Raw genomic sequence first — 56,176 nt, 5'->3', positions numbered from 1 at the left:
CAGAGCAAGCGCGTACGCGGGGTGGCCGGACTCGACGGCATCCTGTACCCGGCCATCGAGCCGTACGAGACGGGGTTCCTGCTCGCAGGTGACGGGCAGCGCGTCTACTGGGAGCAGTCCGGCAACCCCGACGGCAAGCCCGTCGTGTTCCTGCACGGCGGGCCGGGGGCCGGCACCTCGCCGTGGCACCGCCGGTTCTTCGACCCGGAGAAGTACCGGATCGTCCTGTTCGACCAGCGCGGCTGCGGCCGCTCGACGCCGCACATGAGCGCCCCCGAGGCCGACCTGCGGTTCAACACGACATGGCACCTGGTCGCCGACATCGAGTTGCTGCGACGCAATCTCGGCATCGAGCGGTGGCAGGTGTTCGGCGGCTCGTGGGGCTCGGCGCTCGCGCTCGCGTATGCGCAGTGCCACCCGGATGCCGTGACCGAGATCGTCCTGCGCGGGATCTTCACCCTGCGCCGGCACGAGCTGGAGTGGTTCTACGAGGGCGGCGCCGCGGCGCTGTACCCCGACTTGTGGGAGGACTACCTCGCGCAGATCCCGGTGCTCGAGCGCTCGCGTCTCATCGAGGCGTATCACCGCAAGCTCAGCGACCCGGACCCGGCCGTGCACGTGCCGGCCGCCGTCGCGTGGACGACGTGGGAGGCATCCACCCTCACGCTCCTGCCCGATCCCGACCTCGTGTCGTCGATGGCCGCGCCCGAGGCCGCGGTGGCGTTCGCGCGCATCGAGAACCACTACTTCCGCCACGGCGGGTGGCTGCGCGAGGGCCAGCTCATCGAGGACGTCGGCGCGATCCGGGGCATCCCCGCCGTCATCGTGCAAGGGCGCTACGACGTGTGCACGCCCATCATGACCGCGTGGGACCTGCACCGAGCGTGGCCCGAGGCCGAGTTCGTCGTCGTGCCGGATGCCTCGCACTCGGCCACTGAGCGCGGCATCGCCCGCGCCCTGCGCGCCGCCACCGACGGCTTCGCCTCCTCCTCTTCCGATCGTTGAGCGAGCGCAGCGTCCCCCCACCGGTCGTTGAGCGAGCGCCGCGCCCCCACCGGTCGTTGAGCGAGCGCAGCGAGACGAAACGTCGCAACCGCGCCGGTCGTTGGGGCGTTTCGTCTCCGCCGCCTGCGGCGGCTCCGCTCAACGGCCGGTGAGGCGCGCGGCTGATAGACTGAAGCCACTTGCCGCGCCGATTCCGGTGCGCTCGCGTCGTAGAACGCTTCCCTCGCTGCCCGGTCCCCACCGGATGATCGGCTGACATTCTTCGTACGGCGACCCTGTGCGCATCCGCGCAGAGGCCACCGATCCGGGCATCCCTGCCCAGAAACACCCCCATGTCTGACATCACTTTCCGCACGCTCGGCGTGCCCACAACCCTCGTCGACGTCCTCGCGAAGGACGGCAAGACCGAGGCGTTCCCGATTCAGGTCGACACCCTGCCCGACACCCTCGCCGGCCGTGACGTACTCGGCCGCGGCAAGACCGGCTCGGGCAAGACGCTCGCCTTCTCGATCCCGCTCGCGGCCCGCCTCGGCGGTGCGCTCGCCGGCGGATCGCGCCGCGCCGGCCGCATCCTCGGTCTTGTCCTCGCGCCCACGCGCGAGCTCGCGACGCAGATCAACGCGACGCTCGAGCCGCTGGCATCCGCCTATGGCATGACCACCACGACGATCTTCGGCGGCGTCAACCAGAACCGCCAGGTCGCGGCCCTGAAGGCCGGCGTCGACATCGTCGTCGCGTGCCCGGGACGCCTCGAAGACCTCATCCAGCAGGGCTTCGTGAAGCTGGATGCCGTCGAGATCACCGTCATCGACGAGGCCGACCACATGGCCGACCTCGGCTTCCTGCCGTCGGTGACGCGCATCCTCGACAAGACGCCGCGCGACGGACAGCGCATGCTGTTCAGCGCGACGCTGGACAACGGCGTCGACAAGCTCGTGAACCGCTTCCTGCAGAACGAGGTGCTGCACTCCGTCGACGAGGCGAACTCGCCCGTTGCCGCGATGACCCACCACGTGTTCCACGTCGCGGGCGCCGACGAGAAGAAGGAACTCGTCCGCACGCTCGCGTCGGGCACCTCGCGCCGCATCCTGTTCATGCGGACGAAGCACCACGCCAAGAAGCTCGCGCAGCAGCTCACGGCGCAGGGCATCCCCTCGGTCGATCTGCACGGCAACCTGTCGCAGCCGGCGCGCGACCGCAACCTCGCGGCGTTCGCGTCGGGTGCCGCCAAGGTGCTCGTCGCGACCGACGTCGCCGCGCGCGGCGTGCACGTCGACGACGTCGAGCTCGTCATCCACGTCGACCCGCCTATGGAGCACAAGGCGTACCTGCACCGCTCGGGTCGCACCGCCCGTGCCGGCGCGGAGGGCTCGGTCGTGACGGTGGTGCTGCCCGGTCAGGAGAAGGACGTCAAGGACCTGCTGCGCAAGGCGGCCATCACGGTTACGCCCGTGCGCGTGAGCGCGACCTCGCCCGAGGTCACGGAGCTCGTCGGCGAGGTCGCCGCGTACGTCAAGCCCGAGCCGAAGGCCGAGCAGCCGCGCGGTGGCGGTCGCAGCCAGGGTGCCAACGCGCAGCGCAAGCGCGCCGCGCGCGAGGGGCAGGGTGCGTCGCAGGGTGGCGGTCAGGGCGGCGGCCAGGGTCGTGGTGGCTCGGGTCGCGGTCAGGGCGGCCGCGGTGGCGCGGGCCAGGGCGGCGGCCAGGGTAGCGCCGGGCGCGGCGGCGCGGGCCAGGGTGGTGCCGGGCGCGGTGGCGCGGGCCAGGCCGGGCAGGCAGGCCAGGGCGGCCAGCCCCGCAAGGATCGCTCAGGTCGCCCCGCGGGCGAGCGCTCGGGCCGTTCGGCCGAGGCGCAGCGCTCCGACAAGGCATCCGGAACCCCTCGCACGTCGGGTCGTCGGGCTTCGCACTCCGGCGGCAGCACGGGCGGCAAGCTCATGGTCGGGTCGGTCGTGCGCCAGAACGGCGGCGGCCAGCGTCGCGGGCGCTGATCCCAGCCGCACCTGGCCTGCGCCGGTCATAGCGCGCCGCGGGCGCCAGACCCACCTTCCCGGCGCACCCACCGGTTTCCACGCTCGCAGAACAAGTGGCGCTCCGGACCAGCTCGCAGCGGTTGAGCTGTTCCCTGGCGCCACCTCTTCTGCAGCGCTACGAACGAGGTGGCACCCCGGATCAGCTCGGCGCCCCTGAGGTGGTCCGGCGCGCCACCGCGATCTGGCCGCCCCCAGTCTGTGGGCGCAAATGGCCCCCTCGGTGCACGTGAGGGGGTCATTTGGGTCATCCATTTTGGTGTGCCCAGAAGCTGGTGGCGCAAATGCCTACCTCGCTGCGCGTGAGGGGCTCATTTGCGCCATTCATTCGGATGCCCCGGTGCACAGCCCCGGCTCGCCCCGGCGAACAGCCAGCCAGCCAGCCCCAGCCAGCCCCAGCCCCAGCAGCCCGCCCCCAGCGCCCAGCCCGCCCCCCGCGCTTACGCCCCAAACGCCTTCACGAGGGTCACGCCCATGGCGGCCCAGTTGCCGTCGATGCGGAACCGCGTGAAGCCCTCGCACACGGCCGCGCCCGTGCGGGCGGTCACGAACCACGGCGGCTTCGGCAGCACAGATAGCCCGTGCCCGCGCACGGCCGTCGACACCGACCGCGGGAACGGTCGGAACGGGCCGCGCACGACCGTGCGCTCGACGCGGTCGAGCAGGAACGCGTTGTGCACGATGCCGATGCCGCTCGGGGCATCCGAGACCGTGCCGCCCGGGTAGGCGCCCCACGTCGCGGTCGGGGTGAGGAAGCCGAACGCCGTCCACGAGTTGATCGCGACGGTGCCGTAGTGCAGGTCGGCGATCGCGCGCTCGAAACCGGCGCCCAGGGCATCCTGTGTCACGGGATCGATCAGGACGTTGGCCCCGAGCGTCCCGGTCAGCCGGTCGTTCGCGTGCGCGACGGCGCCGTCGAGGAACTCCTGCCCGACGCCGGGCAGTGCGACCACGCCGAGCACGGGCGAGAAGTACTCCGTCGTCTCGAGCGCCTCGGCGTGGTCGGGGTCGGTGTCGATCAGCGCGCGCGTGCCGCCGCCGCACCACGTGGCATCCGGATACGCCGTGCGCGCCGCGTCGAGCTTGCCGGCGCTGTTCGGGTACCAGACCGGGCGCTGCGGAGCCCGGTCGTACGCGCGCCGCAGTTCGGCGAGGAACTGCTCGCGCTGCGCCCAGTCGCGGCTCACGATCACGACCTGACCCGCGATGCAGTTGTGGCCGCTGTTCTGCAGCCGCATCGTGGCGACGTGCTCGGCCTGGAAGCGCAGGTCGGCCCGCGACCACTCGCCCGGCACGATGATGATCGGCGAGACGCCGCCGAGCTCGGCCGTGATCGGCACCGACAGCCCCGGCACGATCGCGCGGAACGTCGCCTCCGACCCCGTGATGTGCACGTGCGCGATCGACGGATGCCTCGTCAGGTACGCCCCGACCTCGCCCCCGCCGCGCACGATCCGCAGGAAGCCGGGCTCGATCAGCGGCGCGAGCGCGCGCTCGAAGACGGGCACGAGGGCATCCTGCGTCGGGTTCACCTTGAGGATCGCGACGCGGTTGCACGCGAGCAGCTCGTACATGACGTCGAGGTAGGGAATCGAGGTGATGTTCCCCGCGCCGAGCACGAGCCCGACGCCGCCGGATTCGGACGGATGCCGCTGCCCGAGCCCCGCGGCGGCGCGCGCCTCAGCGGCGGTCACGCCCGGCTCGAGCCACACTTCGGTGCGGTAGCCCGACAGCAGGAGCGCGTCGGTCGCATTCACGGGCGACGTGTGCACGACGGTGCGTCCGCCCGGGGCGGTGCCGGTCGTGAGCTTCGCGATGGGCGAGCGCCCGGCCGCGAGCGCGCCGAGCGTGTCGGCGTAGGCATCCAGCGCGGTGAGCGCGGCGTACGGCCCCGACAGCCATTCTTCGCCGCGCAGCGGATGCCCCGGAGCGAGCCCCTTCGAGGTGGTCGCGACGTCGGCCCATTCGGCGGCGACCGCTGCCGTCGCGGCGCGCACGCGCGTCAAGAGCGTGCGGCGCTGCCCGAGAGTGAGCAGGCTCCAGGCGCGCGCGCCGGTCTGCAGGTGCGTGATCGCCTCGTCGAGGGGTGCGAACACCGCGTCGGCCTGGCTGTCAGCGGTCGTGGTCACGGCACTCTCCCTTGGATGGACCGGGCGACCCGGCAACCTGAGAGTACCCCCGCCCGAGCCTCAGATCAGTGCGAGCTCGCGCAGCTTCGCCTCGACGTCGGCGTTGCTGGGCTCGACGTGGTGCGTGGCATCCGGGTACACGACGACGGGGATGTTCGTGCGACCCGAGATCTCGCGCGCGACCTCGACGGCGGCAGGCTCTGCCTCGAGGTCGATATAGGTGTACTCGATGCCGAGGCCGTCGAGCTGCGCCTTCGTGCGGCGGCAGTCGCGGCACCACTCGGCACCGAACATCGTGATGCCCTGGGCGGCAGCAACAACCTGGTCGGCGGCGGCAACCTGATCAGCGGCGGCGGCCTCAGCGGCGGGGGTCTGGTCGTTCGAGGAAGTCATCCCTCCAGCGTACGACCGGATGCCTGGGCGAGGGCCGACTGCGGCGACGGGGCGCCGACGCGCTTGGGTGCGTACACCCACAGCGCGTGGAAGACGAAGCGAACCACGAACGCCGCGACCAGGGTGATGCCGGCCGCGAAGACGGAGGGCAGGTGCGCGCCCTGCACGAGCAACGACAGCACGGGGATGCGGATGAGCGCCTCGATATTGTTGAAGACGAACGACTTCACGAACCGACTGCGCATGCGCCCCGACTCGGAGCGCATATCGGCGAACACGAGATACTCGAGCAGCAGGAAGTTGCCGATGATCGTGACTTCGCTGGCGATGATCGCCGCCGGCACGTAGTCCATGCCGAGGCGGATCAGACCCCACATGATCACGAGGTTCGCGATCGCGCCGACGCCGCCGACGAGGGCGAACGCCGACATGCGGCCGAACCGCAGCATCGCGAGTTGCGTGAGGAAGCGGATGCCCTGTGTCAGGCTCGCCTTCGACTCACCGGCGTAGCGGGTCGCGAACGCGAAGGGCACTTCGCCGACGCGCAACTGGCGGCGCGCGAGGATCTCGAGCAGGATCTTGAACCCGCGCGGGCGCAGCGAGTCGAGGTCGACCGTCTCGCGGTCGAGCAGGAAGAAGCCCGTCATCGGGTCGGAGCAGCCGTGCAGCTTGCGCGGGAACATCGCCTTCGTCAGCAGCGTCGAGCCGCGCGAGACGACCGTGCGGGTGGCGCCGGCGAGCCCACCCGCCGTGCCGCCTGCGACATAGCGCGAGGCGACGACGACGTCGACATCGCCGACGGCGGCGCGGTCGATCATGCGCGGGATGTCCTCGGGTGGGTGCTGCAGGTCGCCGTCCATGACGAGGCACCAGCGCGCCTGCGCGGCGCGGATGCCCTCAACGACTGCTCCGCCGAGACCGGCGTCGGGCTCGTCGCGGTGGATCAGCCGGACGGGGAAGTCCGTGGCATCCGCCACCCCGCGAATGATGGCTGGGGTGTCGTCGGTCGAGTCGTCGACGAAGACGACCTCGAACTCGCGTCCCTGCAGCGCTGCGCCGAGACGGCGGACAAGCTCTGCGACGTTCGGACCTTCGTTGAAGGTCGGCACGATGACGGTGAGATCCATGCGGTGGGGCTCGCGAATCGACGGCGGATAGGTCGTCTCAGCGTAACGGCCCGCATGAGGCGTCTGCTGTGTGGGATCTGTCAGTTCGTTATGCGACGACGAACTGTCACCGAATGTTCATCCGATGAGCTCCTGCACGGCCGCGACGCCCATGCCGAAGTTGATCCGCACGCAGGGCAGGGCGAGCTTGTCGGTGCCGACCTTCACATACCCCTGCTCGATCGTGCGGGCCATCTCGAACCCGGCGAGGCGCAGCCCTTCCTTCGAGCGGTCGTCGTAGTGGCCGAACGGATAGGCCATGATCTCGGTCGCCCCCGCCGTGACTCCCACCGTGCGCAGCTGATCGGCCGAGGCGGTCATGTCGGCGGCGATCTCTTCAGGGGTGAGGTTCACCATGAGGCCCTTGCCGTTCTCTCCGGCGCCATGCATGCCGTGCGTGTGCGAGCGCGGCAGGATGAACGCGTTCTGCGCGGCCGCACCGTCGCCCGTGATGTCGAACGAGGTCGCCATCACCTGCAGCTGCTCATTGATGGGGGATGCCATCGTCAACCACGTCGGGTCGGCGTCGTCATCTGTGACGATGACGGCGTGGTCGGGCAGGTAGAGGGCACCGTCGATGAAGGCGCTCAACTCGTCCCACGTGGGCAGGTAGAACGCCTGATCCTTGATGTACTGCATCGAGGCGCGGTAGTCCTCGATGTAGGAGTAGTTGCCGCGCAACCAGCCCTCTTCGCCGCCGGGCTTGTCGGTGAACTGGTGGTACATCATGATCGGCACGCGCGCGCCGGCTGCCGCGACCGCATCCGGCGTGGTCCACGCGCCGTAAAGAGTCGTCTGCTGGTCGGTGCACGAGACGAGCCGCGACCCGTTGACGCGCACGGCAGGGCTCGAGGCGCCGGTCGCGGGGTCGGCAGATGCCGCGGCCGCGGCCGCCTGATCGGCGTACCAGCCGGCGAAGGCGCGCCCGTCGGCGCGCGGGATCGGCAGGTGGTCGTACAGCCGATCCTGCACCTGCAGCTGCGGATCGACCGCCGTGCCGTCGAGGACGAAACTGACGGCGCACGCGCCGGTCACGTCGGGGTTGTCGGCGAGCAGCTGCTCGGCGGCGGTCAGGGGAGTGGGTGTCGGCGTGGGCGTCGTCGCGGCGACCGGAGTGGCCGTCTGCGGTGTCGCCTGCGTCGGCTCGGCGGCGCAGCCGGCGAGTGCCACAGCGGTCAGTGCGAGTGCTGCGAAAGTGCCGACGGCGCTGCGTGCGCGACGTCGAGCGTGGCTGATGCGCACGCGGTTCCCCGTTCTGGCATCCGATCCCAGTTCGTATGCCTCTCACATCGTAGAACCCGGGCCCGACATCCCTGGTAACGCCAGGCCCTCCCTCGTGCGCGCGCTTCGGCGTAGCGTCGAGGGCATGGATCATCGCAGCGAGGTCCGCGAGTTCCTCTCGACGAGGCGCGGCCGCATCACACCCGACCAGGCGGGGCTTCCCGCGTTCGGCGGCAACCGGCGGGTGCCGGGCCTGCGCCGCGAAGAGGTGGCGCTGCTGGCCGGCGTCAGCGTCGATTACTACACGCGGCTCGAGCGCGGCGATCTGTCCGGGGCATCCGAAAGTGTCCTCGACGCACTCGCGCGGGCGCTGCAGCTCGATGAGGCCGAGGCGGCCCACCTGTTCGATCTCGCGCACACGGCGAACGCGTCGCCGGCCGCACGGCGCCCGCGCAAGAAGGCGGATGCCGTGCGCCCGAGCATCCAGCGGCTGCTCGACGCGATGACCGAGGCGGCGGCGGTGCTGCGCAACAACTATTACGACTACGTCGCCGGCAACGCGCTCGGTCGCGCGCTGTATTCGCCGGTGTTCACCGAGGCAGACCCCAACAGCGCGCGCTTCGCGTTCCTGAATCCCGCAGCGCAGGAGTTCTACCCCGATTGGGATCGCAACACGCAAGAGCTCGTAGCCACGATGCGGGGTGAGGCCGGGCGCAACCCCTACGACAAGCGACTGAGTGACCTCGTCGGCGAACTGTCGACGCGGTCCGAGCGCTTCCGCACCCTGTGGGCGGCGCACAACGTGCGCTATCACCGCAGCGGCGTGAAGCGGCTGCGGCATCCGGTCGTCGGCGAGCTCGAGCTGACCTACGAGGCGTTCGAACTGCCGGCCGACCCCGGCATGACCCTGTCGACGTACACGGCCGAACCGAACACGCCGTCGGCCGATGCGCTGAAGATGCTCGCGAGCTGGGCGGCGACCAATGCGGCGACGAACGAGCAGCGCGAGCCGCTGCGCGGGGCGAATGCCGCCGCAGAGGTCGGCGCGGACGGCAGCGGGGAGATCGCCGCCGAGTGAGGCGGCGCCGGGCGCGCGGGACTCTGAGTGGGAGGATCGCCGTATGCCCGAGTTCACCCTGTCTGTCTGCGGTCCCGTCTCGTGGAACCACATCCTGGTGCTCGACACGCTGCCGGCGCCGGTTCCGCACATGCAGTTCGCGCGCGACGCGTGGTGGACCGTCGGCGGAACCTCTGCCGGAAAGGCACTGCATCTGCAGGCGCTCGGCAGGCATCCCGTGCTGCACGCGCTGATCGCGGACGATGACGCCGGTCGCTCCGTCTCGCGATCGCTTGCCGCGGCCGGGGTCGAGGTCCGCGCGTACCCCTCCGAGCACACGGAATCCCATGTCAACCTCATGGACCCGACCGGCGGACGGGTGTCGCTGTACGTCCAGGTGCCTACTGCGCCGTCGGACGAAGCCGTTGCGGAGGTCGCGCGAGGGATGAGCCGCAGCACTCACGCGATCGTCGATCTGAGTCCTTTCGGCGCGGCAGTCCTGGCGACGCTGTCTGCGGCACCGTCGAAACCCATGATCTGGGCTGACCTTCACGACTACGACGGCACATCCGAGTTCCACGAACCGTTCGTGCGCCACTCGGATGTGGTGTTCATGAACGATGACGCCGTCGACGATCCGTGGCAGCTACTCGATTCATGCCTCGCACGAGGACCGCGTCTGGCCGTGTGCACGCGGGGCGCGCAGGGGGCGATCGCTCTCGAGGCGGGAGGCCGCCGCACGAGTGTGCCGGCAGCCGCGGTCGGCGTCATCGCCGACACGAACGGCGCCGGCGATGCGTTCATGGCGGGATTCCTCGACGCATACGCGCGCGGCGCGAATGTCGCGGCGTCGTTGTCGGCCGGCGCCGAGCAGGCCGTCGTGGCGCTGACGACGCGACACCTTCATCCGCTCCTCGACGCGGCGAACCCGGAGCACGACCGCTCATAGGAAGCGCATAGCGCACACAGGGAGGGCGCCTGAGATGGCCCGGCACGATGTCTTCATCGGACATCAACCCGGACTATCGAAGGAGGCCCATCATGGCTCGCATCCCCGAACCCGACCAGACCCCGGAAGGCCCGGCGTACGAAGGTCGACTGCTCGACCGCGCGGACGAGGAGGTCGTCGACCAGGGCGTCTCCTTCGATCTGCGCACCCTCATCTCGCGGCGCGGCATCCTGAGCCTTGTCGGCCTCGGCGCCGGCGCGGTGACCCTCGCGGCGTGCTCCGCCGCGACGAGCAGCGCCTCGCCCACGACGAGTTCGAGCGCCACGAGTGGCACGACCTCGACGCCGTCCGCGTCGGCATCCGCCAGCGCCAGCGCGACCGCGGTGGCCGACCTGCCGTCGGCCGAGATCCCCGACGAGACGGCGGGGCCGTACCCCGGTGACGGCTCGAACGGCCCCGACGTGCTCGAGACGAGCGGCATCGTCCGCAGTGACATCCGCTCGTCGATCGGCGGCGGAACCACCGCCGACGGTGTGCCGCTGACCTTCTCGATCACGGTGACCGACATGGCGAACGGTGACGTGCCCTTCGAGGGTGTCGCCGTCTACGCGTGGCACTGCGATGCCGAGGGCCGGTACTCGATGTACTCCTCGGGTGTCGAGGACGAGACGTACCTGCGCGGTGTGCAGGTGGCGGATGCCACGGGCACCGTGACCTTCACGTCGATCTTCCCCGCCTGCTACAGCGGGCGCTGGCCGCACATCCACTTCGAGGTCTACCCCGATCTGGACTCGACCAGCGACTCGACCAACGCCATCGCGACCTCGCAGATGGCGATGCCCGAGAGCGTGCTCGCCGACGTCTACGCCACCTCGGCGTACACCGAGTCGACGCGCAACCTCAGCCAGGTGACGCTCGCGACCGACAACGTGTTCGGCGACGACAGCGGCGCGCTGCAGCAGATCGCCATCACCGGCGACGTCGACTCGGGGTACATCTCCTCGTTCGTCGCACGCGTCGACACCACGACCACCCCCACCTCGGGCTCTGCTCCGTCCGGCGGCGGCGGAAACCGCTGACCTTCACTTCACGTCAGGCATCTCATGTAAGGAGAGAACCATGTTGCAGAACCTCACCGGCTGGCACGCCGTCATCATCCTCGCGATCGTCGTGCTCATCTTCGGAGCCACGAAGCTCCCGGCCCTCGCGCGCAGCCTCGGGCAGTCCGTCCGCATCCTGAAGGATGAGGCGGCCGACCCGGCCAAGCCCGAGACCACGGCGGCTTCGGCCGACGCGGCTTCCACCGACGCGCAGGCGGATGCCGTGGCATCCGCGCCCGTCACGACCACGCTCGCCGCGGTGCCTCCGGCACCGGTCGTGCAGCGACAGACATCATGACCAGCGCCGCCGTCGCAGCGGGCCGGATGCCCCTCGGCGATCACCTTCGCGAGGCGCGCACCCGACTGATCCGCTCGGCGGCGGCTCTCGTGGTCGGGCTCGTGCTCGGCTACCTGCTCTCGGACCAGCTGCTCGAGATCCTGCGGGCTCCGATCGTCGAGCTCGCCGAGGCGCGCAACGCGAGCCTCAACTACGACAGCGTGACCGGCGCGTTCGACCTGAAACTCAAGATCGCGCTCGTCTCCGGCATCGTCGTCTCGAGCCCGGTCTGGCTGTACGAGCTGTTCGCCTACCTCGTACCCGGGCTGAACCGGCGCGAGAAGAAGTACGCCTTCGGCTTCCTCGCGGTCGCACTGCCGCTGTTCATCGCGGGATGCGTGACCGGCTTCGCACTGTTCCCACACATGGTCGAGGTGCTCGCGAGCTTCGCTTCGACCGAGGACTCGACGATCCTGCAGGCGTCGTACTACGTCGACTTCGTCGTCAAGATCATCCTCGCGACCGGCATCGCGTTCGTGCTGCCCGTCTTCGTCGTGATGCTGAACTTCCTCGGCGTGCTGTCGGCGAAGGCGATCGCCCGCAGTTGGCGCGTCGTGGTCATCGCGATCGTGCTGTTCAGCGCGATGGCGACCCCGTCGGCCGACGTCCTGTCGATGTTCCTGCTCGCCGGAGCCATGACGGTGCTGTTCCTCGGGGCGTGGCTCATCGCCCACCTGCACGATCGTGCGGTCGCCCGTCGCGCCGCGCGACTGACCCTTCGGGAGGCGTGACATGTTCGGCATCACCGTGGAGAAGCTCATCCTGGTCGGCCTCGTCGCCGCCTTCATACTCGGCCCGCAGCGCATCCCCCAGTACGCGGCGGCGCTCGGCCGCTTCGTCCGCGACCTGCGGGCGTTCATCGATACCGCCCGTGCCGCGGCGCAGCGCGAGACCGAGGCGATCCTGCCGGTCGCAGGCCTTGAGGACCTCCGCCGCTACGACCCGCGCGCCATCGTGCGCGATGCCCTGCAGGGTGAACCGCCGGCGAGCGCCGTGGCGGCGCAGGCTGGGCAGACGGATGCCGCGGATGCGGCGGCCGAGCCTGGGTCAGCGGCGCCGGGGTCGTCCGCGCCCGCGTCGGCACTCGTGTCGCCCACGTCACCGTCGGCCCCAGCGCTCGCGGCGCCCGCGGCGCCCGAGCCCGCGGCGGCACCCGATCCGATGCCGTCGTTGCGGCGGCATCCGTCGGTCTCCGGCACCTCCGGCCACCCGCGCCGCCTGCTCGACATCGGGCGCGTGCCCGCGGCGCCCGCCGAGCTGCCCGCGGCGGAGCTGCCCGCGGCTGAGGTGGAGGCCGACAGCCTCGCGCTCGCCGAGCGCTGACCCAACAAACCACATCTGCGCGAGAAACCACGGCACCGCCTGTTTCTCGCGCAGATTGTGGTTTCTCACCCACGGCACCCGCGACGAAGTGCGTCACCGCTGACACACTTCGTCGCATTCGCGCGCTCCGGCGCGCCCGCGTGAGGCGGATACCCCGCATTCGCGCCGTGAAAAACACCAGGCCAGCGGCGAGAACGCCGCACAGCCGCGCGTACCGCCCGCTGCCCGCCTGAAACGCGGCGACACATTCGCACGCTCGGTCGCGTGGCCTCCTGCAGGTGTTCGTAGTCTGACTGCACACCGCGAGACAGCGAATCCCAGGAGCACGAGATGACCACCACGCACGAGAGCCCGGCCACGGCCGCCGCCGTGCGCGCCGGCGTCGCTCCCGCGGCCCTCGCTGCCTCGCCCGCCGCCCTGGCCGCCGCGCCCGCGCGAATGTGTCGCGCGCGAATGCGCTGTCGCTGCGCGCGCTGATCAGCGCCCTTCCGCAGCCCGCATCCCCTCCCGCCGCCCCAACGTTGGGGCATCCGCACGCCCGCGCATCCGCGCCCCGGTACATCCGCACCCGCGCACCCAAGCGCACGTGCCGCCCACACCCGTACACCCGGCTCATCCAGGAGAACCCATGTCCGACATCCTCATCGGCGCCGACGAACTCGCCGCCCTCACCGCCGCGGACGAGCGCGTGCGGATTCTCGACGTCCGCTGGCGACTCGACCGGCCCGACGGTCGCCCCGAGTACCTCGACGGCCACATTCCGGGCGCGGTATATGTCGACCTCGACCATGAGCTCGCGCAGCACGGCGCACCGACCGATGGACGGCATCCGCTTCCGCCGATCGAGGTGCTGCAGGCTGCGGCCCGCCGCTGGGGCATCGACGACGGCGACACGGTCGTCGTGTACGACGACCTCAAGTCGCTGTCGGCCGCGCGCGCGTGGTGGGCGCTGACGGATGCCGGCGTCGCCGACGTGCGCATCCTGGACGGGGCGCTGCGCGCCTGGAAGGCCTCGGGCCGCCCGCTCGAAGACGGCGCCGTCGTGCCCGCGCCGGGGTCGGTGACGCTCACCGGCGGACACCTGCCGCGCCTCACGATCGACGAGGCCGCCGAGGTCGCCGCGACGGGAACGCTCATCGACGTGCGCGCCGAGGAGCGCTACCGCGGCGACGCCGAGCCGATCGACCCGCGGGCGGGGCACATCCCGGGTGCGATCAACCTGCCCACGACCGCGAACGTCGACGCCAACGGGCGCTTCCTGAGCCCCGCAGCCCTGCGCGAGCGCTTCGCCGACATCGATGCAGACCGACCGATCGGCGTCTACTGCGGCTCGGGCGTCACGGCATCCCACGCCTTCGTCGCCCTCACACTCGCCGGCTTCGCACCCCGCCTGTACGGCGGGTCGTGGAGCCAGTGGTCGAACCACACCGACCGGCCCGTCGCCGTCGGATCGCAGCCCGGTGCGCTCGCACCGGCCGAAAAGGAGAACCAGTCATGACCGTCGAGTTCATCAGTGCCATCAACACCCGTCCGGGTGACGAACTGAACCCGCAGCGCGGGGGCCGCGCGCTCGATCACGCCTACCTGCGTCGCTACGCGCGCACGCTCGAAGACGCGGGCTTCGACTACACGCTCGTGCCGTACGGCTCGGTCAGCGCCGACTCGTTCGTCGTCGCGACTGCCGTCGCCGCAGCGACCGAGCGGATCAGGCCCATCGTCGCGGTGCGCCCGAACACGGTGTTCCCGACGGTCGCGGCCCAGCAGCTCGCGACGCTCGACCAGCTCTCCGACGGCCGCGCCGTCGTGCACATCATTTCGGGAGGCTCCGACGCCGAGCAGGCCCGACAGGGCGACCATCTCTCGAAGGACGAGCGCTACGACCGCTCGGAGGAGTGGATCCGCATCGTGCGCCGCGCCTGGACCGAGAAGGCGCCGTTAAGCCACGAGGGCCGCTACTACCGCTTCGAGGACTTCGGCCCCGGCTTCCCGACGTTCGGCGAGATCCCGATCTCGGTCGGCGGATCATCGGATGCCGCGTACCGCGTCGGCGGCGCCCTCGGCGACATCTTCGGCCTGTGGGGCGAGCCGCTCGCCGACACCCGCGAGCAGATCGCCCGCGTGAACGCCGAGGCCGTCGCGGCCGGGCGCAGCGACCGCCCCCGCATCTGGGTGACGTTCCGCCCGATCGTCGCCGAGACCGACGAACTCGCGTGGGAGAAGGCGCACCGCCACGTCGCGCAGGTCGCGGCCACCTACGAGGGCGCGGGCCTTGTGCCGTTCAAGCACTACGGCAAGGGCACGCCGCAGAACATCGGCTCGCAGCGCCTGCTCGACGCCGCGGCCCGCGGCGAAGTGCACGACCGCGCGCTGTGGACCAAGCCCGCCGAGGTGACGAACGCGTCCGGGGCATCCACCGCCCTCGTCGGCTCGTACGAGACGGTCGCCGCGGCGATCCTCGACTACGTCGACCTCGGCGCCGACCTCATCTCGATCCGCGGATACGACAACCTCAACGACGCGATCGACTACGGCCGCTACGTGCTGCCGCTCGTGCGGCAGGAGCTCGCGCACCGCGAGGCGACGGGTCAGCGCGGCCAGATCGTGCCGCAGCCGCCGATCGTCGAGGGCGCGCGCGAGCTCGCGGAGGTCGCGGGCGCATGAGCACGACGGAGGCCGTGGGCGCCCGCAGCGCGCAGCAATGGGGGCAGGCGCGAACGGATGCCGAGACCCTGCGCTCGCTGACCGACGCGCTTGCGCTGCACGCCCCCGCGCACGACCGCGACGCGACCTTCCCCTGGGAGGGCATCGCGGCCGTGCACGAGGCGGGCCTGCTCACGGCCTCCGTCGGACGTCGCTACGGTGGCACCGGGCTGACCGCTCGCGAGACCGTCGACGCCTTCCTCGCGCTCGGCGAAGGAGACCCGGCCGTCGCCCTCATCTCGGCGATGACGGTGTTCCAGCACGCGGCGCAGGATGCCACGCCCACGTGGCCCGCAGCGCTCTACGAGCGCGTGCTCGCCGACTCGGCCACCCGCCCCGTGCTGCTCAACGCCGTGCGCGCCGAGCCCGAGCTCGGTGCCCCGGCCCGGGGTGGCCTGCCCGCCACGACAGCACGCCGCACGGCCGACGGCTGGTCGGTGTCGGGGCACAAGGGCTTCGCCACCGGGTCGGAAGGCCTCGCGTACCACCTCGTCTGGGCCATCACCGACGAGGACGAACCACGCGTCGGGCACATCATCGTGCCGGGGGATGCCCCGGGCATCCGCCTCGAGCGCACGTGGGACCACCTGGGCCTGCGCGCCTCGTCGACGCACGACGTCATCTACACCGACGTGTGCGTGCCGTTCGAGAACTTCTCCGGCGCACCGGTGGGCACGGTGCCGAACAACACGGCACCGCACTCGCTGTTCGCGCTCGCCGTGCCCTCGCTCTACGTCGGTGTCGCGCGTGCCGCCCTCGCGGCGTTCACGACGTTCGCGCAGGAGCGCGTGCCGACCTCACTCGGCCGGCCCATCGCGACGCTCGACCGCATCCAGACCGTCGCCGGTGAGGCGAAGGCGCAGATCGTGCAGGCCGAGCTCGTGCTGTCGGCGCTCGCCGCCGATGCGGATGCCGGGCGCGTGCGCCCCGACGCGCTCGGCCTCGCGAAGCTGCTCACGTCGCGCAGTGCGATCGCGGCCGTGCAGGCGATCGTCGCCGCGATCGGCAACCCCGCTCTCACGCGCAGCCTGCCGTTCGAGCGCCATCTGCGCGACGTTCTCTGCTCGCGCCCGCACCCGCCGCAGGACGACGCAGCGCTGCTCGCGGCGGGCCGCGCCGTGCTCGGCGCCTGACCGGCCAGCCCCGCGCCAACACCACCAGACCCACCACCCGCACCCACGCCAAGACCACCACCGCAGACCGCACCACCCAGACCGCACCACACAGCACCCCGCCAGACACAGAGAGGCACGACCCCCATGACCACCCACCGATACCGAACCCCCGCGCTCGGCGCGCTGGCCGCGGCATCCGTCCTCGCCCTCGTCGGCTGCGCGGGCGCAAACACCGGCGCGACCGGCACCGCGAGCGCCGGCACGCCCGTCGCCGGCGGCGCGCTGACGGTCGAGTTCTGGCCTGACAACGCCGCGTTCTCGTGCGTCGACCCGTTCCAGACGTACTGGATCGAGCACCGCCAGGTGATCCGCAACGTCGCCGACTCGCTCACCGATCAAGACCCTGAGACCGGCGAGATCGTGCCGTGGCTCGCGACCGACTGGACCGTGAGCGACGACGGTCTCACCTACACGTTCGACCTGCGCGACGATGTCACCTTCAGCGACGGCACGGCATTCACGGCGCAGTCGGTCGTAACCGCGCTCGACAACGATGCGCAGACCCTCGCCGACGTGCCCGGCGCCTACGGCGGCGTGTACATCGCGGGCTACGCATCGAGCAACGCCGTCGACGAGCACACCGTCGAGGTTCACTTCACGACGCCCAACGCGGCGTTCCTGCAGGGCACCTCGACGACCAACCTCGCGATCCTCGCGGCGGCGTCATACGAGAAGACGCCCGAAGAGCGCTGCCTCGGCGACGTCATCGGCTCGGGGCCGTTCACGCTCGACTCGTACAAGCCCGGCGAAGGCATCGACCTCACCAAGCGCGAGGGCTACGCCTGGGCGAGCGAACTGAACGCACACCAGGGCGAGGCCTACCTCGACTCTGTCCACATCAACTACGTCGCGGAAGACAGCGTCCGCGTCGGCGACCTCACGAGCGGCGCGAGCGACATCGCGTGGCCGCGCAATCCGTTCACACCCGAGGATGCCGCGCTGCTGACCTCCAGCGGGGCGACGATCGAGTCGCGCGCCCTGCCCGGCCCGTCGTACGCGTTCTACCCGAACGTCACCGACGGCCACCCGCTGTCCGATCCGCTCGTGCGTGACGCGCTGCAGAAGGCGATCGACCGCGAGACCTACGCGGCGACGATCTACGGCCCGGACTATCCCGTCGTCGAGGGCGCCTTCGACTCGACGACACCGTTCTTCGTGAGCGAAGCCGACAAGCTCGCCTACGACCCCGACGGCGCCGCCGAGCTTCTCAACGAGGCCGGCTGGACGCTCGAGGACGGCGCGACCTACCGCACGAAGGACGGGCAGACACTCACGATCGTCGAGCCCATCACGGCGGAGAGCCCCGGCGACGTCCTGCTGCAAGACCAGCTCAAGCAGATCGGCATCCAGCTCGAGCTGACCGTCTTCCAGGCATCCGAACGGGCCAGCATCATCGCGAACGGCAACTACGACCTGATCGCCACGTATTACACGCGGGCCGATCCCGGCGTGCTGCAGTGGATCCTCGACGACCGCTACTCCGGCTCCAAGGCGCTCGCCGCCAACGCGCAGTCGGCCGAAACGGCGCAGCAGATCAAGGACCTCTTCGATCAGGGGCTGGAAGAGACCGACTTCTCCGCCCGGGCCGACGTCTACGCGCAGCTGCAGGATCTGCTGATCGACGAGGGCGTCTCGTTCCCCGTGTTCGAACGCGTGCAGCAGGCGGCCACGGCCTCTGATGTGCACGGGTTCCGCTTCACGAGCGAGTCGTTCCTCTCGTACTACGACATCTGGAAGGACGCGTCCTAGATCATGTTCCGGTACGTTCTCGGGCGGGTCGGCCAGGCCGTCCTCGTGCTCTGGGCCGCCTACACCGTCACGTTCGTCATCCTGTATCTGCTGCCGAGCGACCCCGTGGCGCTCCAGCTGTCGGCCAACAACATCGAGGTCGATTCGCTGACGCAGGCGCAGCGCGAACAGGCGGCGGCACGGTTGGGCCTGGACCGGCCCGTCTGGGAGCAGTACCTCTCCCTCCTGCTGGCGGCGCTGCGCGGCGACTTCGGCACCTCGTTCGCCAAGGGGCTGCCGGTGTCGGAACTGCTGGCGCAGCGCCTGCCCGGCACGGTGACCCTCAGCATCATCGCGATCGGCCTGTCGCTCGTTTTCGGGACGGCCCTCGCCGTCTTCGCGACGTGGCTGCCGAAGGGGCCCGCCGCGACGTTCCTGCGCCGGGTTCCCGCCGCCGGCGTGAGCGTGCCGAACTTCTGGATCGGGCTGCTGTTGATCCAGGTGTTCGCGTTCACGCTCGGCTGGCTGCCCGCGACGGGCGACACCGGGCCGCAGAGTCTCGTGCTCCCAGCCGTCACGATGGCGATCCCGACCTCGGCCGTGCTCGCGCAAGTGCTCGTCCGCAGCTTCGACGACACCCTCAGCGAGCCGTACATCGCGACCGCCCGCGCGAAGGGGCTGAGCCGCTGGGCGGTACAGCTGCGGCACGCGTTCCGCAACGCGGCGCTGCCGACGCTGACGATCCTGGGCCTGCTGGTCGGCGCGACCGTGACCGGCTCGATCGTCGTCGAGACGGTGTTCTCGCGCAACGGCGTCGGCCGGCTCGCGCAGGAGTCCGTGCTCGCGCAGGACATCCCCGTCGTGCAGGCGATCGTCGTGATCGCCGCCGCCGCCTTCGTCGTCGTCAACCTCGTCGTCGACCTCCTCTATCCGCTGCTCGATCCCCGCATCGCGCACACGCCGAAAGTGAGCCGCGCATGACCGACCTCCTCGAGAAGCCGCTGGCTCTCGCCTCAGCCTGGACGACACCGGATGCCTCGGCAGCCACACGCCCGGATGCCTCGACCGATCGCCGCGCGCCCCGGCATCCCGCGATCGTGCTGCTGCGGCGCCCGGGCGTCATTGTGGCCGTCGCGATCGTCGCGTTCGCGATCCTCACGGCGATCTGGCCCGGCCTGTTCGCGACCTACGACCCGACCGCGACCGAACCGGCCGCGCGGCTGAGCGCGCCGAGCCTTGCGCACTGGTTCGGCACCGACGAACTCGGCCGCGACTTGTACTCGCGCGTCGTGCACGGTTCGACCCTGACGATCGCGGCGACCGCGCTCGCGATCGGCATCGCGCTCGTGGTGGGCCTGACCCTGGGCATCCTGTCGGGATTCGTCGGCGGCGCCGTCGACTCGGTCGCGATGCGCATCGTCGACGTCTTCCTCGCGATCCCGGGCCTGCTGCTGGCGCTCGCGATCGTGACGGCGCTCGGCTTCGGCACGCTGCCGGTGGCGATCGCGGTCGGCGTCGGCATCGTGCCGGGCTTCGCGCGCACGACCCGCGCCGAGGTGCTGCGTGTCAAGACCCTGCCGTACATCGAGGCGGCGCGGGCGGGCGGGGCATCGTGGACCCGCGTGCTCGTGACGCACGTGCTGCCGAACTCGTGGGGGCCGGTCGCGGTGCTCGCCGTGCTCGACTTCGGGGCGGCGATCCTCGCGGTCGCGGCCCTGAGCTTCCTCGGATTCGGTGCGGCGCCGCCCGCCGCCGAATGGGGCACGCTCATCTCGGCGGGCCGTAACTACCTCGTCACGGCGCCGTGGGTGTCACTGCTGCCGGGCCTGTTCGTCGCGGCCGTCGTGCTGAGCCTCAACCACCTGGCGAAGAGCTTCGAGGAGATCCAGCGATGAGCGACGATCCGGTCATCCGCATCGAAGGCCTCACGGTCGACTACCGCACCGACACGCGGACGGCGCACGCGCTGCGCGGCCTCGACCTCGAGGTGCGCCGCGGGGAACGCGTCGCGATCGTGGGCGAGTCGGGCTCCGGCAAGAGCACGGCCGCCCTCGCGCTGCTGGGCCTGCTGCCGCACGCGGGGAACATTGTGGGCGGCTCGGCGCGCGTCGCGGGCGTCGAGCTCGCGGGGGCGTCCGAGCGCGTCGCGCGGCGTGTGCGCGGCCGCGTCATCGCGCTCGTGCCGCAGGACCCGACCGTGTCGCTGAACCCGACGCAGCGCATCGGGCACCAGGTCGCCGAGGCCGTGCGGCTGCGCGGCGTGCCGAAACCGCACGTGGATGCCGAGGTGCTGGTCGCACTCACACAGGCCGGCATCGACGACCCCGTCGCCCGCGCACGGCAGTACCCGCACGAGCTGTCGGGCGGGCTGCGTCAGCGCGTCCTCATCGCGATCGCGCTCGCGGGCGACCCCGACATCATCGTCGCCGACGAGCCCACGAGCGCGCTCGATGTGACGGTGCAGCGGCGCATCCTCGACCACCTCGACCGGCTCGTGCGCGACCGGGGCATCGGTCTCGTGCTCATCACGCACGACCTCGGCGTCGCCGCCGACCGCGCCGACCGCGTGCTCGTCATGCAGCACGGGGTCGTCGTCGAGCAGGGCCCCGCGCTCCAGGTGCTTGCGGCGCCCACCGCCGAGTACACGCGCCGGCTCGTGCAGGCCGCGCCCGGGCTCACCGCGCCCGTGCCGCCGCGCGAGGCGGATCCCGACGCGCGCGTGCTCGTGCGCTGGACCGACGTCGTCAAGGAGTTCCCGCTGCCGCGCGGTGCCGCCGCACCGTCGGTGCGCGCCGTCGACGGCGTCGACCTCGCCGCGCGCGCCGGCCGGACGCTCGCGATCGTGGGTGAGTCGGGCTCGGGCAAGACGACCCTGCTGCGCCTCGCGCTGGGGGTCGAGAAGCCCACGAGCGGCACCGTGACGTTCGACGGCGTCGACGTCGACGGCATCGGCTGGCGCGAGGGACGCGCGTTGCGGCGCCGGTTCCAGCTCGTGCAGCAGAACCCGTACGCCTCGCTCGACCCGCGGTTCTCGGTTGCGCGCAGCGTCGCCGAGCCGCTCGTCGCGTTCGGCATCGGCGACCGGGCGTCGCGCCGCGCGCGCGTCGCCGAGCTGCTCGACCTCGTGGGGCTGCCGGCCGACGCGGCATCCCGTCGCCCCGCCGAACTGTCGGGCGGCCAGCGCCAGCGCGTCGCAATCGCCCGTGCGCTCGCGATCGAGCCCGAGCTCATTTACCTCGATGAGCCCGTCTCGGCGCTCGACGTCTCGGTACAGGACCAGGTGCTGCGCCTGCTCGCCGACCTGCAGGAGCGTCTCGGCGTCGCCTACGTCTTCGTCTCGCACGACCTCGGCGTGGTGGCGCAGGTCGCGCACGACGTCGCTGTCGTCCAGCGCGGGCGCGTCGTCGAGCGCGGGCCCGCGAAGCGCGTCCTGACCGCGCCCGAGCATGCGTACACCCGCGCCCTGCTCGACGCCGTGCCGGGCGCACGCCTGAGGGAGGTCACCGCATGAGCCGGTACATCGTCGTCGGAGCGGGCGCCCTCGGCGGGCTGCTCGCGGCGCAGTGGACGCTCGCGGGCGTGCCCGTCACGCTCGTTGCGCGCAGTCGCGCGCTCGAGGTCATCGCCCGCGACGGACTGCGCATCCGCAGGCCGCACGGCGACGACGTCGTGCGCGTCGACGTCGTCGCCTCGATCGCCCAGGCGCGCCCGACCGCCGCCGACACGATCGTGCTCGCGGTCAAGGCGCAGGATGCCGAGGCGACGGTCGCCCAGATCGCGTGGACGCCCCTGGTCGACGGCCGCGGCGTCGTCGCCGACCTGCCGATCCTGACGCTGCAGAACGGACTCGCGGCCGAAGACATCGCGCTGCGGCGGTTCCACACCGTGATCGGCGTCTCGATCGGCATCCCCGCGAGTCACCTCGAACCGGGCGTCATCGTGTCGCCCGCCTACCCGATCGTCGGCGCCGCGTGGCTCGGCGGGTTCCCGGCGTCGCTGCCGGGCGAGGAGGAGCGGCACCGCGTCGCCCTCGCCAAGGCCGGCTTCGCGACGGCCGTCGAGCCCGACATCGCTGCCGCCAAGCGCCGCAAGCTGATCGCGAACCTCCGCAACGTCGTCGACGTGTTCGACGCGTCGATCGAGCAGGCCGAGCGGGCCGAGGCGGCGCTCGCCGCCGAGGCGCGCGCCGTGTTCCGCGCGGCGCGGCTGCCGATCGCGCTGCCGTCCCTCGACGGGATGGGACTGCAGATCGGCGAGGTGCCCGGCCACACGCTCGGGCACCTGTCGACGTGGCAGAGCTTCGCGCGCGGCACCTCGAACGAGGTCGACTTCCTCAGCGGGGAGGTCGTGCTGATCGCGCGCATCGTCGGCGTCGAGGCGCCGCTCAACGAGGCCGTCGCGCACGCCCTCGGCGCTCTCGCGGCACGCGGCGGCGGGCCCGGCGAGGTGCCCTTGCCCGACGAGTTCGAATACGACCTGTTCACCCGGGTCGAGGAGATGCGCGCGTGACGACGATCGACGCGCATCCCCTCATCTCGACGGCGCCCGCCGACCTCGCGGCCGTCGCGGCAGACCGTTCGGGCTGGCCGTTCGCCGTCTGGCCTGACGGCGTCGCCGTGCCGTCGTCGGTCGACGACGTCCGCTCCGTGGTCGCGTGGGCGCACGCCACGGGCACTCCCGTCGTCGCGCGCGGCGCGGGGTCGGGGCTCGCGGGCGCCTCCGTCGGGGTCGAAGGCGCCATCGTGCTCGACCTGTCGCGGCTCGATCGCATCGTCGAGATCGACCCCGACGAGCAGCTCGCCCGCGTCGAGCCGGGCGTCGTGACGGCAGAGCTGGATGCCCGGGCATCCGCCCACGGCCTCATGTACGCGCCCGATCCGGGCAGCGTCGGGATCTCGACGATCGGCGGCAACATCGCGACGAACGCGGGTGGCCTGCGCGGCGCGAAGTACGGCGTGACGCGAGACCACGTGCTCGCGCTCGACGTCGTGCTCGCCGACGGCACGCTCATCCACGTCGGCCGCGACACGCTCAAGGGCGTCACCGGCTACGACCTCGTGGGGCTGTTCACGGGGTCAGAGGGCACCCTCGGCATCGTCGTGGGCGCGACGCTGCGGCTCGTGCCGCGCCCGGTGCGCACGGCGACCGCGAGCGCGGCGTTCGCCGACCTCGAGTCGGCGGCGCGCGCGGTCACGGCGATCACCCGGTCGGGTGCACGGCCGGCTGTGCTCGAGATCCTCGACGGGGCGACCCTGGCCGCGATCGACGCGCTCGAGGGCACGAGCCTGCGCGCGGCCGGCGACGCGCTGCTGATCGTGCAGACCGACGGATTCGGCGCCGAAGAGGAGCTGGATGTCGTCGTCGCTGCGATCGCGGGCCTCGCGACGGCCGTCGAGACCGCGACGGATGCCGAGGCATCCGATCGCCTGCTCTTCTCCCGCCGCCGCGCCCTGCCGGCGCTGGAGGCGATCGGGCGGCCGCTCATCGAAGACATCGCCGTGCCGCGCGCACGGCTCGCCGAGGCCGTCCGCGCCATCCGTCAGATCGCGGCGGAAGAGGGCGTGCGCATCTTCGTCTTCGGGCACGCCGGCGACGGAAACCTGCACCCGATCATCGTGACGGACGCCGCGCCCACCGACGCGCCGATCCCGGCGGCGGCGCAGGCTGCCGCCGACCGCATCTTCGCGCTTGCGCTCGCGCTCGGCGGCACGATCACCGCCGAGCACGGCGTCGGGCGACTCAAGCGGGAGTGGGCCGTGCGCGAGCTCGGACCCGACGTGCACGCGCTGCAGCAGCGACTGCGCGCGACGCTGGATCCACGCGGCATCCTGAACCCCGGATCCAGCCTCTGACGGCGGATGCCGGGTGTGCCCTGGGCTTACTGGGGCGTGCCCCGGGCGTTCGCGTCAGTGGGTGTGGCCGGGCACGGCATCCTGGGCGAGCTTGAACGCGAGGCGCCCGTGCGCGAAGCCGCCACCCGCGCGGATCGCGGTCGCCACCCACGCGGTCTCGGCGAGCTCGGCTTCGCTCGCGCCGGCCTTGACGGCCTTCTGCGCGTGCGCGTCGATGCAGTAGGTGCACTGGGTCGTGAGCCCGACCGCGAGCGCGATGAGCTCGCGGTACTTGAGCGGGATCTCGCGCCCCTCCGCGGCGAACACGGCGGAATCGAAGTCGACCCAGGTCTTGAGGATGTCGGGGGTCTCCGCCTTGTAGACGCGGTTGTATGCGCGGTCACCCTCGCGGTCGAAGAAGTCGCTCATTGCGGTGATCTGCCTTGCCTGGGCACGTGCGGGCCCGCTCGCCGGGCGCTGCGATCTGCGCCCGTGGCATCCACGCTAGGTGTGTGCGCGAGCGGCACGGGCCGTGCATTACGCGGCGTGACGCGTGCGTGACGCCGCGTGTCACAGCCCGCGCGACACGGCCCGACGCCTGCGTCTAACGTCGCCTCATGACCTCGACTCCGATCCTCGCTCCGCTCCGCTCTGGTGATGCCGTCGTCGCCGAGGGCAGGCCGCTGCGGGTGGTCGGCGTGTCGGGCTCGTTGCACGATCCGAGCAAGACCACGAGCCTCGTCGAGGCCATCTTGGACTCTGTCGGTCGGCGTGGCGTCGTCGAGACGCGGCTGATCGCGATCGCGCAGATCGGCACGGCGCTCGCCGGCGCGCTCAGCCGCGACGAGCTCCCGGCCGAGGTCGAAGAGGCGCTGCAGGCGATCGAGCAGGCCGACCTGCTCGTCGTCGCGACGCCCGTCTATCGGGCATCCTTCACCGGCCTGTTCAAGCACTTGTTCGACTTCGTCGGACAGTACGCCCTCGTCGGCAAGCCCGTACTGCTGGCCGCGACGGGCGGCGGCGAGCGGCACGCGCTGATCATCGAGCACCAGCTGCGGCCGCTGTTCGCGTTCTTCCAGGCGCTCACGCTGCCCGTCGGCGTCTACGCCAGCACCGCCGACTTCGACGGCGCTGCGCTGCGCGATGGCGCCGTGCGCGCCCGCGTCGAGCAGGCCGTCGACCGCGCGCTGCCGCTGATCGAGCAGTCGCGCCGCCAGCCTGTGTCGGAGTACGTCTCGAACTGGTGAGGCGCCGCCGTGCGCGGCGCCCCGGCCCGCGCCGCGCGCTCACCCCGCGAGAAACCACATCTGCGCGAGAAACGCGCGCTCCGTGGTTTCTCACGCAGGAAGTGGTTTCTCACGCCCGCCGCGGGGCCGGCAACCGCAGCGTCATCGTCGTGCCCGCCGCTGAGGTGCTCGTCACCTCGACCGAGCCGCCGAAGCGCCCGACGGTGTCTTGCACGAGGCTCAGCCCGATGCCGAAACCTGTGCTCGCCGTGCCGCCGCCGTCGACCGCGTCGGATGACCGCGCGAACCGGTCGAAGACCTGATCGGGGCGGATGCCTCGGATTCCTGAGCCCTCGTCCGCGACAGAGATCGCGACCCGGCCTCGCTCGCCCGTGGCTTCGACACGCACGGATCCGCCCGCCGGGGTGTGCTTGATCGCGTTGTCGATGAGCGCGACGAGGGCGCGGTGCAGGCTCGTCTCGGGGATGAGGGCTGCGGCATCCTCGGGCATCCGATCGGCCGTGAGAACGACGCCGCGCTCGTCGGCGCGCATGCGCATGGAGGCCACGGCGCGCGCGACCACCGGGGCGACGAGAACGGGCGCAGCGGCGCCGATCGTGGTGACGTCGACAGCATCGAGCAGGTCGTTGACGATGCCGACGACGTTGCGGCTGTCGTCGCGCAGCTCTTTCACGAGCGTCTGATTCGGGTCGTCGGGTGCCATGCCGCGCTCGAGCACCTGCAGGCGCGTGTCGAGGATCGCGAGGGGCGTGCGCAGCTCGTGCGACGCGTCGGCGACGAAGCGGCGCTGGCGTGCGAGCGCGTCGACGAGCGGCGCGACGGCGCGGCGCGTCGCGAGGATGCCGAGGATTCCCGCGAGCGCGACCGCGAGCAGGCCGAGGATGAGGCCGCCGATGAGGATGTCGAGGCCGCCGATGTCGACGGTCCGTTCGTGGCGGTTCGGGTCGAAGAGATCGACGAGCGGGATCTGCTGGAACACGAGCACGAAGGCCGCGATCAGCACGACGATGACGAGGATCGAGACGGCGACGGTGATCCAGACGCCGACCCGCACGGCCGTGCGGCGCACCAGCAGCGCGTCGGCATCCCACTGACGTGGACGGCGCGTCACAGCATGCCCAATCGGTAGCCGCGGCCCCGCACGGTCGTGACGATGTCGGGGTCGGTCTTGCGGCGCAGGTAGTGCACGTAGGTGTCGACGGTGCCGGGGGTGTCGGTCGCCTCGAACACGGCGCGCAGGATCTCGCTGCGCGCGAAGGTGGTCTGCGGATGCGTGACGAACAGCTTCAGCAGGTCCGACTCGCGCTCGGTGAGGATCGTGCGTCCGTCGTACGGCGAGTAGACGGTGCGCGAGTCGGGGTAGAACTCCCACGGGCCGAGCCGCACGAACGGCCCTTCGCCGTCGCTGACGCGGCGGATCGCGCGCAGCCGCGCGAACAGTTCGTCGAACTCGAACGGCTTGACGAGGTAGTCGTTGGCACCGGCATCCAGCCCCCGCACCTTGTCTTGCACGGTGCCGAGCGCCGTCAGGATGAGGGTCGGCGTCGTCACGCCGCTGCGTCGCAGTGTCTCGACGATCGAGACCCCGTCGATGCCCGGGAGCCGCCGGTCGATGATGAGCACGTCGAAGTATGCCTCGAGAGCGGCGTCGAGCGCCGCCGCTCCGTCCGCGAGGAGAGTCACGTCGTACACCTCGTCGAGCACCCGCACCATCAGCGGCCCGAGCTGTGGGTCGTCTTCGGCCAGCAGCAGACGCGGTCGCGCATCGATCATGGGGCCCACTCTCGCCAGAACGCACTGAGATTCCTCTAAGAATCGCGCCCTCGACTCCGCCGCGCAATTCTTCGCGGTTGCTTATAGCGCGATTGCGAAGGTCGAGGAGTGCGGGCGTGGAGTCCGCGGAAATGGAGAACCATCGTGGCAGTGCACAAGAAGACCCTGATCGCGACCGTCGGCGGAGGTGCCGCGGCGCTCGCACTCGGGCTGGGCGGGCTCGCGCTCGCGCTTCCCGCGAACGCGGCGACGCCGGCGCCCGCCGACACGACCGTGACGTCGACGACCGGCACCGACGCCGAGACGGCGGATGACAACGGGGCGGCCGACACCGAGACGAACGACGACACGGGCGCGGCCGACACGGATGCCGAGACGGCGGACGACAACGGCGCCGCCGACACCGACGTCGAGACGAACGACGACAACGGCGCCGCCGACACCGACGTCGAGACGAACGACGACGGCAACTGACGCACGGCGACAGCGGGCGGCCGGGGCATTCTCGCCCGGCCGCCTTTTTTCTGTGCCGCTTCCTGTGCAGGTTCTTAGCGCGCGGTGCAGAGACTGCAGGTAGACCATCCACACGAAGAAGGGGGTTGCGGAGATGACTGCATTCGCCGGTGCGAAGACGATCAGCAGGTTCGGTCAGGGTGCGCTGCTGCTCGCGGCCGCCCTCGTCGCGGCGATCGAGCTGATCACGCTCGTCGGCGCCGAGGATGACGGCGCCGACGAGCTCGACGAGGATGCCGAGTACTGACGCCGCTACTGCAGCGACGCGAGCAGCGTGTTCAGCGCGTCGGCCTGCGCCGTGGCATCCGGCGTCGATGCGCGCACGGCGGTGAGCACGTGGTCGATCTGTCCGTCGAGGACGTTCCACCCGGTGTCATCGAGCGGCTGCAGGGTCGACTGCGCGGCATCCCACGCCCTCTCGAGATCCTTCACGCGGGCGACAGCACCCGCCTGATCGCCGCTCGTGACGAGGTCGAGGGTGTCCTGCGTGATCGTCCGGAAGCCCGCGACGTCGGATGCCGGGAACTTCTCGGTCGCGGAATGCCCGGGTGCGAGAGTCGCAGCCACGGCGGGCCCCTCTTCGCTCGCGGCGGCGACATCGTGCGGCTGCGCGGCCGCCCAGGTGAGCGTGCCGACAGTGAGCACCGCGACGGCGCCGAGATAGCCGAGCATGAGGCGCTCGCGGCGCGGGTCGCCGATGCGCTTCTCGCGGGGTGCGGTCTCGAGGACATCCGCACGCGTGACCGAGAGGTACACGACCGTCGCGAGGATCGCCGCGAGGAAGATGATGCTCGTCCAGCCGACGCCGATGCCGAGTCCGCCCTGATCGGTCGGGAAGCCCATCCAGTCGCCGAGGTTCGCGCCGAGCGGGCGGGTCAGGATGTACGCCAGCCAGAACGAGAGGACGGGGCTCGCGCCGAGGCGCCACCCGACCGTGACGGCGACGATGAGCCCTGCGGGCAGCAGCACCGAGATGCCCGGGCTCCATCCGGTCAGCTCGAGGATCCAGTCGCCGGCGGCGGTGCCGAGCGCGAACGTCACGAGGATCGCGAGCCAGTAGAACAGCTCGCGCGGCGTCGTGGTGATGCTGTGGATCGAGAGCGTCCGCTGGCTGCGCCACCAGATGCCGAAGACGACCGCGAGGATCACCGCGAACACCGTCGTGCTGACGGCGAGCGGCACGCCGAGGTCGTCGGTGAGGATGTCGGTGTACAGGGTGCCCGTCACGCTCACGACGACGACCGTCAGCCAGTAGACGAACGGCACGTACCGCCGCAGCGACAGCTGCCAGATCAGCACCGCGGCGAGGACGACGGTGAACAGCACCGACGTCAGCTCCAGGCCGACCCCGAGGGTCATGTTGATCCAGTCGGCGAAGCTCTCGCCGACGGTCGTGCAGAGGATCTTGATGATCCAGAACCAGAGGGTGATCTCGGGTACTTTGCTGAGCATTTCGCGCCGGCGCGTGGCGCCGGGCAGTGTCATGGTTTCCGTCACGGCTCGCACGCTATGGAGGCGCGACTAAGCGAGCTCTAAGGCGGGGCGGCCGGCGCGTCAGGCCGACCCGCGTGCCCGGTAGCGCGTGCTGGGGCGGCCTGCGGTCGCGTAGTCGAGCGACTTCTCGGCGGCGCCCGTCGACGCAAGGTGCTCGAGGTACCGCCGGCAGCTCACGCGGGACAGCCCGATCGCCTCGGCGATGTCGGCGGCGGATGCCTCTCGTCGCGCGGTGAGTTCACCCGCGACCAGAGCGAGGGTCTCGGTGGTCAGTCCCTTCGGCAGCGCCGCGCGCGTGGATGGGCGCATCACCGCATCCACATCACCCTGCGCGAGCCGCTGCGGTGCGGCGGCCCCGGCCGCGCGCTCCTGCACGATGTCGTCGATGCGCTGGTGCAGGTCGACGACCGTGAACGGTTTGACGAGGTAATGTCGGACGCCCAGCAGTCGCGCCTCGCGCACGGTGTCGACGTCGCGCGCGGCCGTCGTGATGGGTGGCAAGAAGATCAAGAAGCAGCAGCAGGCGGCGGGCCATGAGGGTGGCCTCGACATGGTCAAGTTCGCTGACATCCAGACCTCGCAGCTGTTCATCGACAAGAGCCTCGCCGCTGTTCCTCTCGGTGTCACGGACGACGACATCGACGCGGCGATCGGCGCGTCGGTGACCCTCTCGGTGAATGTACTCGACGGGAAGGCCAAGACGATCGACATGCGCGGCGAGTGAGAGTCGGGGTCCGCGTCGCGGCACGGACCCCGCGCTCAGCGCGAGTATGCGGGTGCCGTCACGCGGGAGCGAGAGCGAGAGCACCGGCATGATGCCGGCGAGCTTGGGAAGGACCAGCACGCTGGGCACTTTCGCGGCGTCGCCATTCGTGCCCGAGCGATACGGGCTGGCGATCAGGATGATTCAGTCGAGCCGGCGACAAGTTTATCGACCGCGTCTGGGCTGAGTCGCTCGTTGAGGACCATCAGACCGGCCCCACGAATTCCGGCGCCCGTGCCGCCGCGGGCGGGCACGATGTTGAGATGCTGGGTTGCCAGCGGTATGGATCTCCGGTAGACGATCTCGCGTACACCGGCGATGATCTCCTGCACATTTGCGCCCAACTGGCCGCCCACCACGACGACCGAGGGGTTGAGGAGGCTCACACACATTGCGGTGACCTCACCGATCGCTCTCCCGGCGTTGCGTGCAGCTTCTATCGCGTCCGGGTCTCCGGTTCGGATGAGGTCGACGACGTGATTTGGTTCAAGGAGTCGCTCCCCCGAGCTGAGTTCGGCCGCGATCGCGGGAATGCTGGCTGTCGCCTCCAGATCGGGCCCATCAGCCGACGCGCCCGGAACCTGGACATGACCCAGATCCCCGGCTGATCCACGAGAGCCGCGTTGCAGCACGCCGCCGGCGATGATCCCCGCCCCAATGCCCGTTGAGACCTTGATGAACAGCAGGTCATCGGTATCCGGCCATTGAGAGGAGTGCTCGCCTAGGGCTAAGAGATTCACGTCGTTATCGACGAAGACCGGCGTGTCCAACTGCGAACGGATGAAGTTCGGGATGTCGAAGCCGTCCCAACCGGGCATGATCGGTGGCCGGATAGGGCGACCCGTCGCGTGTTCCACCGGCCCAGGGACGCCAACCCCAATGCCAAGAAGCCGTGACTGGTCATAGCCAGTTTGGACGAGCAATCGTACGGCTGTGTCGTTCACCCATCGAAGGGTCGCTTCGGGGCCCTCCGCGATGTCCAGCCTGCGATCCTCTTGCCGGAGGATTCTGCCCGAGAGGTCGAGCACGCCGACTGAGCCGTGGGTCGCTCCGAGATCTACGCCGATGGTAACGCGCGAAGTCTGCTCGAAGATGAAGCGCCCGGCGGGGCGCCCTCCCGAAGTCTGCGTCGTCCCCGCGTGCGCAACCAGGCCAGCTGATGTCAGCGCTCCGAGCCGATTGACCACGCTTGTGCGGGCAAGCCCGGTCTCTTTCACGAGATCGGACCTCGTCCGTGGGCGACCGTCGCGTAGAAGTTGGAGCAGGTCCCCAGCGCCGGTCGTTGCATCCATAGTAGGAACTTTACTCGGTCATTAGATCTGCCATGCAAGGGTCGAGTATTGACAGGCAGATGTCATAACTAGTACGCTCTACGCGACACCGCTGGCGTCTACAAGGAGGTAGAAGTGATGAAGTTCGCGTACGAAGCAAACGCCTGGGGCGGGGTGATCGGAAACCCAAATGCCGTCACCGATCTCGGCACCGGGTTCTACGTCACCCCCGGTGACGTGAACGCCACGCTCGCGACCATCGCCGCGGCCGGCTACACCGGCATCGAACTGTTCGACGGCAACCTCCTGCCGTTCGAAGAGTCGATGGACGAGTTCACCGCCGCTGCACGCGGGGCCGGACTCGAAGTCGTCGGCGTCTACAGCGGCGGCCACTTCATCTACCGCGACGCCCATGCCGACGAACTGGCGCGCTTCGATCGCTCCATCGCCCTCGCTTCGGCCGCAGGTGCCCGCCACTACGTGGTCGGCGGCGGCGCGATCCGATCGACCGGCCGTCGCGAGGAGGACTTCGTCGTGGCAGGGGAGCTCCTCAGCACCGTCGCGGATCGAGCACGCGCCGTCGGTCTGGTTCCCAGCTACCATCCACATCTCGGCAGCCTGGCGCAGACCCCGGAGCAGATCGACGCGCTATTTGCCGCGACCAGCATCGGCCTGTGCGCCGACGTCGCCCACATCGCCGCCGGCGGCGGCGATGCGGCAGCGGTGATCACGAAGTACGCCGATCGTCTCGACTACCTGCACCTCAAGGATGTTGACCTAGCCACCAACGCCTTCCTGCCGCTCGGCGAGGGAGACCTCGACCTCGCCGCCGTCATCGACGCCGCCGTGGCCGCCGGCTATGACGACTGGGTCACTGTTGAGCTCGACGGCTACCCGGGTGACCAGGCGGCTGCCGCGGCCCGCAGCCTCGCGTACCTGAAAGCCAGCAAGCTCGGCGCCTGAGAGAGGATTCGGTCGCCGACGAATCATTACCACCCTCCCGAACCAGCACGGTTCGAAACACCTGAACATCTATAGCAAAGGAGCACACGGATGAAGATCAGAAGCGCCCTCGTCGCCGTCACGGCGGCCGCGGCAATATTCGCTCTGGCAGGCTGCACGCCCGCCGGCGGCGGAACCACCACCGAGGTCGACGCAGGCGTAGCCGCCGAGATCGATGCGGCACTGGCCGAGATTACCGGCACCGTCCTCAGCACCGGTCCGAACGGCGAGGAGCCCTCCTCGGTCGACACCAGCGTCGTCACCGACGAGCAGGCCGCCGAGATCGCGGGTATGGGCCTCAAGGCGGCCATCGTCATGCACTACGGAGGCAACGACTGGGCCAACGCCCAGATTGACGGGCTCAACTCGGAGTTCAAACGGCTCGGCATCCAGGTCATCGCCACCACCGACGCTGACTTCGATCCGGCCACCCAGGTGTCGCAGATTGAGACCGTCCTCACCCAGGACCCCGACATCATCGTCTCAATCCCCACAGACCCGGTGGCCACGGCTAGCGCGTACCGCAAGGCCGCCGAGCAGGGTGTGAAGCTGGTCTTCATGGACAACGTGCCCGACGGCTTCGTCGCCGGCCAGGACTACGTGTCGATGGTTTCGGCCGACAACTATGGCAATGGCGTAACCAGCGCCTACCTTCTCGCTCGGTCGCTGGGTGGACAGGGCAAGATCGGCGTGATCTACCACGAGGCCGACTTCTTCGTGACGAAGCAGCGTTACGAGGGTTTCAAGGACACCATCACTGAGAAGTTTCCGGACATCGAGATTGTGCAGGAGCAGGGCATCGCCGGCCCCGACTTCGCCGGTGACGCCCAGGGTGTCGCCAACGCCATGCTCACCAAGAACGCCGACCTCGACGGCATCTGGGCAGTCTGGGACGTCCCCGCCGAGGGCGTGATGGCGGCGGCCCGGGAGACCGGCCGCACCGACATCAAGATCGCCACCGAAGACCTCGGCACCAATGTCGCGATCGCACTCGCGAAGAACCAGATGGTCGTCGGCCTGGGCGCCCAGCTTCCGTTCGACCAGGGTGTGGCCGAGGCCGACCTGGCCGCGCTGAGCATCCTGGGTCAGGCGGTTCCGTCCTACGTCGCCCTGAGCTCGCTTCCGGTCGACCACGAGAACGTGCTTGAGGCGTGGGAGAAGGTCTACGGATCCGAGGCCCCCGCCGCGGTACGCGACGCCTACGTCGACTGACGCAATAACATCCGCACCACCCCATCCGCTCGGTGGGGGCGACCGTTCGCGCCCACCGAGCACCCCTTTTTCTCCTTCTCTCAGAAAGACAGCCATGCAGGACATCAACATCGCCATGATCGGTGGCGGCTTCATGGGCAAGGCCCACTCGCTCGCCTACGCCGCCATGCCCATGTTCTTCTCGCCGGCGCCCGCCCGGCCGGTCAAGAAGGTCGTGGTCGACGTCACCGACGACCTGGCCCGCGCCGCCTCTGAGCGCTACGCCTGGGAGGGCTACTCCAGCGATTGGCGCGCTGTGATCGCCGATCCGTCGATCGACGTGATCGACATCGCCACCCCGAACAACTCGCACGCCGAGATTGCGATCGCGGCGGCCGAGGCCGGGAAGCACATCATTTGCGAGAAGCCACTCGCCCCCACCGCCGAGGAGGCGGGCCGCATGCTCGCCGCCGCCGAGAAGGCAGGTGTGGTGACTGCGGTGGCCTTCAACTACCGCCGCACCCCGGCCGTGGCGCTGGCGAAGAAGTACATCGACGAGGGCGCCATTGGCGAGATCCTCAACTTCCGCGGCACTTATCTGCAGGACTGGAGCGCCGACCCCAATTCCCCGCTGAGTTGGCGCTTTCAGAAGAAGGTCGCCGGATCGGGCGCTGTGGGCGACATCGGCTCGCACGTGGTCGACCTGGCCCGCTACCTCGTGGGCGAGATCGCGGCCGTCACCTCGGTGGTCTCGAACTTCATCCCCACCCGCCCGCTGCAGTCCGGCGGCTTCGACAACCTCGGTGCCTCGAACACAGACAATGAGGGCCCGCGCGGCGAGGTAGACGTCGACGACGAGGCGATGTCGCTTGTTCGATTCGCAAACGGCGCCGTCGGCTCGATCGAGGCCACCCGCAACGCCTGGGGTCGCAACAACTACATCACCTTCGAGATTCACGGCACCGAGGGCTCGATCTTCTTCAACTATGAGAACCGCGACGAGCTGCAGGTGGCATTCAAGAAAGATGCCGGTGACCGTCGCGGTTTCCGTACTGTCTACACGGGCCCCAACACGCCCTATGGGGAGTCGCTCTGGCCCATCCCGGCGCTCGGCATCGGGTACGGCGAGACGAAGATCATCGAGGCGCACGACTTCATCAAGGCCGTGGTCGAGGGTGGCACCGTTTCGCCCAACTTCACCGACGGCTACCAGGCCGCCTTGGTAGACGAGGCCATCCTCGAGTCGGGTCGCACCGGCCAGTGGGTCTCGGTTCCGGACGCACGAAATGTCTGATTCCAGCGCGGCCCCCGCGGTGCGAATGCGGCAGATCGTGAAGAGCTTCGGCCCGGTCGAGGTTCTCAAGTCTGTCGAGATGGACATCGTGGCGGGCGAGGTGCACGCGCTGGCCGGTGAGAATGGCGCGGGCAAGTCCACCCTGATGAAGGTGCTGCAAGGCGTGCATCCCATCACCTCAGGGGTCATCGAGGTGAACGGAGAGCCAGTCGACATTCGCAACACCGCCGACGCCGAACGCGCCGGCATCGGCATGGTGTTCCAGGAGTTCAGCCTCGTCCCGTCGATGACGGTCGCTCAGAACATCTTCCTCGGCCGTGAACTGCGCGGCGCCGCCGGTCTCGTCGACGACCGCGCAGCCGAGCGGGCCGCCCGCGAGCTGTTCGACGGACTCGGCGTCACGATCGACCCGAAGGCGCGCGTCGAAGACCTCGGCACCGCATACTGGCAGCTGGTCGAGATTGCCAAGGCGCTCGCGAAGAACGCCAACGTGCTGGTGATGGACGAGCCCACCGCGAGCCTCGCCAAGCATGAGGTCGAGAACCTATTCATTCTGATCGAAACCCTCAAGGCACGCGGCATCGCGATCGTCTACATTTCGCACCGAATGGACGAGATTCGCCGCGTCGCCGACCGGATCACCGTGCTACGTGACGGCCGCGTCGTGCTCTCCGCGGCGGTGGCCGAGCTGAGCGCCGCCGATATCATCGAGGCCATCATCGGCCGCCGCCTTGCCAGCGACCTGGTCTACCGCGACCGCGCGATCGCGGCGGACGCGCCCGTGCTGCTCGAGGCCAACGGCATCGCCAGCGACTCCGTGCTCGATGACGTCAGCATGACCGTGCGCGCCGGGGAGATCGTGGGCCTGGCGGGCCTGATGGGTTCGGGCCGGACCGAGTTCGCACGCGTGGTGGCCGGCATGGATAGGCCCACCCGCGGCACCCTCCGCATCGACGGCGAGGCCGTGCGCTTCGGCAGCCCGATCGAGGCGCAGGACGCGGGCGTCGCCCTCATCCCAGAAGACCGGCGCGAGCAAGGCCTCGTGCTGCAGCACTCCGTCTCTGACAACCTCACCCTGCCGGTGCTCGGTCGGGTGAAGTCGGGTGCGTTCCTGTCGATGGCGAAGCTACGCCAGCTCACCGAGCAGCTCGTCACCCGGTTCGCCGTGAAGGTGGCCGATCCGTACGCCCCGGTCAGTCTGCTGTCGGGCGGCAACCAGCAGAAGGTTGTCGTGGCGAAGTGGATGAACATCGAGCCGCGCATCCTCGTCATGGACGAGCCCACCGCCGGTGTAGACATCGGCACCAAGACCGAGATCCTTGACATCGTGCGCGAGTTCGCCTCGCAGGGCAACGCGGTCGTGTTCATCTCATCCGAGCTTCCCGAGCTGCTCGCCGTCGCCGACCGCATCGTGGTCATCCGCGAGGGCCGCTCGGCCCGCGAACTCGCCCGCACCGACGTCGAGAGCGAAGAACAGCTCCAACTCATCATCCAAGGAGAGGCAGCATGAGCAGCCCCACGACCACCACCCGACCCCCGCTCGCCGCGCGCGTCGCGGCCCGCCTTGACTGGCGCAGCAACATCATCTACATCGCCTTCGTGGTGGTGTTTGTCCTCTTTGCCATCTTCCTCGGGGGCGACGGCTTCCTCTCGCCGAACAACATGCTCAACATCGTGCGGCAGACCGCGACGATCTCGATCATGGCTGTGGCGATGACCTTCGTGATCGCGACCGCCGAGATCGACCTCTCGGTGGGCTCGATTGCGGGTTTGGCCTCGGTGGTTACCGCGATGACAACCACGCAGTTCGGCTTGGTCCCCGGCATCATCGCCGGTCTCGCGGCTGGCGCTGTGATCGGTGCGATCAACGGTGGCCTGGTGGCGCTGCTCAAGATTCCATCGTTCCTCGTCACTCTCGGCATGCTCGGTCTCGCGGCTGGCCTCGCACAATGGATCACGTCGTCGGCGCCGCAGCCGATCACCGACCGCCTTTACGTGATGATCTTCGGCGGCGGCGACTTCGGCCCCGTGCCCGGCCTGCTCGTCTGGACCGTAGTGGCAGTGGCCGTGGGATGGGTGGTGATGAACCGTACCGGCTTTGGCCGCAAGGTGCTCGCCACAGGTGGCAACCCGACCGCGGCGGCTTATACCGGCATCCGTACCGCGCGGATCAAGTTCTCAGTGCTGCTGATATCGGGCATTGCGGCGGCTGTGGCCGGGATGCTCTACGCCGGGCGCCTTGAATCGGGCCGCTTCCAGTGGGGGCAGGGCGACGAACTCACCGTCATCGCGGCGGTCATCCTCGGTGGCACCAGCCTGTTCGGCGGTCGCGGTGCCATCATCGGAACCCTGTTCGGATCGCTATTCATGGGGCTGATCAACAACGGGCTCATCCTCGCCGGGCTGGACGTGGCGCAGCAGCAGGTCGTGCGCGGTGCCATCATCATCGCGGCGGTGGCCCTATCGAGGAAGAAGTGATGACCGGCGGACGTCGGCCGCTCCGCAGCGGCATCATCGGCACCGGCTTCATGGGCCGGGTGCACACCGCCGCGGTGCGCGCCACCGGCGGTGAGGTGCTCGCCTACGCCGGGCGCGACGCCGAGCGCACCCGGGCCGCGGCCGAGGCTGCGGGCGTGCCGCTCGCTCTCGCCGCCGAGGAGCTCATCGCGCACCCCGACATCGACATTGTGCACATCTGCACACCCAACGCGCAGCACGTCCCGCTTGCCGAGGCAGCCATCGCGGCCGGCAAGCACGTGGTGTGCGAGAAGCCGCTGGCGCTCGGCGCCGAGGAGGCCGCACGCCTCGAGGCCGCCGCCCAGGCCGGCGGCGTGGTGCACGCCGTGCCCTTCGTGTACCGCTTCTACCCCACAGTGCGCGAGACGCGTGCCCGCATTGCCTCCTCTGACGAGCGCGTCTGGCTCGCTCACGGCCACTACCTGCAGGATTGGCTGGCCGAACAGTCCAGCTACAACTGGCGGGTCGACGATGGCGCCTCGCGCGCCTTCTCCGACATCGGCGTGCACTGGTGCGACCTCTTCGAGTTCGCCACCGGCCACCGCATCGAGCGGCTCATTGCTCAGCGTCCGCGTCTGCACGACACCCGACTCTCAGAGGACGGTGAAGTGCCGGTCTCTACCGAGGACGGGGTGACCATGATGTTCCAGACCGACCGCGGCGCCACCGGATCCGTCGTCATCTCGCAGGCAACCCCCGGTCGAAAGAACAGGCTCTGGCTCTCGATCGACGGCGAGCAGCACTCGTACGCCTTCGACCAGGAAAGCCCGAACGAGCTCTGGATCGGATCGAACGAGGGCGTCTCGCTGCTGCCCAAGGGTGTCGAGACTTTCGGCGATGCGGCTGCCCGGTCGTACGTGAGCGTGCCGTCGGGTCATCCGCAGGGCTATCAGGACTGCTTCACCCTGTTCGTGCGCGACGTGCACGCCGCTATCCGCGGCGAGGTCGTCGACGGACTGCCCACTTTCGCCGATGGCGTGCGCGCGGCGCAGCTCACGGATGCCGTGGTCACCTCCTCGGCGACCGGGCGCTGGGTCGATGTCGCCCAGGGGCGGCCGGTCGAGACGAGCGCGGCGTGAGCGCGGTATCGTCGCCGCATCCCGTCACCCTGTTCACGGGTCAGTGGGCGGATCTGCCTTTCGAGGAGGTCGCGCGTCTCGCCGCATCCTGGGGATACGACGGCCTCGAAATCGCGGCATCTGGTGACCACCTCGATCTGCAACGCGCGGATGAGGATCCGGCGTATGTAGCGTCGCGGTTGGAGATCCTGGATCGTCACGGTCTCAAGGTCTACGCGGTCTCCAATCACCTAGCCGGTCAAGCGGTGTGTGATGCCCCGATCGACTTCCGCCACCAGGCGATCCTGCGCCCCTACGTGTGGGGCGACGGCGAGGCGGAGGGTGTACGTCAGCGTGCGGCGGCAGACATGAAGCGCTCGGCGCGCGTCGCCCGCGCGCTCGGAGCCGATACGGTCGTTGGATTCACCGGGTCCTCCGTATGGCCGTACGTGGCGATGTTCCCACCAGTGCCCGCCTCGGTAATCGAGGCCGGGTACGAGGACTTCGCTGCGCGCTGGAATCCAATCCTCGATGTGTTCGACGCCGAGGGGGTGCGATTCGCGCACGAGGTGCACCCCGGTGAGATCGCATACGACTACTGGACGTCTGTCCGCGCGCTCGAGGCGATCGACCACCGCAAGGCGTTCGGGTTCAACTGGGATCCGTCGCACATGATGTGGCAGAACATCGATCCGGTTGGGTTTATCTGGGACTTCAAGGACCTGATATATCACGTGGATTGCAAGGACACCCGTCTGCGTCCCACGAACGGTCGTGCCGGTGTCATGGGTTCGCACCTGCCCTGGGGTGACCCGCGCCGCGGATGGGACTTCGTGTCGCCCGGGCACGGGAACGTGCCGTGGGAGGACTCGTTCCGCGCACTCGCGGCCATCGGCTACACGGGCCCGATCTCGATCGAGTGGGAGGACGCGGGCATGGATCGCCTGCACGGCGCGGCCGAGGCCGTCGGCTTCATCCGCTCCCTGCTCTGGCCTCCGTCCGCCGCCGCTTTCGATGCCGCCTTCTCCAACCAATGACCACCCGGTGTCGGGTTGCTCCAACGAGGAAAGCGCAGTGACGCCGCTCTCGCTCACCGTCGGCGCGACCGTGATCTGGGTGCAGCTCCGCGTGCGGCCGGCCGAGGAGGCCCGCTTCCGAGCAGCCGCCGCGACCCTCGCCGAACGATCGCTCGCCGAGGAAGTCGGCTGCTTGCAGTATGACGTGGTCTCCCTCGACGAAGCCTCATGCCGCTACAGCATCTACGAGGTGTACGCCGACGAGGCTGCGCTTGCGGCCCACCGTGCCGCGCCGCACTACGCGGAGTGGGAGGCGATGGCGCCGAGCTTCTTCGAGGAGGGCGGCGCCTCCATCCGCATCGGCGTTCGGATGGTGCCACCCTCCGTGTGAGATGGATGTCCGAGTGTCGGTCTGGCGCGTGCGCGGTACGACCGACCGAGGGGCGCGGCCCTTGTGTCTGGCGGCGCTCACCGAGGTGGCTCTCCGAGACGGAGTCGCTCCCCTCATCATCGAACGCGACGAGTTGCTGGAACGCGCCGATAGGCAGCTGATCGCCGCCGCGCTCCGAGACCACCCTGAGGCGGAGCTTCGCTATGCGCATGTGGCGCCGCACGAGAAACCGCCGCTCTGGGTGAGCGATGCTGTCGCGCGGGGTTACTCGAACGGGGGCGACTGGGTGCGCCACGTCGAAGCGATCGTAGAGTCCCGTGTCACCCGGCTGTAGAAACACGTGAGCCTGGCTCGTCATACCGTCCGGAAGACTGCCAGGCTCCGAGGGCTACTGCTCGCCGTGCATCCAGATGAGCCGGCTATTTCGAGGATTAGCCAGCTAAATCGGCGGATGCGGCCTGACTGAGATCGGCGCGTCAGAGCTGTTTTCGACAGGCGACCGGCCTCAGACCGGCCCGAAGGCCCTCTGCCGGCGGCGTCTCGTTGCCCTGCGTTCGCTCAAAGTGCGGACGGAGCGACCGCATTTCGTCTCGCAGCCTTGCGCAAAGACCGAGCTTAAAAACCACCCCTGACCTGGGCTAAGCAAAACCCCCGCCATGTAGAAGCTAGGCGAGGGTTTCTGGGACCGTTGTAACGACGGTCCTTGTGGCTCCGACGGGCGTCGATCCCGTGACCTCACGATTTTCAGTTAGTTCTGGTGGTCCTGCGGGTGCTCAGTAGCATTCACTACCCGCGTAATTCCGCGGCGCGAGTGCTCGTTAACGCTAGTTCGTCACGGTCGTTTTCGCGGAGTTCCCGGCACATTCCCGGCACAGATGGCGCCGCCTTGTTTGGAGTCAGTCTCGCGCGTGGGCTCCCTCGGCGGATGCGCCTTCAACCGAGCGCGCCGCGCCGTTGCGCCATGGATGGTCTCCGAGGCCTCCGGCACACGCTGGCCCAGCCTAGGGTTTTGCGACTTCGAATGCGATGGCAGTCCATGACACGGCCGGTAGCGTGACAGTGAGCAGCGCTCCGTTGACCGTGGCGGAGGAGTTGGCCTTGGGTCGCACACGCTCCCGATCTTCCAGTACGTTCTTTGCGTTGATGTCGGGGTCGTGAAGGCTGTGGGATTCCAGGATGCGAACTTCGCGCAGCATCTCAATTCCGGCCTCTACATCAATCGATTCGGACTGGTGCCGGTTCACGAGGAAGAGCGCGCCTGTGCCGGTCTCCTCGTCGAAGGTTGCGACGCCATCCACAAGCGGCACGGTGCCGTACGCAGCGGTCTCGTACGTGGGCGACTCGATCGCCACGCGCAGCGCCTGCCCGCGGGCGAGGCGTGAGGTCAGGGCGAAGGGGTAAAAGGTCGTCTGCCGCCATGCCGGCCCGCCTGGTTCGGTCATGATCGGCGCGATCACGTTGACAAGCTGAGCGAGCGAAGCGGAGGCGACCCGGTCGGAGTGCTTGATCAGGGAGATCATGAGGCTGCCGAACACGACGGCATCGGCGACGGAGTACGCATCCTCCAGCAGGCGTGGGGCCACGGGCCATTCATCGATGCCGGTGATCTTGTCGACGTTCTCGAACCGGCTGTTGTACCAGATGTTCCACTCGTCGAACGAGATGTCGATTTTCCGGGCAGACTTGCGCGCGGCGCCGACGTGATCGGCGGTAGCGACGACCGCATCGATGAAACCGTCCATGTCGACCGCCGAAGCGAGGAAGCTCCCCACATCGTCGCCCGTCTGCTCGTAGTAGGCGTGGCATGAGATCAGGTCGACGTCGTCGTATGTGTGCTGGAGCACGGTGCGCTCCCATTCCCCGAAGGTCGGCATGTGTGCGCTCGAGGAGCCGCACACCACAAGCTGGATGCGAGGATCGAGCTGCCGCATAGCCTTGGCCGTGCGTGCGGCGATGCGCCCGTAGTCATCGGCCGAACGGTGCCCGATCTGCCATGGGCCATCCATTTCGTTCCCCAGGCACCACATGCGCACATCGAACGGCTCTTCGCGTCCATTCGTCACCCGCTGATCGCTGAGCGCCGTGCCCTCGCGGATGTTGGCGTACTCGAGCAGGTCCAGCGCCTCCTGTGTGCCCCGCGTGCCGAGGTTCACGGCGAGCATCAGCTCGCTGCCGACCTTCTCCAGCCACGAGGCGAATTCGTGAAGGCCGACCTCGTTTGTCTCCGTCGAGTGCCACGCGAGGTCAAGCCTGCGCGGGCGGTTTTCGCGGGGGCCGACGGAGTCCTCCCAGCGGAAGCCAGATACGAAGTTGCCACCGGGATACCGGATGGCATCCACACCGAGCTCCTTGACCAGTTCGATCACGTCGGAGCGGAAGCCGTCCGCGTCGGCCGCGGGGTGCTGCGGCTCGTAGATGCCGTCGTAGACGTGGCGCCCGAGGTGCTCGACGAATCCCCCGAACAGCTTGCGGCGCACCGGGCCGATCACGGAGTGAGGGTTGATGCTGAGGTGTGCGGACGGCATACGGTCGCTTTCTCTGGTGATGATCGGCTGTGTCATTTGAGCCCCGTTGAGGCGACACTCGCCACGAATCGGCGCTGAAGGAAGAGGAACAGGATGGCCAGGGGGAGCAGCGCGATAAGTGAGCCCGCCATCATTACCCCGAATGGGATGATGCCTCCCGGCCCGGTGAGCGCGGTCAGTCCTGACGTGATGGTGCCCATTTCAGGATCCGTCGTCATCACCAGCGGCCACAGGAGGTCGTTCCAGTTGTTGACGAAGTTGTACACGCCCAGCGTGACGAGCGCCGGTACGGCGTTGGGCAGCACGATGCTGCGGAAGATCCGCACCTCGGAAGCGCCGTCGACGCGCGCCGCGCTGTCGAGATCGCGCGGCAGCGACAGGAAGAACTGCCGTAGGAAGAAGATGCCGAAGGCGTCCGCGGCGCGCGGAGCGATCAGCCCGGCGTAGGAGTTGATCCAACCGAGGTCTGCGACGAGTTGGTACACCGGGATCAGCGTCGCCTGGAACGGGATCATCAGGCTGCCGATTAGCGCGATCAACAGGATGCGGCTCCCACGGAAGTCGATGCGCGCCAGCACATACGCGGCCAGCGCGTCGAATGTCAGTGAGAGCAGTGTCACACCGCCGGCGAAGACGAAGCTGTTGACGATGAGCCGCGCGAACGGCAGATCGGTGAAGATGCGCTCGAAGTTCGCCAGCGTCCACGCCTCGGGCAGCAGCGTGGGCGGGAAGGCATTGACCTCCGCGGTCGGCTTGAACGCTGTGAAGATAACGATCGCAATGGGAAGGAGTGTGATCAGAGTCGCAGCCAGCGCGATGAGGAACAGCAGCGCCGGCGCGATCCTTCGGCTGAGTGCCGACGTGCCGGAAGCGAGGGTGGTAGTGCTCATACGGCAGCCTCCGCCTTCCTGCTGCTCAGCCAGAACTGCACAAGTCCGAGGATGAGCGTGGCGACCAGCAGCACGTACGACAGTGCCGAGGCGAAGCCGAGGTCGAGGTCCTTGAAGCCGGACTGGTAGATCTGCATGACCACCGTCTGGGTGCTGCGGTAGGGTCCGCCGCCGGTGAGCACGTAGATCTGGTCGAACGCCTGCAGGGCGGCAATCGTGGCGATCACCACGACGAAGCCGGTCGTGTTGCCGAGCAGAGGGAGTGTGATGTGGCGGAAGCGACCCCACGCCCCGGCGCCGTCCATCCGAGAAGCTTCGTAGAGGGAGGGCGGGATGTCCTGCAGTCCGGCGAGGAACACGATCATGTAGAACGGGAAGGTCTTCCAGACGGCGATCATCGCTACCGCCGGCATGGCGAGGGCGGGATCCTGGAACACGTTGCCGATCTGAAGCCCGAACCCCCGCATCCAGTAGTTGAGAAGACCAATCTGCGGGTCCAGCAGGTACTGCCAGGCGAACGCGGCGACGGCGAGCGACACGATGAACGGCAGGAAGAGCCAGGTGCGGAACATGCCGCGAAGCGGGAGACGAGGATCGTTCAGCAGAAGGGCGAGTCCGAGCGCGGTGACGACGACTGCGGGAGTGAACAGAGCCGCGTAGAGGAGCGTGTTCACCATCGACCGCAGCACCTGAGCATCGGTGAACACCGTGACGTAATTGTCGAGGCCGATGAACTCCGGCGTCCGGAAGCCGTTGGCGTTCGTAAACGACATGAGGAACGCGCTGATCATCGGCCAGAACACGAAAGCGGCCAGCACCGTCGCTGCGGGCAGCAGGAACACAAGGATCGTGAGGCGCCGCCTCATGTTCGCGGTCAGGGGGCCTCGACCACCCATCCGCGCCGGCGGACGGTAAGGGGTGCGCCGAGGGGCGGCGGTCGTCGTCATCAATCCTCCAACTACAACGTTGTACTGCCACGGTAGGAACCATTGCCGTTCGGTGTCAAGTCGTGACTTGACAGCGCCGCCGCGCTCCCCCACCATGAGATTGCAACGTTTACCTACATCGTTGTATAGACGACCCGACAACGCGTCGACATTGATGTCGAAAGGAATCTCCGCTGATGAGAAAGACCCTCGCTTACGCCGCGCTGGGCACGGCAGCAGTCATCACGCTCGCAGGATGCACTGCACAGGGCGCGCCCGAGAGCACTGACGGCCAGAAGATCGAGATCGATTTCTGGCACGGCTACACCGAGGCCGACGGCAAGGTGCTCGACAGCCTCGTTGAGGAATTCAACGCCTCCCAGGACGACATCGAGATCACCTCCGCGACCAAGCCGTGGGGCACCATTCTCGACACCGTGCTCCCCGCCCTCACCTCCAAGACGGGACCGCAGCTGCTTGCGCTTCCGCCTGAGAACATTCCGGTGTATGCCTCGCAGGGCGCGCTCCAGCCGCTCGACGACTGGTACAACGCTGACGATAGCGGCGCCGCGGTGCTCAACGAGCAGGCCGTTGCGACGGGCGTTGTCAGCGGCGAGCGCTTCGGCGCGCCGCTGAGCTTCACCCCGCTGGCGATGTTCTATAACAAGGCCCTCTTCAACTCCGCAGGCGTGGAGGTTCCGACCACATGGGAGGAATGGGTCACGGCCGCTAAGGCGCTCACTGTCGACGAGGACGGCGACGGAACACCCGAGCAGTACGGTCTCGCCCTCGCCGATCATGCGACTGTCGGAAACGGTGTGTGGGTGTCGCTGTTCAAGAGCGGCGGCGGAGATGTCGTCACCACGGACGGTGAAGCGGTCATCGACTCGCCCGAGAACGCGGCGACCCTCAGCTTCTGGAGCGATGCCGTTCAGGACGACAAGATCTCGCCCGCCGGCCTATCCGGGGTCGATACAGACGGCCTGTTCAGCGCTGGCAAGGCCGCGATGACCCTTGCCGGGCCCTGGATGGCGAGTGTCTCCGAAGGCGCGGGCATCGACTACGGCATCGCCGCTCTTCCTGCCGGGCCGGCTGGTATCCACGCCTCGGCCCTCGCGGTCGACCTCACGGTCACATCGCAGGCGAGCACTGAGGAGCGCGACGCCATCGGCACGTTCCTGACCTGGTTCTACCAGAAGGACAACATGGTGACCTGGTCGCTGGCGTCGGGCTGGCCCCCTCTCACTACCGAGGTCGCCGCGGCCGACGTCTCGGAGAACGCGGTCGTCGCCGCCCTGACGGAGCAGTCGCAATACGGCGTGGCACTCCTGCCGGGAGTCATCCCGTCTACCGACGTGCTGGCTGAGCTCGACACCGCCACTCAGAAGGCCCTCGCCGGTGGAAACCCGGCCGAGCTGCTGACGACCGCCCAGTCTGCCATGTCGGCGATCCTGGCAGAGTAATACCAATCAGTACTGGTGCGGGGGTGCTCGAGCAGATCGGGCACCCCCGCATCGCAACAAAGGAAGAGATTGATGTCGGCCACCCCCTGGTACCGAGACGGCCAGTTGCACTTCGCCCTCGGGGTTGAAGACACATTCATCCCGCAAGCTGCGCCCGGGCGGCGCGCGCTCGACGAGTATGACCTCATGCAGCACTACCGCTTTTGGGAGCGCGACCTGAACCTGTGCGAGGACTCCGGTGCCACGCTGCTGCGCTGGGGCATCCCCTGGTACCGGGTCAATCCCGAGAAGGGGCAATGGGACTGGTCGTGGCTCGACCGGATCATCGACTGGTTCGATGAGCACCGGATCGATCTGGTCGCCGACCTCATCCACTACGGCACCCCGCTCTGGCTGAAAGACGAATTCGTCTCCCGCGATTACCCTGAGCGGGTCGCCGAGTACGCGGCCACCGTCGCCGAGCGTTACCGGGGGCGCATCCGCCACTACACACCGGCCAATGAGCCGTTGCTCAACGTGATGTACTGCGGGGAGTTCGGCCATTGGCCGCCCTACCTCACCGGCGACAAGGGGTTCACGTCAGTCCTGAAGGGCATCTCCCAAGGCATCGTGCATACCCAACGCGCGATCGCCGAGATGGATCCGGCGGCCGACTTCGTTCACGTCGAGGCCTCGTTCCGCTTCGACGGCGACCTCGACGCCCACGCCGAAACCATCGAGCATCTGCGCCACCGCGCGTACGTCGTGCAGGACCTCGTCACGGGCCGCGTGGATGACGATCATCCCCTCGTTCCCTACCTGCGCGCGAACGGCTTCACCGACGACGACTTCGCGTGGGCCCGTGCGAACACTGCACAGCCGGATGTGGTCGGCGTGAACTACTACCCGCAGCACTCCACCGAGCTCTTCGAGAAAGGTGTCGTCCTCGGCGGCGGCCCGGGCTCGTTACGGCCTCGCCGCAACGCGGGCACTGCCGGCCTCAAGGACGTGCTCACGACCTTCGCCGATCGATACGACAAACCCGTCTTCCTCACCGAGACGGGCTACACCGGCACTGTGCAGGAGCGTATCGATTGGCTGCATGCGTCGGTCGGCGCCGTGGATGAGCTGCGCGCCGACGGCGTGGATGTCGTCGGGTACACGTGGTGGTGCATTACCGACATGTTCGAGTGGACATACCGGCACTCCGACGGCCCCGCGATGGACCACCTGCTCAGGATGGGTCTATGGGCGCTCGAGGAGGATGCAGACGGCGTGCTCCAACGGGTGCACACCCCGGTCGCCGACGTCTTCCGTGATGTCGCGACCCGCCGGCTCGGTTGATCGGCCGGCTCCGGCTCATGCGGATTCGCGCCGCAGCACCTCGAAGTCCACGAGGACCTCGCGCGGTTCGTCAATCGGCGCCCGGCGAGCGATGCGCTCAACGAGCAGATCGACCGCCTGGCGTGCAATCTCGGCTCGACCCGGGTCAACCGTGGTGAGGCTCGGCATCGCGTACTGACCCTCGTCGATATTGTCGAAGCCGATGACCGCCACCTCTTCCGGGATCCTCATCCGCTCCTGGTGAAGAACCCGCAGCACGCCGAGAGCGAGGGCATCGTTCATCGCGAAGACTCCATCGAACTCCACGCCAGATGCCAGCAGCCGCTTGACCGCTTCGGCTCCCTCGGCCTGGTGCCACAATCCCGCGCTCTCAATCAGAGCTGGATCAAAGGTGAGACCCGCCTCGTCCAGTGCAGCGCGATAGCCCATCAGTCGCAGCGCGGCCGAACCCATCACCTCGCCGGGATGCGCTCCGACCAGAGCCACCCGGCGACGGCCAGATTCGACGAGCACCCGCGTCGCGGCTCTAGCCGCCTCGACGTTACGCATAGTCACGTGGTCGACCGGACCACCGAAGATCCGCTCACCGAGAAGGACGAGCGGATATGACACCCGCAGACGGTCAGCGTCTCCCTGCTCCATCCCGAGCGGGCTGAAGATGAGCCCATCAGCCATCCGGGTTCGCGAGCTCGTGAGCACGGCGAGCTCGCGCAAGCGATCGCCACCGGTCTGCTCGATCTGGACGACGAGACCGTGATGATCCGCTCGCGCGATGACGGCATCCGCCAGTTGGGCAAAGTAGCTGAGGCTCAGCTCGGGAAGCACCAAACCGATGACCCCGCTACGTCCGGAGCGGAGATTGCGGGCGGAGAGGTTCGGGCGATAGTCGAGTTCGGCAATAGCATCCTGCACCCGCTGCCGAGTCTCGGGGCGAACGCTCGGGTAGTCGTTGACGACATTCGAGACGGTCTTAATTGAGACGCCCGCCAGCTTGGCCACGTCGTGCAAGGTCGCCGGCATCCTCATCCCCTCGCTCGTCCACCTGGGGCCAGTGGACCCAGTGCAATCCACGTTACAACGTTGTGTACGGTTGGCAGCTCGCCACGCGAAGAGGGCGACGCCCGATCAAATGATGTCCTCGCCCAGGCTCGGTTACCCGGCGATATGCGCGCCTCGCACCGGCACTCACGCGCCTCAGTGGCTCCCGCCGAAGAGGGAGTCGAGCCGCTCCGCCCCGCGGCGCGCGGCGTCGGAACGCGCTCGACTGTATCGCTCGGTCATCTGCAATGTTGAGTGACCCATGATCGCCTGCACATCGTTCGCAGCGGCTCCGCCGTCGAAGAGCAATGTGGCGAGCGTGTGACGCAGGTCGTGCAACCGGTAGTCGTCCCGGTCCAGTTGGACGCGGAGTGCATCCCACTTCACAGCTCTGCGGACGTTGGATCCATTGATCCGGCCACCCTTCGGTCCGGTGAATACCAGCGCGGATCTCGACTTCCCTTCCATCGCCTCCCGTAGGTGCGGAACCAACGCCGCCGCGATAGGAACGTCCCGCTCCTTGTGGCTCTTGGGTGTGTACTCCCGGGTGCGACCTTCAAGGTCAGTAGTGCCCCATAAGGTGGTGTAGCCCGCGGTGGCCGGCTCGTCGCAAGACGTGAGCGCGGTCACCGTGTGATCCTTCGAGAAGTCTCTTACCTCCACTCGAAGGCATCATCACGATGACCGCACTTCATATTGTCGACCCTGCGAGCGTGCTTGCTGAAGCATTGACCGACGCGTCGCCCGATTTGATGCGCGGTCTGTTGCAGACCACGATCAACGCGCTCCTGTCCGCTGACGCGGACGCCGTCATCGGCGCGGAGTGGGGCAAGCCCAGCCCCGACCGCACCGCGCAACGCAATGGCTACCGCCACCGTGACCTCGACACCCGCGTCGGGACGATCGACGTCGCGATCCCGAAGCTCCGTCAGGGGACGTACTTCCCGGAGTGGCTCCTCGAGCGCCGGAAACGGGCCGAGACCGCGTTGATCACTGTCGTTGCGGACTGCTACCTCGCCGGCGTCTCCACCCGCCGGATGGACAAGCTCGTCAAGGCCCTCGGAATCCACTCCCTCTCGAAATCGCAGGTGTCTCGGATGGCCGCGGACCTCGACGAACACGTCGACCAGTTCCGGCACCGCCCTCTCGAAGATGCCGGCCCGTTCACTTTCGTCGCCGCCGACGCCCTCACCATGAAGGTCCGTGAGGGCGGCCGGGTGATCAACGCGGTCGTGCTCGTCGCGACCGGCGTCAACGCTGACGGACACCGCGAAGTCCTCGGCCTCCGCGTCGCGACCAGCGAGACCGGGGCCGCGTGGAACTCGTTCTTCGCCGACCTCGTCGCCCGCGGACTCGGTGGGGTCCGCCTCGTCACCAGCGACGCCCACGCCGGGCTCGTGGACGCGATCGCAGCGAACCTGCCCGGCGCGGTCTGGCAGCGCTGCAGAACCCACTACGCAGCGAACCTGATGAGCGTCTGCCCGAAGAGCATGTGGCCGGCGGTGAAGGCGATGCTGCACTCCGTCTACGACCAACCCGACGCCGACGCGGTCAACGCCCAGTTCGACCGGCTCCTGGACTACGTCGAGGAAAAGCTCCCCGACGCGTTCACGCACCTCGACAACGCGCGGGCGGACATCCTCGCGTTCACCGGGTTCCCCGACGGGCTCTGGCAGCAGATCTGGTCCAACAACCCCAACGAGCGTCTCAACAGGGAGATCCGCCGCCGCACAGACTCCGTCGGCATCTTCCCCAACCGCGACGCGATCATCCGCCTCGTCGGCGCCGTCCTCGCCGAGCAAACCGATGAATGGGTCGAGGGCCGCCGCTACCTCGGCCTCGAGATCCTCGCCAAGTCCCGCCTCACCCTCGTCGCCGACACCGGAAGCGAGGTGAACACCGAACCGGTCCTCGAGCTCAGCGCCTAAACAACAACAGCAGAAGGATCACCGACCACTACACCACGTGCTGGGGCTTGACCCCACAGACCGCGGCGCGGGACGGCCGCCTGGGGCTCCAGACAATCTTCGCTCAGCAAAGCGAGCAGGAAGGATGTCTCGCAATCCGCGCTCCGCACCGCCGTCGGAGACACTCCGACAGGCTCTCATGCGCTCGCCAAATGGCTCGGCCTGACGGATCCTAGCTTCGAGGATCCCGCGCTCGACTGTGCGAACTCCCGTCTTATGTCACCCGTCGATCGCAACCCGACTGCAATAGGAAGGCATCCCGCTGATCGCGGAGCGGAGGATCGGCGCCGGGGATGGTGACCGTCATCGCTGCTGCGGCGAGCGCGCGCCGCAGGACGAGGCCCAATCGGTCGTCGGTCAGGGCGCCCTGACTGGCGAGGTCGTCCACAAGGCTGGCCATGAAGGCATCGCCCGCGCCGATGGTATCGGCGACATCGACGACGAACGCCGGCATGACGATATCCCGCTGCATTGTCCGGGCTCGCACGCCGCGCTCGCCCCGGGTTACGAGGACCACGAGTGCGCCCAGCTCGCTGATGCGACGCACGACCTCGTCCTCGTCGGTCCCGGGATAGAGCCACGCGGCATCTTCGTCGCTCAGCTTCACCAGGTGCGCGCTGCGGACGGCGCGTTCGAACCGGGCGACGACCTGAGCTCTGTCGGGAGTGATAGCGGGCCGGACATTCGGATCCACGGTGACGAGCGCGCCGTCGCGCGCCGCGTCCTCGAGGAGCGCGAGCACCGCATCCGCACCCGGCTCGAGGAACAGTCCGATCGAGCCAGCGTGCACGACGCGGCGGATGCCGAGGGGCCCGAAGGCCGGCTCCCATCCGATGTCGAAGAGATACCGTGCGCTGCCCTTGTCGTCGATCACGGCGACGGCGGTTGCGGTCGCGGCGGCTCGGACGGAGTGCGGCCCCAGGCGCGCACCGGATGACGAGACGTGTGAGGCGATACGGCCTCCGTACGCGTCGGCGCCGATCGCCGTCCACAGCTCCACGTCGGCACCGAGACGCGCGGCGCCGATCGCGACGTTGGCGGGACTTCCTCCGACGTGCTCGGTGCGCTCCCCTTCGCGCTCGACGACATCGATGAGCGCCTCGCCGATGATCAGGACCGCTGCGTCTGTGTCGCTCACACGTCCGCCAGCATCGTCAGCTGCGTCTCGGGCTGCTCGATGAGCCCCGCGATACGGTCATTGAACGCCGCGGTCCAGGGGGAGGCGAGATGAGCGTCGAACGCCCCCTGGTCGCGGTAGATCTCGAACACGAAGTAGGAGCGCGGATCGTCCTTCTCGACGAATACTGAGAACTCGATGTTGCCGGGCTCTGTGCGCACGTCTTCGGCGAGAGAGTGAATCAGTGCGTGGACGTGCTCCGCCTGGGCCGGCAGGGCACGGAATTCGGCGTACAGAATGATCCGCATCGATGCGCTCAGCTTTCTCTCGGGGGGATCTCTCCCGATCCGCGCTCGATGAGCTGGGTCGGGATCGTGAAGGTGCGCGCCGGGTCTTCGTCGCCGTCGATGCGCGAGAAGATGCGTTCGGCGGCAACCAGCCCGAGGCGCTCGGGGTTCTGAGCGACGACCGTCACGCCCGGCTCGAGTAGGTCAGCGAGTGGGAAGTCATCGAAGCCGATCAGCGCGACATCGCGATGCAGGCCGAGCGTGCGTAGCGCCCGCACGGCACCGATGGTGACGAGGTTCTGGCTCGTGAAGATCGCGGTCGGACGGGCCGGCCCGGACAACAGTGCACCAACCGCGGCCTCGGCCTGCTCGATGGTGTGCTGGTCCGGCACCACCGGCACGTCGCCTGCGGGGATGCCCGCGCGCGCGAGCTCCTCCGAGAACCCACGGAGGCGCTCGCGCGCGGTCTGGATGTCGGAGCGATCGCCGATGTAGGCGACGCGGCGGTGGCCGCGATTCAGCAGGTGACGCGTCGCGAGCGCCGCACCGGAGGCGTTCTCCGACACGACCGCGTCAGCGCTCACACCCACGGGCTCACGGTCGATGAACACCACCGGAGTGCCGCGGGCGACCTCGGGGGCGAGATAGGCGTGATCCGGGGATGCCGTGGTCAGAATCAGCCCGTCCACGCGACGTCGGAGGAACGCCGTGATGACCGCCTGCTCCTTGCGAGGGTCGTCTTCGATACTGGCGGCGAAGACGGTCGTTCCGCGCTCCCACGCTGTGCTCTCGATCGCCCGGTGGATCGCGCCAGCGAACGGGTTCGCGACGCTCCCCAGGGCGAGCCCGATCGACATCGTCCGACCGTTCGCGCGCTTGAGGTTGCCTGCATTGAGATCGGCCTGGTAGTTGAGCTCGGCGATCGCCCAGCTCACTCTGGCCGCCGTCTCCTCCGAGACGTTCGGCTCGCCGTTGACGACACGCGACACCGTCTTCAGGCCCACACCGGCGAGCGCGGCGACGTGCTTCATCGTCGGCCGTGGTCTGCTGCCGCGCGATGACTCGTCGCGGGGGGTGATCGGTGGCACGCGACCTCCTCAGGGTCTTGGTCGTTCCGGCGCCGACGGAGTTCGCGTCGGCGCCGGAACGGGTTTTGCACTCAGGCGTCGAGCAGCAAAGTGAGCGCCTGGGCCAAGTCAGCCCGCATCTGCGCGGAGCGATTCTCCAGGATCCCACCGTGGCCGATGCCCGGGTAGGTCAGCAGCGCACCGCGGTCGGCGCCGAGCCGCCCGAACGCTGCTCGCGCACCGGCGATCGGCACCATCCGATCGTCGTGCCCGTGCAGCCAGATCACGGGGAGCGAGCCGAGCGGTGTCGCGTCCATCGCTTGAGCAGTCGCGCGCTCAATGGCGCGTTTGGCGCTCTTCGGCAACGGGGCCGCGACGCGATAGGGATCCGTCTCGATGACGTGCTGCAGCTCCGGGTCAGCCGTCATCTCCTCGAGCGTCATCTCGACCGGCTCCAGGCTCAGGTGCTCGACCGGGATCGCCGCGGCCGCATGGAGCACCAGCGCGTCGATCGCCCGATCAGCGCGCTGCGCGTATCGCGCCGACGTCAGACCGCCCATCGAGTGACCCAGCAGCACCACCGGAAGTCCGGGGTGCTGTGCGCGCTGGTCTTCGATGAGTAGCGCGAGCGCGTCGACCCACTCGTCGAGATCGTCGACCTCGAGGCGCTCCCCGCTCGACCGCCCGTGCCCGGGGAAGTCGAGGCCCGCCACGGTGGCGACGAGCGTCTCGTTGGCCCACCGTGCGGTGCGCGTCCAATAGCCGGAATGCTCCCCGCCGCCGTGCGCGATGACCAGGACAATCTCAGGGTCAGTGACCGGCCACTCTCGAATAAAGATGGTTCCGTCTGCGAGGTCGCGATGCACCTCGGCGATCTCCGCCGTGGCGCTCACTTGAGGAACTCTGCGACGTTCGCGGCGGTCACCTTGACCGGCGGAACCAGGATCGAGGCCTCCACGTCCTTGCCGTCGAGGGAGTCGAGGATCGCCTGCAGGCCCATGCGTCCCATTTCGGCAGGCTGCTGCGCGGCCGTGCCGTAGTAGGTGCCGGCCTCGATCGCCTCGAACTCGGCGTCAGAGCCGTCGACACCGGTGACGAGAACGGAGCCGTCGTCCACCCCGGCAGTGCGCAGTGCTTGCATGCCTCCGAGCGCGTACACGGATACGGTTCCCATGATCGCGTTGATCTCCGGGTGTGCGCGCAGGACGGTCTCGACGTTCGACTGAGCCTCGGCCTGCGAGACTCCGCCATCGACGACCTGCACGAGGGTGGCTCCAGCCGCCTCGATCGCCGCCTTGGCTCCCTCGGTGCGGTCATCCACGGATTTGTATCCGAGCGTGTTGTTGATGATGATCGCGTTGACGTCCTTCCCGTCCAGGCCCTCGACGAGCAGGTCTATCGCGTCGGAGCCGGCCTGAACGTTGTCCGTCTGGATCTCTGCGATCGAGCCGCCCCAATCCGCGATCGCCGAGTCGAGCTCCACGACGGGGATGCCCTTGTCGACGGCACGCTGGAGCGCCTGCTGGTTGGAGGCGCTGATGGGTGCCGTGATCAAACCGTCGACGCCGAGCGTGATGAGGCTGTCGACGTTGTTGTTGAAGGTTTCGTTGTCCGTGCCCACCGGCGCGGAGCGTTCGATGATCTCCACGCCCGCGGCGGCACCGGCCTCCTTGATGGCATCCGCCATCGTCTGGAAGAACGGGTTCGACGCGTCGGAGAGCACGACACCGATCGTTAGGCCTCCGGAGGCATCCCCACTCGGCGACGCGCCTCCCGATCCCGCGCATCCGCTCAGCGCGAGCACGCCCGCCACCGTGACGGCAAGCAGCGACTTCGTTGTCTTCTTCATGATTGTGTCTGCCTTTCTCACACTCGATGCGGAGCGCCCGTGGCTCCGACGATCATCGAGACGATCTCTTGCTCGTTCTCCGGCGAGGCGATGACCTCGCCGACCTTGTGGCCCTGGCGCAGCACGATGGCCCGGTCTGCGAGCTCCGTCGCCTGCTGCATGTTGTGGGTGATGAGAATCACCGAGATGCCTTTCGCGGGGAGTGACTTGATGATCTCCACAACCGAGCGGGTCTCACGGACCCCGAGCGCCGCAGTGGGCTCGTCGAGGATGATGATGTTGCGCGCGAACTGCTCGGCTCGGGCGACCGCGATCGCCTGACGCTGACCACCCGACATCAATCCAACCGGCATCGACGGATCCTTGATGCCGACGGCCATTTCGCTCAGGCGTGCCGCAGTGCGGCGACGCATCTCCTTAAATCCCACCGGGGCGAGAACGCCCATCCATTTCGGGCCGTACGGCTCGCGCCCGACGAAGAAGTTCTCGGCGGCGGTGAGGTTGTCGAACAGCGCCAGATCCTGGTACACGGTCTCGATGCCCGCGGCGCGGGCATCCTGCGGTCGCTGGAACTGCGTCTGCACGCCGCTGACGGAGATCGTGCCGGCATCGGGCTTGTGCAATCCGCTGAGGATGCGAACCAGAGTGGACTTACCCGCGCCGTTGTCACCGAGGAGCGCGAGCACCTCACCGCGGTGCAGCGTGAGGTCGATGCGCGACAGCGCAGTCACGGGTCCGAAAAACTTCGAGACGCCCTCGAGTTCGAGGACCACTTCGTCCGTGGCGTGGGAGATCTTCTCGATGGCCATGGTCACAGTCCTTCTGCTCGTCGGGCGCGACTACGCCGCACGGCGGATTCGGTGTAGGAGCGCAAACCGTCGAGGCCGACCGCGAGTACAAGGACGGCACCAATCACGATCGCGAGCCAGTTGGAGTCGAGAGCGCTGAGGTTCAGGCCGTTGCGGATGCCGACGACGATCAGGGCGCCGACGACGACATTCCAGATCGTCCCGCGGCCGCCGAAGAAGCTGCCGCCGCCGATCACGACCGCAGCGATGGTGAGCAGCTCCATGCCCTTGCCGAGGTTGGCGTCGGCGCCCGCGATGCGTCCGGAGAGGACGACTGCGGCGACGCCTGCGAGGACGCCACTCAGGATAAAGACGGACATCCGGACCGCTCCGACGGGGATCCCCGCACGGACCGCGCCCTCGGGGTTGCCGCCCACAGCGTAGATCCATCGACCCCACCGTGAGTAATACAGCAGCAGTCCGACGAGCGCGGTCACAATGATCGCAACGACGATGGGCATCGGCACGGCGAGTCCGAAGAAGTTCATCTGACCGCTGCCGAGGAAGAGGATGACATCGCTCTGCCCGATCTTCGGCGTGCCTTTGGTCATGAGCAGACTGAGTCCGCCCACCGCATAGAGCGTGCCCAGCGTAACGATGAAGGGGTTGGCGATCTTCACCTTCACGATGACGATCGCGTTGACGAGGCCCCAGAACGCGCCCATAGCGACGACCACCAACAGCGCGGCCCACCCGGGCAGAGAGAACTGCTGCCAGATGAACCAGCCCGCTACCGACGCGAAGCCGACGATCGCGCCGACCGAGAGGTCGATGCCCTGCGTGATGACCACGAGAAGCTGGCCGAGCCCCACCAGCAGGATCGGCGTCGTCTGCACCGCGAGGTCGACCAGATTGCCCGGGCTCAGGAATACCGGGTTCACGATGGCGAAGATGGCGAGCATCAGCACGAGCACGAGCACCGGTCCGAGACGGATGATGCGAAGCGCCACATCGAGCAGACGATCAGCCGTCGACTTCGCCTTCGTCTGCCGGAGATTCACCCCCGGCAGTGTCGGCGGCGCTGGCTCTTCGGCCAGACGGGAAGTCTGTGACATCGTTCCTCCTCATCGAGTTCGTTCATTGCGACTGGACTGACCCCGTTTTGTAGGTCCAGTCGTTGTGTGAGTCGTCCTGTCGCCCGAGGGTTCGGGCAGGGAGACTGGTCAGATTATGACGAACAGCAGGAAGCGTCACACCCCGGAGCA

General features: G+C 68.8%; 55 protein-coding genes (1 of these 55 cut by a window edge). 33 read left to right on the top strand and 22 right to left on the bottom strand.

The genetic code is table 11. From position 1 onward, the window contains the following. Both pip and BGO46_RS11125 read left to right on the top strand, forming a co-directional pair. On the top strand, window positions 1-1,005 hold the 3' portion of the coding sequence (pip, locus tag BGO46_RS11130; protein ID WP_292673988.1) for a prolyl aminopeptidase. Its footprint begins 9 nt before the window's first position; the window shows 1,005 of its 1,014 coding nt (coding positions 10-1,014); its start codon lies beyond the left edge, outside the window; its stop codon occupies window positions 1,003-1,005. 332 nt (window positions 1,006-1,337) lie between these two features. Beyond that, the gene (locus BGO46_RS11125) at window positions 1,338-2,993 is read left to right on the top strand and encodes a DEAD/DEAH box helicase (RefSeq protein WP_292673990.1); all 1,656 of its coding nucleotides are present in this window, start codon (window positions 1,338-1,340) and stop codon (window positions 2,991-2,993) included. 479 nt (window positions 2,994-3,472) lie between these two features. On the opposite strand, the gene BGO46_RS11120 is transcribed toward BGO46_RS11125, so the two are convergent. The 4 genes from BGO46_RS11120 to BGO46_RS11105 all read right to left on the bottom strand — a co-directional run bounded on the left by BGO46_RS11120 (window position 3,473) and on the right by BGO46_RS11105 (window position 7,962). Then, the gene (locus tag BGO46_RS11120; protein ID WP_292673992.1) at window positions 3,473-5,161 is read right to left on the bottom strand and encodes an aldehyde dehydrogenase family protein; all 1,689 of its coding nucleotides are present in this window, start codon (window positions 5,159-5,161) and stop codon (window positions 3,473-3,475) included. A gap of 60 nt (window positions 5,162-5,221) precedes the next feature. After that, entirely contained in the window at window positions 5,222-5,455 is a 234-nt protein-coding gene (locus BGO46_RS11115; RefSeq protein ID WP_292674247.1) for a glutaredoxin domain-containing protein, read from the bottom strand. Window positions 5,456-5,550: 95 nt separating this feature from the next. Further along, a complete protein-coding gene (locus BGO46_RS11110) occupies window positions 5,551-6,681 on the bottom strand; it encodes a glycosyltransferase (protein WP_292673995.1) in 1,131 nt (376 codons plus the stop codon). 117 nt (window positions 6,682-6,798) lie between these two features. Continuing rightward, entirely contained in the window at window positions 6,799-7,962 is a 1,164-nt protein-coding gene (locus BGO46_RS11105) for a polysaccharide deacetylase family protein (protein ID WP_292673998.1), read from the bottom strand. Window positions 7,963-8,086: 124 nt separating this feature from the next. On the opposite strand from BGO46_RS11105, the gene BGO46_RS11100 reads away from it, so the two are divergent. The 15 genes from BGO46_RS11100 to BGO46_RS11030 all read left to right on the top strand — a co-directional run bounded on the left by BGO46_RS11100 (window position 8,087) and on the right by BGO46_RS11030 (window position 24,162). Next, window positions 8,087-9,019 carry a helix-turn-helix transcriptional regulator gene (locus tag BGO46_RS11100; protein ID WP_292674001.1) on the top strand — a complete coding sequence of 311 codons (933 nt, stop codon included), beginning with the start codon at window positions 8,087-8,089 and terminating at the stop codon, window positions 9,017-9,019. A gap of 43 nt (window positions 9,020-9,062) precedes the next feature. After that, window positions 9,063-9,947 carry a PfkB family carbohydrate kinase gene (locus BGO46_RS11095; protein WP_292674004.1) on the top strand — a complete coding sequence of 295 codons (885 nt, stop codon included), beginning with the start codon at window positions 9,063-9,065 and terminating at the stop codon, window positions 9,945-9,947. A 92-nt stretch (window positions 9,948-10,039) separates the two neighbouring features. Continuing rightward, window positions 10,040-11,026, top strand: coding sequence for an intradiol ring-cleavage dioxygenase (locus BGO46_RS11090; protein ID WP_292674007.1), 987 nt, complete (start codon window positions 10,040-10,042; stop codon window positions 11,024-11,026). A 40-nt stretch (window positions 11,027-11,066) separates the two neighbouring features. Continuing rightward, window positions 11,067-11,345 carry a twin-arginine translocase TatA/TatE family subunit gene (locus tag BGO46_RS11085; RefSeq protein WP_292674010.1) on the top strand — a complete coding sequence of 93 codons (279 nt, stop codon included), beginning with the start codon at window positions 11,067-11,069 and terminating at the stop codon, window positions 11,343-11,345. Then, on the top strand, window positions 11,342-12,115 hold the full coding sequence (tatC, locus tag BGO46_RS11080; protein WP_292674012.1) for a twin-arginine translocase subunit TatC: 774 nt from the start codon (window positions 11,342-11,344) through the stop codon (window positions 12,113-12,115). The genes BGO46_RS11085 and tatC overlap by 4 nt, the downstream gene beginning before the upstream one ends. Window position 12,116: 1 nt before the next feature. Beyond that, the gene (locus BGO46_RS11075) at window positions 12,117-12,707 is read left to right on the top strand and encodes a twin-arginine translocase TatA/TatE family subunit (RefSeq protein ID WP_292674013.1); all 591 of its coding nucleotides are present in this window, start codon (window positions 12,117-12,119) and stop codon (window positions 12,705-12,707) included. Window positions 12,708-13,335: 628 nt separating this feature from the next. Continuing rightward, window positions 13,336-14,205, top strand: coding sequence for a sulfurtransferase (locus tag BGO46_RS11070; RefSeq protein ID WP_292674015.1), 870 nt, complete (start codon window positions 13,336-13,338; stop codon window positions 14,203-14,205). Then, window positions 14,202-15,368 carry an LLM class flavin-dependent oxidoreductase gene (locus BGO46_RS11065; RefSeq protein ID WP_292674017.1) on the top strand — a complete coding sequence of 389 codons (1,167 nt, stop codon included), beginning with the start codon at window positions 14,202-14,204 and terminating at the stop codon, window positions 15,366-15,368. The genes BGO46_RS11070 and BGO46_RS11065 overlap by 4 nt, the downstream gene beginning before the upstream one ends. Then, on the top strand, window positions 15,365-16,540 hold the full coding sequence (locus tag BGO46_RS11060) for an acyl-CoA dehydrogenase family protein (protein ID WP_292674020.1): 1,176 nt from the start codon (window positions 15,365-15,367) through the stop codon (window positions 16,538-16,540). The genes BGO46_RS11065 and BGO46_RS11060 overlap by 4 nt, the downstream gene beginning before the upstream one ends. A 126-nt stretch (window positions 16,541-16,666) precedes the next feature. Next, complete coding sequence (locus tag BGO46_RS11055; protein ID WP_292674022.1) at window positions 16,667-18,331, top strand: ABC transporter substrate-binding protein; 1,665 nt, start codon at window positions 16,667-16,669, stop codon at window positions 18,329-18,331. A gap of 3 nt (window positions 18,332-18,334) precedes the next feature. Next, window positions 18,335-19,291: an ABC transporter permease gene (locus BGO46_RS11050; RefSeq protein ID WP_292674025.1), complete on the top strand. Its 957-nt coding sequence runs from the start codon at window positions 18,335-18,337 to the stop codon at window positions 19,289-19,291. Next, entirely contained in the window at window positions 19,288-20,205 is a 918-nt protein-coding gene (locus BGO46_RS11045; RefSeq protein ID WP_292674028.1) for an ABC transporter permease, read from the top strand. Before BGO46_RS11050 ends, BGO46_RS11045 begins: the two co-directional genes overlap by 4 nt. After that, complete coding sequence (locus BGO46_RS11040; protein ID WP_292674031.1) at window positions 20,202-21,821, top strand: ABC transporter ATP-binding protein; 1,620 nt, start codon at window positions 20,202-20,204, stop codon at window positions 21,819-21,821. Before BGO46_RS11045 ends, BGO46_RS11040 begins: the two co-directional genes overlap by 4 nt. Continuing rightward, window positions 21,818-22,819, top strand: a complete 1,002-nt coding sequence (locus BGO46_RS11035; protein WP_292674034.1) for a 2-dehydropantoate 2-reductase N-terminal domain-containing protein — start codon at window positions 21,818-21,820, stop codon at window positions 22,817-22,819. Before BGO46_RS11040 ends, BGO46_RS11035 begins: the two co-directional genes overlap by 4 nt. Next, a complete protein-coding gene (locus BGO46_RS11030; RefSeq protein ID WP_292674037.1) occupies window positions 22,816-24,162 on the top strand; it encodes an FAD-linked oxidase C-terminal domain-containing protein in 1,347 nt (448 codons plus the stop codon). Before BGO46_RS11035 ends, BGO46_RS11030 begins: the two co-directional genes overlap by 4 nt. A gap of 54 nt (window positions 24,163-24,216) precedes the next feature. Here the strand turns inward: BGO46_RS11030 and BGO46_RS11025 are convergent, their stop codons facing one another. Further along, window positions 24,217-24,570 carry a carboxymuconolactone decarboxylase family protein gene (locus BGO46_RS11025; RefSeq protein WP_292674040.1) on the bottom strand — a complete coding sequence of 118 codons (354 nt, stop codon included), beginning with the start codon at window positions 24,568-24,570 and terminating at the stop codon, window positions 24,217-24,219. Between the two features lie 188 nt (window positions 24,571-24,758). Between BGO46_RS11025 and msuE the strand changes: the two genes are divergently transcribed. After that, window positions 24,759-25,388 (top strand): FMN reductase, encoded by a 630-nt coding sequence (gene msuE, locus BGO46_RS11020; RefSeq protein WP_292674042.1) that lies wholly within the window; start codon window positions 24,759-24,761, stop codon window positions 25,386-25,388. A 109-nt stretch (window positions 25,389-25,497) separates the two neighbouring features. Here msuE and BGO46_RS11015 read toward each other — a convergent pair whose 3' ends face one another. Continuing rightward, window positions 25,498-26,499, bottom strand: a complete 1,002-nt coding sequence (locus tag BGO46_RS11015; protein WP_292674044.1) for a HAMP domain-containing sensor histidine kinase — start codon at window positions 26,497-26,499, stop codon at window positions 25,498-25,500. After that, complete coding sequence (locus BGO46_RS11010; RefSeq protein ID WP_292674047.1) at window positions 26,496-27,161, bottom strand: response regulator transcription factor; 666 nt, start codon at window positions 27,159-27,161, stop codon at window positions 26,496-26,498. Before BGO46_RS11010 ends, BGO46_RS11015 begins: the two co-directional genes overlap by 4 nt. Before the next feature lie 150 nt (window positions 27,162-27,311). On the opposite strand from BGO46_RS11010, the gene BGO46_RS11005 reads away from it, so the two are divergent. Next, complete coding sequence (locus BGO46_RS11005; protein ID WP_292674048.1) at window positions 27,312-27,635, top strand: hypothetical protein; 324 nt, start codon at window positions 27,312-27,314, stop codon at window positions 27,633-27,635. 133 nt (window positions 27,636-27,768) lie between these two features. Next, window positions 27,769-27,921 carry a hypothetical protein gene (locus BGO46_RS11000; protein WP_292674050.1) on the top strand — a complete coding sequence of 51 codons (153 nt, stop codon included), beginning with the start codon at window positions 27,769-27,771 and terminating at the stop codon, window positions 27,919-27,921. A gap of 5 nt (window positions 27,922-27,926) precedes the next feature. Here the strand turns inward: BGO46_RS11000 and BGO46_RS10995 are convergent, their stop codons facing one another. Together BGO46_RS10995 and BGO46_RS10990 are read right to left on the bottom strand one after the other, a co-directional pair. Then, complete coding sequence (locus BGO46_RS10995) at window positions 27,927-29,171, bottom strand: hypothetical protein (protein WP_292674053.1); 1,245 nt, start codon at window positions 29,169-29,171, stop codon at window positions 27,927-27,929. 57 nt (window positions 29,172-29,228) lie between these two features. Continuing rightward, on the bottom strand, window positions 29,229-29,669 hold the full coding sequence (locus tag BGO46_RS10990; RefSeq protein ID WP_292674055.1) for a hypothetical protein: 441 nt from the start codon (window positions 29,667-29,669) through the stop codon (window positions 29,229-29,231). On the opposite strand from BGO46_RS10990, the gene BGO46_RS10985 reads away from it, so the two are divergent. Next, window positions 29,659-29,892 (top strand): hypothetical protein, encoded by a 234-nt coding sequence (locus tag BGO46_RS10985; RefSeq protein ID WP_292674058.1) that lies wholly within the window; start codon window positions 29,659-29,661, stop codon window positions 29,890-29,892. The genes BGO46_RS10990 and BGO46_RS10985 overlap by 11 nt on opposite strands. Window positions 29,893-30,065: 173 nt before the next feature. Here the strand turns inward: BGO46_RS10985 and BGO46_RS10980 are convergent, their stop codons facing one another. Beyond that, window positions 30,066-31,223 carry an ROK family protein gene (locus BGO46_RS10980; RefSeq protein ID WP_292674061.1) on the bottom strand — a complete coding sequence of 386 codons (1,158 nt, stop codon included), beginning with the start codon at window positions 31,221-31,223 and terminating at the stop codon, window positions 30,066-30,068. Between the two features lie 117 nt (window positions 31,224-31,340). Here BGO46_RS10980 and BGO46_RS10975 point away from each other — a divergent pair, with 117 nt between their 5' ends. The 9 genes from BGO46_RS10975 to BGO46_RS10935 all read left to right on the top strand — a co-directional run bounded on the left by BGO46_RS10975 (window position 31,341) and on the right by BGO46_RS10935 (window position 40,005). Further along, window positions 31,341-32,165: a sugar phosphate isomerase/epimerase gene (locus tag BGO46_RS10975; protein ID WP_292674250.1), complete on the top strand. Its 825-nt coding sequence runs from the start codon at window positions 31,341-31,343 to the stop codon at window positions 32,163-32,165. Between the two features lie 90 nt (window positions 32,166-32,255). Further along, window positions 32,256-33,416 carry a substrate-binding domain-containing protein gene (locus BGO46_RS10970; protein WP_292674064.1) on the top strand — a complete coding sequence of 387 codons (1,161 nt, stop codon included), beginning with the start codon at window positions 32,256-32,258 and terminating at the stop codon, window positions 33,414-33,416. 94 nt (window positions 33,417-33,510) lie between these two features. Next, window positions 33,511-34,689 (top strand): Gfo/Idh/MocA family oxidoreductase, encoded by a 1,179-nt coding sequence (locus BGO46_RS10965; protein ID WP_292674066.1) that lies wholly within the window; start codon window positions 33,511-33,513, stop codon window positions 34,687-34,689. Next, entirely contained in the window at window positions 34,682-36,199 is a 1,518-nt protein-coding gene (locus tag BGO46_RS10960; protein WP_292674067.1) for a sugar ABC transporter ATP-binding protein, read from the top strand. Before BGO46_RS10965 ends, BGO46_RS10960 begins: the two co-directional genes overlap by 8 nt. Beyond that, a complete protein-coding gene (locus BGO46_RS10955; protein ID WP_292674069.1) occupies window positions 36,196-37,167 on the top strand; it encodes an ABC transporter permease in 972 nt (323 codons plus the stop codon). Before BGO46_RS10960 ends, BGO46_RS10955 begins: the two co-directional genes overlap by 4 nt. Beyond that, window positions 37,167-38,285: a Gfo/Idh/MocA family oxidoreductase gene (locus BGO46_RS10950; RefSeq protein WP_292674070.1), complete on the top strand. Its 1,119-nt coding sequence runs from the start codon at window positions 37,167-37,169 to the stop codon at window positions 38,283-38,285. The genes BGO46_RS10955 and BGO46_RS10950 overlap by 1 nt, the downstream gene beginning before the upstream one ends. Continuing rightward, window positions 38,282-39,301, top strand: a complete 1,020-nt coding sequence (locus BGO46_RS10945) for a sugar phosphate isomerase/epimerase (RefSeq protein ID WP_292674071.1) — start codon at window positions 38,282-38,284, stop codon at window positions 39,299-39,301. The genes BGO46_RS10950 and BGO46_RS10945 overlap by 4 nt, the downstream gene beginning before the upstream one ends. A gap of 37 nt (window positions 39,302-39,338) precedes the next feature. Further along, window positions 39,339-39,671, top strand: coding sequence for an antibiotic biosynthesis monooxygenase (locus BGO46_RS10940; RefSeq protein WP_292674072.1), 333 nt, complete (start codon window positions 39,339-39,341; stop codon window positions 39,669-39,671). A gap of 1 nt (window position 39,672) precedes the next feature. Then, window positions 39,673-40,005: a hypothetical protein gene (locus tag BGO46_RS10935; RefSeq protein WP_292897763.1), complete on the top strand. Its 333-nt coding sequence runs from the start codon at window positions 39,673-39,675 to the stop codon at window positions 40,003-40,005. Window positions 40,006-40,672: 667 nt separating this feature from the next. Here BGO46_RS10935 and BGO46_RS10930 read toward each other — a convergent pair. From BGO46_RS10930 to BGO46_RS10920, 3 genes are read right to left on the bottom strand one after another with little or no spacing between them, the layout of a single operon-like run. Beyond that, window positions 40,673-42,196 carry an alpha-N-arabinofuranosidase gene (locus tag BGO46_RS10930; protein WP_292674252.1) on the bottom strand — a complete coding sequence of 508 codons (1,524 nt, stop codon included), beginning with the start codon at window positions 42,194-42,196 and terminating at the stop codon, window positions 40,673-40,675. 32 nt (window positions 42,197-42,228) lie between these two features. Then, window positions 42,229-43,086, bottom strand: a complete 858-nt coding sequence (locus BGO46_RS10925; protein ID WP_292674074.1) for a carbohydrate ABC transporter permease — start codon at window positions 43,084-43,086, stop codon at window positions 42,229-42,231. Further along, window positions 43,083-43,952 (bottom strand): sugar ABC transporter permease, encoded by an 870-nt coding sequence (locus tag BGO46_RS10920; protein WP_292674076.1) that lies wholly within the window; start codon window positions 43,950-43,952, stop codon window positions 43,083-43,085. Before BGO46_RS10920 ends, BGO46_RS10925 begins: the two co-directional genes overlap by 4 nt. A gap of 257 nt (window positions 43,953-44,209) precedes the next feature. Between BGO46_RS10920 and BGO46_RS10915 the strand changes: the two genes are divergently transcribed. Together BGO46_RS10915 and BGO46_RS10910 are read left to right on the top strand one after the other, a co-directional pair. After that, a complete protein-coding gene (locus BGO46_RS10915) occupies window positions 44,210-45,475 on the top strand; it encodes an ABC transporter substrate-binding protein (RefSeq protein WP_292674079.1) in 1,266 nt (421 codons plus the stop codon). Window positions 45,476-45,661: 186 nt separating this feature from the next. Beyond that, window positions 45,662-46,798: a family 1 glycosylhydrolase gene (locus BGO46_RS10910; protein WP_292674082.1), complete on the top strand. Its 1,137-nt coding sequence runs from the start codon at window positions 45,662-45,664 to the stop codon at window positions 46,796-46,798. Between the two features lie 15 nt (window positions 46,799-46,813). Here the strand turns inward: BGO46_RS10910 and BGO46_RS10905 are convergent, their stop codons facing one another. Together BGO46_RS10905 and BGO46_RS10900 are read right to left on the bottom strand one after the other, a co-directional pair. After that, window positions 46,814-47,818 carry a LacI family DNA-binding transcriptional regulator gene (locus tag BGO46_RS10905; protein WP_292674084.1) on the bottom strand — a complete coding sequence of 335 codons (1,005 nt, stop codon included), beginning with the start codon at window positions 47,816-47,818 and terminating at the stop codon, window positions 46,814-46,816. Window positions 47,819-47,992: 174 nt separating this feature from the next. Further along, the gene (locus BGO46_RS10900; protein ID WP_292674086.1) at window positions 47,993-48,466 is read right to left on the bottom strand and encodes a tyrosine-type recombinase/integrase; all 474 of its coding nucleotides are present in this window, start codon (window positions 48,464-48,466) and stop codon (window positions 47,993-47,995) included. A 50-nt stretch (window positions 48,467-48,516) separates the two neighbouring features. On the opposite strand from BGO46_RS10900, the gene BGO46_RS10895 reads away from it, so the two are divergent. Further along, window positions 48,517-49,764 carry an IS256 family transposase gene (locus BGO46_RS10895; RefSeq protein ID WP_292674088.1) on the top strand — a complete coding sequence of 416 codons (1,248 nt, stop codon included), beginning with the start codon at window positions 48,517-48,519 and terminating at the stop codon, window positions 49,762-49,764. Window positions 49,765-50,017: 253 nt separating this feature from the next. Here the strand turns inward: BGO46_RS10895 and BGO46_RS10890 are convergent, their stop codons facing one another. From BGO46_RS10890 to BGO46_RS10860, 7 genes are all read right to left on the bottom strand, one after another. Beyond that, window positions 50,018-50,941 carry a PfkB family carbohydrate kinase gene (locus BGO46_RS10890; RefSeq protein ID WP_292674092.1) on the bottom strand — a complete coding sequence of 308 codons (924 nt, stop codon included), beginning with the start codon at window positions 50,939-50,941 and terminating at the stop codon, window positions 50,018-50,020. After that, complete coding sequence (locus tag BGO46_RS10885) at window positions 50,938-51,228, bottom strand: putative quinol monooxygenase (protein WP_292674095.1); 291 nt, start codon at window positions 51,226-51,228, stop codon at window positions 50,938-50,940. Before BGO46_RS10885 ends, BGO46_RS10890 begins: the two co-directional genes overlap by 4 nt. A gap of 8 nt (window positions 51,229-51,236) precedes the next feature. Then, window positions 51,237-52,295: a LacI family DNA-binding transcriptional regulator gene (locus BGO46_RS10880; RefSeq protein ID WP_366246827.1), complete on the bottom strand. Its 1,059-nt coding sequence runs from the start codon at window positions 52,293-52,295 to the stop codon at window positions 51,237-51,239. A gap of 71 nt (window positions 52,296-52,366) precedes the next feature. After that, window positions 52,367-53,167 carry an alpha/beta fold hydrolase gene (locus tag BGO46_RS10875; RefSeq protein WP_292674098.1) on the bottom strand — a complete coding sequence of 267 codons (801 nt, stop codon included), beginning with the start codon at window positions 53,165-53,167 and terminating at the stop codon, window positions 52,367-52,369. Next, window positions 53,164-54,123, bottom strand: coding sequence for a sugar ABC transporter substrate-binding protein (locus tag BGO46_RS10870; RefSeq protein WP_292674101.1), 960 nt, complete (start codon window positions 54,121-54,123; stop codon window positions 53,164-53,166). Before BGO46_RS10870 ends, BGO46_RS10875 begins: the two co-directional genes overlap by 4 nt. Before the next feature lie 17 nt (window positions 54,124-54,140). Beyond that, on the bottom strand, window positions 54,141-54,932 hold the full coding sequence (locus BGO46_RS10865) for an ATP-binding cassette domain-containing protein (RefSeq protein WP_292674104.1): 792 nt from the start codon (window positions 54,930-54,932) through the stop codon (window positions 54,141-54,143). Between the two features lie 2 nt (window positions 54,933-54,934). Next, window positions 54,935-55,972 (bottom strand): ABC transporter permease, encoded by a 1,038-nt coding sequence (locus tag BGO46_RS10860; RefSeq protein ID WP_292674106.1) that lies wholly within the window; start codon window positions 55,970-55,972, stop codon window positions 54,935-54,937. Window positions 55,973-56,176: the final 204 nt, after the last annotated feature.

This window comes from Microbacterium sp. 70-16 (assembly GCF_001898315.1).
In the GTDB taxonomy this organism is placed as follows: domain Bacteria; phylum Actinomycetota; class Actinomycetes; order Actinomycetales; family Microbacteriaceae; genus Microbacterium.
The sequence above is the reverse complement of the archived record's forward strand: the minus strand, read 5'-3'. Positions and strand labels throughout refer to the sequence as shown.

What these genes read in the sequence shown, in the direction of transcription:
- BGO46_RS11125 (WP_292673990.1), top strand. Translation starts at nt 1,338, where the DNA reads ATGTCTGACATCACTTTCCGCACGCTCGGCGTGCCCACAACCCTCGTC.
- BGO46_RS11115 (WP_292674247.1), bottom strand. Translation starts at nt 5,455, where the DNA reads ATGTTCGGTGCCGAGTGGTGCCGCGACTGCCGCCGCACGAAGGCGCAG.
- BGO46_RS11110 (WP_292673995.1), bottom strand. Translation starts at nt 6,681, where the DNA reads ATGGATCTCACCGTCATCGTGCCGACCTTCAACGAAGGTCCGAACGTC.
- BGO46_RS11100 (WP_292674001.1), top strand. Translation starts at nt 8,087, where the DNA reads ATGGATCATCGCAGCGAGGTCCGCGAGTTCCTCTCGACGAGGCGCGGC.
- BGO46_RS11095 (WP_292674004.1), top strand. Translation starts at nt 9,063, where the DNA reads ATGCCCGAGTTCACCCTGTCTGTCTGCGGTCCCGTCTCGTGGAACCAC.
- BGO46_RS11090 (WP_292674007.1), top strand. Translation starts at nt 10,040, where the DNA reads ATGGCTCGCATCCCCGAACCCGACCAGACCCCGGAAGGCCCGGCGTAC.
- BGO46_RS11085 (WP_292674010.1), top strand. Translation starts at nt 11,067, where the DNA reads ATGTTGCAGAACCTCACCGGCTGGCACGCCGTCATCATCCTCGCGATC.
- tatC (WP_292674012.1), top strand. Translation starts at nt 11,342, where the DNA reads ATGACCAGCGCCGCCGTCGCAGCGGGCCGGATGCCCCTCGGCGATCAC.
- BGO46_RS11075 (WP_292674013.1), top strand. Translation starts at nt 12,117, where the DNA reads ATGTTCGGCATCACCGTGGAGAAGCTCATCCTGGTCGGCCTCGTCGCC.
- BGO46_RS11070 (WP_292674015.1), top strand. Translation starts at nt 13,336, where the DNA reads ATGTCCGACATCCTCATCGGCGCCGACGAACTCGCCGCCCTCACCGCC.
- BGO46_RS11065 (WP_292674017.1), top strand. Translation starts at nt 14,202, where the DNA reads ATGACCGTCGAGTTCATCAGTGCCATCAACACCCGTCCGGGTGACGAA.
- BGO46_RS11060 (WP_292674020.1), top strand. Translation starts at nt 15,365, where the DNA reads ATGAGCACGACGGAGGCCGTGGGCGCCCGCAGCGCGCAGCAATGGGGG.
- BGO46_RS11055 (WP_292674022.1), top strand. Translation starts at nt 16,667, where the DNA reads ATGACCACCCACCGATACCGAACCCCCGCGCTCGGCGCGCTGGCCGCG.
- BGO46_RS11050 (WP_292674025.1), top strand. Translation starts at nt 18,335, where the DNA reads ATGTTCCGGTACGTTCTCGGGCGGGTCGGCCAGGCCGTCCTCGTGCTC.
- BGO46_RS11045 (WP_292674028.1), top strand. Translation starts at nt 19,288, where the DNA reads ATGACCGACCTCCTCGAGAAGCCGCTGGCTCTCGCCTCAGCCTGGACG.
- BGO46_RS11040 (WP_292674031.1), top strand. Translation starts at nt 20,202, where the DNA reads ATGAGCGACGATCCGGTCATCCGCATCGAAGGCCTCACGGTCGACTAC.
- BGO46_RS11035 (WP_292674034.1), top strand. Translation starts at nt 21,818, where the DNA reads ATGAGCCGGTACATCGTCGTCGGAGCGGGCGCCCTCGGCGGGCTGCTC.
- BGO46_RS11025 (WP_292674040.1), bottom strand. Translation starts at nt 24,570, where the DNA reads ATGAGCGACTTCTTCGACCGCGAGGGTGACCGCGCATACAACCGCGTC.
- msuE (WP_292674042.1), top strand. Translation starts at nt 24,759, where the DNA reads ATGACCTCGACTCCGATCCTCGCTCCGCTCCGCTCTGGTGATGCCGTC.
- BGO46_RS11010 (WP_292674047.1), bottom strand. Translation starts at nt 27,161, where the DNA reads ATGATCGATGCGCGACCGCGTCTGCTGCTGGCCGAAGACGACCCACAG.
- BGO46_RS11000 (WP_292674050.1), top strand. Translation starts at nt 27,769, where the DNA reads ATGACTGCATTCGCCGGTGCGAAGACGATCAGCAGGTTCGGTCAGGGT.
- BGO46_RS10985 (WP_292674058.1), top strand. Translation starts at nt 29,659, where the DNA reads ATGGGTGGCAAGAAGATCAAGAAGCAGCAGCAGGCGGCGGGCCATGAG.
- BGO46_RS10980 (WP_292674061.1), bottom strand. Translation starts at nt 31,223, where the DNA reads ATGGATGCAACGACCGGCGCTGGGGACCTGCTCCAACTTCTACGCGAC.
- BGO46_RS10975 (WP_292674250.1), top strand. Translation starts at nt 31,341, where the DNA reads ATGAAGTTCGCGTACGAAGCAAACGCCTGGGGCGGGGTGATCGGAAAC.
- BGO46_RS10970 (WP_292674064.1), top strand. Translation starts at nt 32,256, where the DNA reads ATGAAGATCAGAAGCGCCCTCGTCGCCGTCACGGCGGCCGCGGCAATA.
- BGO46_RS10965 (WP_292674066.1), top strand. Translation starts at nt 33,511, where the DNA reads ATGCAGGACATCAACATCGCCATGATCGGTGGCGGCTTCATGGGCAAG.
- BGO46_RS10960 (WP_292674067.1), top strand. Translation starts at nt 34,682, where the DNA reads ATGTCTGATTCCAGCGCGGCCCCCGCGGTGCGAATGCGGCAGATCGTG.
- BGO46_RS10955 (WP_292674069.1), top strand. Translation starts at nt 36,196, where the DNA reads ATGAGCAGCCCCACGACCACCACCCGACCCCCGCTCGCCGCGCGCGTC.
- BGO46_RS10950 (WP_292674070.1), top strand. Translation starts at nt 37,167, where the DNA reads ATGACCGGCGGACGTCGGCCGCTCCGCAGCGGCATCATCGGCACCGGC.
- BGO46_RS10935 (WP_292897763.1), top strand. Translation starts at nt 39,673, where the DNA reads ATGGATGTCCGAGTGTCGGTCTGGCGCGTGCGCGGTACGACCGACCGA.
- BGO46_RS10930 (WP_292674252.1), bottom strand. Translation starts at nt 42,196, where the DNA reads ATGCCGTCCGCACACCTCAGCATCAACCCTCACTCCGTGATCGGCCCG.
- BGO46_RS10925 (WP_292674074.1), bottom strand. Translation starts at nt 43,086, where the DNA reads ATGAGCACTACCACCCTCGCTTCCGGCACGTCGGCACTCAGCCGAAGG.
- BGO46_RS10920 (WP_292674076.1), bottom strand. Translation starts at nt 43,952, where the DNA reads ATGAGGCGGCGCCTCACGATCCTTGTGTTCCTGCTGCCCGCAGCGACG.
- BGO46_RS10915 (WP_292674079.1), top strand. Translation starts at nt 44,210, where the DNA reads ATGAGAAAGACCCTCGCTTACGCCGCGCTGGGCACGGCAGCAGTCATC.
- BGO46_RS10910 (WP_292674082.1), top strand. Translation starts at nt 45,662, where the DNA reads ATGCAGCACTACCGCTTTTGGGAGCGCGACCTGAACCTGTGCGAGGAC.
- BGO46_RS10905 (WP_292674084.1), bottom strand. Translation starts at nt 47,818, where the DNA reads ATGCCGGCGACCTTGCACGACGTGGCCAAGCTGGCGGGCGTCTCAATT.
- BGO46_RS10895 (WP_292674088.1), top strand. Translation starts at nt 48,517, where the DNA reads ATGACCGCACTTCATATTGTCGACCCTGCGAGCGTGCTTGCTGAAGCA.
- BGO46_RS10885 (WP_292674095.1), bottom strand. Translation starts at nt 51,228, where the DNA reads ATGCGGATCATTCTGTACGCCGAATTCCGTGCCCTGCCGGCCCAGGCG.
- BGO46_RS10870 (WP_292674101.1), bottom strand. Translation starts at nt 54,123, where the DNA reads ATGAAGAAGACAACGAAGTCGCTGCTTGCCGTCACGGTGGCGGGCGTG.
- BGO46_RS10865 (WP_292674104.1), bottom strand. Translation starts at nt 54,932, where the DNA reads ATGGCCATCGAGAAGATCTCCCACGCCACGGACGAAGTGGTCCTCGAA.